Origin of the sequence: Rhodococcus sp. SG20037 (genome assembly GCF_031763325.1) — a bacterium.
Taxonomy (GTDB): Bacteria; Actinomycetota; Actinomycetes; order Mycobacteriales; family Mycobacteriaceae; genus Rhodococcus_F; species Rhodococcus_F qingshengii.
Genome location: NZ_CP134497.1, coordinates 3776029 through 3832478 on the forward strand (window position 1 = coordinate 3776029; position 56450 = coordinate 3832478).

Annotated in this window: 59 protein-coding genes and 1 other RNA gene (1 of these 60 running past the window's edge); 30 read left to right on the plus strand and 30 right to left on the minus strand. The window is 63.7% G+C overall.

The annotated features are described in order from the left end of the window. Positions 1–933, plus strand: partial view of a GlxA family transcriptional regulator gene (locus tag RHP72_RS17255; protein WP_283377208.1) — the 3' portion only. Its footprint begins 42 nt before the window's first position; the window shows 933 of its 975 coding nt (coding positions 43–975); the start codon falls outside the window, past its left edge; its stop codon occupies positions 931–933. A 123-nt stretch (positions 934–1056) separates the two neighbouring features. After that, positions 1057–1878, plus strand: coding sequence for a dienelactone hydrolase family protein (locus RHP72_RS17260; RefSeq protein ID WP_007730045.1), 822 nt, complete (start codon positions 1057–1059; stop codon positions 1876–1878). On the opposite strand, the gene RHP72_RS17265 is transcribed toward RHP72_RS17260, so the two are convergent. Together RHP72_RS17265 and gcvT are read right to left on the minus strand one after the other, a co-directional pair. After that, the gene (locus RHP72_RS17265) at positions 1872–2975 is read right to left on the minus strand and encodes a branched-chain amino acid aminotransferase (RefSeq protein WP_003941766.1); all 1104 of its coding nucleotides are present in this window, start codon (positions 2973–2975) and stop codon (positions 1872–1874) included. The two genes, RHP72_RS17260 and RHP72_RS17265, sit on opposite strands and share 7 nt — an antisense overlap. A 32-nt stretch (positions 2976–3007) precedes the next feature. After that, positions 3008–4108: a glycine cleavage system aminomethyltransferase GcvT gene (gene gcvT, locus RHP72_RS17270; protein WP_019748918.1), complete on the minus strand. Its 1101-nt coding sequence runs from the start codon at positions 4106–4108 to the stop codon at positions 3008–3010. Between the two features lie 158 nt (positions 4109–4266). Here gcvT and RHP72_RS17275 point away from each other — a divergent pair, with 158 nt between their 5' ends. Continuing rightward, positions 4267–5784 (plus strand): leucyl aminopeptidase, encoded by a 1518-nt coding sequence (locus RHP72_RS17275; protein WP_007730044.1) that lies wholly within the window; start codon positions 4267–4269, stop codon positions 5782–5784. A gap of 55 nt (positions 5785–5839) precedes the next feature. Here RHP72_RS17275 and RHP72_RS17280 read toward each other — a convergent pair whose 3' ends face one another. Then, positions 5840–6190, minus strand: coding sequence for a hypothetical protein (locus RHP72_RS17280; protein WP_003941713.1), 351 nt, complete (start codon positions 6188–6190; stop codon positions 5840–5842). 364 nt (positions 6191–6554) lie between these two features. On the opposite strand from RHP72_RS17280, the gene sucB reads away from it, so the two are divergent. The 5 genes from sucB (at position 6555) to RHP72_RS17305 (ending at position 11996) form a co-directional block, all read left to right on the plus strand. Then, entirely contained in the window at positions 6555–8303 is a 1749-nt protein-coding gene (gene sucB / locus RHP72_RS17285; protein ID WP_118603049.1) for a 2-oxoglutarate dehydrogenase, E2 component, dihydrolipoamide succinyltransferase, read from the plus strand. 120 nt (positions 8304–8423) lie between these two features. After that, on the plus strand, positions 8424–9311 hold the full coding sequence (locus RHP72_RS17290; RefSeq protein WP_118603008.1) for a TIGR01777 family oxidoreductase: 888 nt from the start codon (positions 8424–8426) through the stop codon (positions 9309–9311). A gap of 29 nt (positions 9312–9340) precedes the next feature. Beyond that, a complete protein-coding gene (gene lipB / locus RHP72_RS17295; protein ID WP_209447544.1) occupies positions 9341–10102 on the plus strand; it encodes a lipoyl(octanoyl) transferase LipB in 762 nt (253 codons plus the stop codon). Between the two features lie 51 nt (positions 10103–10153). Beyond that, a complete protein-coding gene (gene lipA / locus RHP72_RS17300) occupies positions 10154–11164 on the plus strand; it encodes a lipoyl synthase (RefSeq protein WP_003941610.1) in 1011 nt (336 codons plus the stop codon). Positions 11165–11240: 76 nt separating this feature from the next. Further along, a complete protein-coding gene (locus RHP72_RS17305; protein ID WP_003941625.1) occupies positions 11241–11996 on the plus strand; it encodes a DUF4191 domain-containing protein in 756 nt (251 codons plus the stop codon). A 73-nt stretch (positions 11997–12069) separates the two neighbouring features. Here RHP72_RS17305 and RHP72_RS17310 read toward each other — a convergent pair whose 3' ends face one another. Next, entirely contained in the window at positions 12070–12543 is a 474-nt protein-coding gene (locus RHP72_RS17310; protein ID WP_003941579.1) for an RDD family protein, read from the minus strand. Between the two features lie 213 nt (positions 12544–12756). Here RHP72_RS17310 and glnA point away from each other — a divergent pair, with 213 nt between their 5' ends. Beyond that, a complete protein-coding gene (gene glnA, locus RHP72_RS17315; protein WP_003941609.1) occupies positions 12757–14193 on the plus strand; it encodes a type I glutamate--ammonia ligase in 1437 nt (478 codons plus the stop codon). Between the two features lie 144 nt (positions 14194–14337). Here the strand turns inward: glnA and RHP72_RS17320 are convergent, their stop codons facing one another. Together RHP72_RS17320 and RHP72_RS17325 are read right to left on the minus strand one after the other, a co-directional pair. Then, positions 14338–14958, minus strand: a complete 621-nt coding sequence (locus RHP72_RS17320) for a YdeI family protein (RefSeq protein WP_042445829.1) — start codon at positions 14956–14958, stop codon at positions 14338–14340. Positions 14959–15079: 121 nt separating this feature from the next. After that, positions 15080–16045 (minus strand): YafY family protein, encoded by a 966-nt coding sequence (locus tag RHP72_RS17325; protein ID WP_007735427.1) that lies wholly within the window; start codon positions 16043–16045, stop codon positions 15080–15082. Positions 16046–16155: 110 nt separating this feature from the next. Between RHP72_RS17325 and RHP72_RS17330 the strand changes: the two genes are divergently transcribed. Next, a complete protein-coding gene (locus RHP72_RS17330) occupies positions 16156–17097 on the plus strand; it encodes an alpha/beta hydrolase (RefSeq protein WP_311093634.1) in 942 nt (313 codons plus the stop codon). A gap of 42 nt (positions 17098–17139) precedes the next feature. Here the strand turns inward: RHP72_RS17330 and RHP72_RS17335 are convergent, their stop codons facing one another. The 3 genes from RHP72_RS17335 to RHP72_RS17345 all read right to left on the minus strand — a co-directional run bounded on the left by RHP72_RS17335 (position 17140) and on the right by RHP72_RS17345 (position 18728). Beyond that, positions 17140–17457: a hypothetical protein gene (locus RHP72_RS17335; RefSeq protein WP_228232664.1), complete on the minus strand. Its 318-nt coding sequence runs from the start codon at positions 17455–17457 to the stop codon at positions 17140–17142. A 320-nt stretch (positions 17458–17777) separates the two neighbouring features. Further along, a complete protein-coding gene (locus tag RHP72_RS17340) occupies positions 17778–18236 on the minus strand; it encodes a DUF5994 family protein (RefSeq protein WP_042921868.1) in 459 nt (152 codons plus the stop codon). A 96-nt stretch (positions 18237–18332) separates the two neighbouring features. Beyond that, the gene (locus RHP72_RS17345; protein WP_042445944.1) at positions 18333–18728 is read right to left on the minus strand and encodes a PPOX class F420-dependent oxidoreductase; all 396 of its coding nucleotides are present in this window, start codon (positions 18726–18728) and stop codon (positions 18333–18335) included. Between the two features lie 187 nt (positions 18729–18915). Between RHP72_RS17345 and RHP72_RS17350 the strand changes: the two genes are divergently transcribed. The 5 genes from RHP72_RS17350 to RHP72_RS17370 all read left to right on the plus strand — a co-directional run bounded on the left by RHP72_RS17350 (position 18916) and on the right by RHP72_RS17370 (position 22305). Next, positions 18916–20103, plus strand: a complete 1188-nt coding sequence (locus RHP72_RS17350; protein ID WP_007735433.1) for an inorganic phosphate transporter — start codon at positions 18916–18918, stop codon at positions 20101–20103. A 14-nt stretch (positions 20104–20117) separates the two neighbouring features. Further along, entirely contained in the window at positions 20118–20399 is a 282-nt protein-coding gene (locus RHP72_RS17355; RefSeq protein WP_003941641.1) for a hypothetical protein, read from the plus strand. Positions 20400–20433: 34 nt separating this feature from the next. After that, positions 20434–20760, plus strand: a complete 327-nt coding sequence (locus RHP72_RS17360; protein WP_003941653.1) for a DUF3349 domain-containing protein — start codon at positions 20434–20436, stop codon at positions 20758–20760. Positions 20761–20771: 11 nt separating this feature from the next. After that, positions 20772–21110: a DUF3349 domain-containing protein gene (locus tag RHP72_RS17365; RefSeq protein WP_007735437.1), complete on the plus strand. Its 339-nt coding sequence runs from the start codon at positions 20772–20774 to the stop codon at positions 21108–21110. A 151-nt stretch (positions 21111–21261) separates the two neighbouring features. Continuing rightward, a complete protein-coding gene (locus tag RHP72_RS17370; RefSeq protein WP_178377298.1) occupies positions 21262–22305 on the plus strand; it encodes an alpha/beta hydrolase family protein in 1044 nt (347 codons plus the stop codon). A gap of 70 nt (positions 22306–22375) precedes the next feature. Here RHP72_RS17370 and RHP72_RS17375 read toward each other — a convergent pair whose 3' ends face one another. Next, complete coding sequence (locus RHP72_RS17375) at positions 22376–22768, minus strand: VOC family protein (protein WP_030537550.1); 393 nt, start codon at positions 22766–22768, stop codon at positions 22376–22378. 56 nt (positions 22769–22824) lie between these two features. On the opposite strand from RHP72_RS17375, the gene RHP72_RS17380 reads away from it, so the two are divergent. Continuing rightward, on the plus strand, positions 22825–23604 hold the full coding sequence (locus RHP72_RS17380; RefSeq protein ID WP_228232662.1) for an AraC family transcriptional regulator: 780 nt from the start codon (positions 22825–22827) through the stop codon (positions 23602–23604). A 2-nt stretch (positions 23605–23606) separates the two neighbouring features. Then, on the plus strand, positions 23607–23957 hold the full coding sequence (locus RHP72_RS17385) for an inorganic pyrophosphatase (RefSeq protein WP_047270827.1): 351 nt from the start codon (positions 23607–23609) through the stop codon (positions 23955–23957). Here the strand turns inward: RHP72_RS17385 and RHP72_RS17390 are convergent. From RHP72_RS17390 to RHP72_RS17400, 3 genes are read right to left on the minus strand one after another with little or no spacing between them, the layout of a single operon-like run. Continuing rightward, on the minus strand, positions 23950–25059 hold the full coding sequence (locus tag RHP72_RS17390) for an LLM class flavin-dependent oxidoreductase (protein WP_073512202.1): 1110 nt from the start codon (positions 25057–25059) through the stop codon (positions 23950–23952). The two genes, RHP72_RS17385 and RHP72_RS17390, sit on opposite strands and share 8 nt — an antisense overlap. Continuing rightward, positions 25059–25904 carry a hydroxyethylthiazole kinase gene (thiM, locus tag RHP72_RS17395; RefSeq protein ID WP_050656432.1) on the minus strand — a complete coding sequence of 282 codons (846 nt, stop codon included), beginning with the start codon at positions 25902–25904 and terminating at the stop codon, positions 25059–25061. Before thiM ends, RHP72_RS17390 begins: the two co-directional genes overlap by 1 nt. A 43-nt stretch (positions 25905–25947) precedes the next feature. After that, positions 25948–26868 carry a sulfurtransferase gene (locus RHP72_RS17400; RefSeq protein ID WP_073512201.1) on the minus strand — a complete coding sequence of 307 codons (921 nt, stop codon included), beginning with the start codon at positions 26866–26868 and terminating at the stop codon, positions 25948–25950. 128 nt (positions 26869–26996) lie between these two features. On the opposite strand from RHP72_RS17400, the gene RHP72_RS17405 reads away from it, so the two are divergent. After that, positions 26997–27683 carry a GntR family transcriptional regulator gene (locus RHP72_RS17405; protein WP_003941581.1) on the plus strand — a complete coding sequence of 229 codons (687 nt, stop codon included), beginning with the start codon at positions 26997–26999 and terminating at the stop codon, positions 27681–27683. A gap of 48 nt (positions 27684–27731) precedes the next feature. Here RHP72_RS17405 and RHP72_RS17410 read toward each other — a convergent pair whose 3' ends face one another. From RHP72_RS17410 to RHP72_RS17425, 4 genes are all read right to left on the minus strand, one after another. Next, positions 27732–28253 carry a hypothetical protein gene (locus RHP72_RS17410; protein ID WP_042445775.1) on the minus strand — a complete coding sequence of 174 codons (522 nt, stop codon included), beginning with the start codon at positions 28251–28253 and terminating at the stop codon, positions 27732–27734. An 18-nt stretch (positions 28254–28271) separates the two neighbouring features. Continuing rightward, positions 28272–29303 carry a cupin domain-containing protein gene (locus RHP72_RS17415; protein WP_007735448.1) on the minus strand — a complete coding sequence of 344 codons (1032 nt, stop codon included), beginning with the start codon at positions 29301–29303 and terminating at the stop codon, positions 28272–28274. A gap of 60 nt (positions 29304–29363) precedes the next feature. Continuing rightward, positions 29364–30185 carry an alpha/beta fold hydrolase gene (locus RHP72_RS17420; protein ID WP_003941629.1) on the minus strand — a complete coding sequence of 274 codons (822 nt, stop codon included), beginning with the start codon at positions 30183–30185 and terminating at the stop codon, positions 29364–29366. Between the two features lie 188 nt (positions 30186–30373). Further along, positions 30374–31501, minus strand: coding sequence for an NDMA-dependent alcohol dehydrogenase (locus tag RHP72_RS17425; RefSeq protein ID WP_003941634.1), 1128 nt, complete (start codon positions 31499–31501; stop codon positions 30374–30376). Positions 31502–31667: 166 nt separating this feature from the next. Between RHP72_RS17425 and RHP72_RS17430 the strand changes: the two genes are divergently transcribed. Then, positions 31668–32528: a fused MFS/spermidine synthase gene (locus tag RHP72_RS17430; protein WP_311093635.1), complete on the plus strand. Its 861-nt coding sequence runs from the start codon at positions 31668–31670 to the stop codon at positions 32526–32528. 9 nt (positions 32529–32537) lie between these two features. Here the strand turns inward: RHP72_RS17430 and RHP72_RS17435 are convergent, their stop codons facing one another. From RHP72_RS17435 to RHP72_RS17445, 3 genes are all read right to left on the minus strand, one after another. After that, on the minus strand, positions 32538–35552 hold the full coding sequence (locus RHP72_RS17435) for a bifunctional [glutamine synthetase] adenylyltransferase/[glutamine synthetase]-adenylyl-L-tyrosine phosphorylase (RefSeq protein ID WP_030537556.1): 3015 nt from the start codon (positions 35550–35552) through the stop codon (positions 32538–32540). Then, positions 35549–36889, minus strand: coding sequence for a glutamine synthetase family protein (locus RHP72_RS17440; RefSeq protein WP_003941637.1), 1341 nt, complete (start codon positions 36887–36889; stop codon positions 35549–35551). Before RHP72_RS17440 ends, RHP72_RS17435 begins: the two co-directional genes overlap by 4 nt. A 107-nt stretch (positions 36890–36996) precedes the next feature. After that, the gene (locus RHP72_RS17445; RefSeq protein WP_030537557.1) at positions 36997–38568 is read right to left on the minus strand and encodes an alpha/beta hydrolase; all 1572 of its coding nucleotides are present in this window, start codon (positions 38566–38568) and stop codon (positions 36997–36999) included. 207 nt (positions 38569–38775) lie between these two features. Here RHP72_RS17445 and panB point away from each other — a divergent pair, with 207 nt between their 5' ends. Genes panB through pip form a run of 3 tightly spaced genes read left to right on the plus strand, consistent with a single transcriptional unit; the run spans position 38776 to position 41117 of the window. Then, complete coding sequence (panB, locus tag RHP72_RS17450) at positions 38776–39645, plus strand: 3-methyl-2-oxobutanoate hydroxymethyltransferase (RefSeq protein WP_007735454.1); 870 nt, start codon at positions 38776–38778, stop codon at positions 39643–39645. A 51-nt stretch (positions 39646–39696) separates the two neighbouring features. Next, positions 39697–40134, plus strand: coding sequence for a hypothetical protein (locus tag RHP72_RS17455; RefSeq protein WP_007735455.1), 438 nt, complete (start codon positions 39697–39699; stop codon positions 40132–40134). Beyond that, a complete protein-coding gene (pip, locus tag RHP72_RS17460) occupies positions 40134–41117 on the plus strand; it encodes a prolyl aminopeptidase (RefSeq protein ID WP_118603027.1) in 984 nt (327 codons plus the stop codon). The genes RHP72_RS17455 and pip overlap by 1 nt, the downstream gene beginning before the upstream one ends. Before the next feature lie 4 nt (positions 41118–41121). On the opposite strand, the gene RHP72_RS17465 is transcribed toward pip, so the two are convergent. From RHP72_RS17465 to rnpB, 3 genes are all read right to left on the minus strand, one after another. Next, entirely contained in the window at positions 41122–42531 is a 1410-nt protein-coding gene (locus RHP72_RS17465) for an RNB domain-containing ribonuclease (protein ID WP_311094875.1), read from the minus strand. A 108-nt stretch (positions 42532–42639) separates the two neighbouring features. After that, positions 42640–42825, minus strand: a complete 186-nt coding sequence (locus tag RHP72_RS17470; protein WP_007735457.1) for a hypothetical protein — start codon at positions 42823–42825, stop codon at positions 42640–42642. Between the two features lie 319 nt (positions 42826–43144). Next, positions 43145–43559, minus strand: an RNA gene (gene rnpB / locus RHP72_RS17475) — RNase P RNA component class A. Between the two features lie 54 nt (positions 43560–43613). Between rnpB and RHP72_RS17480 the strand changes: the two genes are divergently transcribed. Together RHP72_RS17480 and RHP72_RS17485 are read left to right on the plus strand one after the other, a co-directional pair. Next, complete coding sequence (locus tag RHP72_RS17480; protein WP_007735458.1) at positions 43614–44141, plus strand: DUF1697 domain-containing protein; 528 nt, start codon at positions 43614–43616, stop codon at positions 44139–44141. 28 nt (positions 44142–44169) lie between these two features. Beyond that, the gene (locus RHP72_RS17485; protein ID WP_007735459.1) at positions 44170–45405 is read left to right on the plus strand and encodes an SLC13 family permease; all 1236 of its coding nucleotides are present in this window, start codon (positions 44170–44172) and stop codon (positions 45403–45405) included. 29 nt (positions 45406–45434) lie between these two features. On the opposite strand, the gene RHP72_RS17490 is transcribed toward RHP72_RS17485, so the two are convergent. From RHP72_RS17490 to cobC, 4 genes are all read right to left on the minus strand, one after another. Next, on the minus strand, positions 45435–46574 hold the full coding sequence (locus RHP72_RS17490; RefSeq protein ID WP_030537561.1) for a bifunctional RNase H/acid phosphatase: 1140 nt from the start codon (positions 46572–46574) through the stop codon (positions 45435–45437). Further along, positions 46571–47308 (minus strand): zinc ribbon domain-containing protein, encoded by a 738-nt coding sequence (locus RHP72_RS17495; RefSeq protein WP_003941604.1) that lies wholly within the window; start codon positions 47306–47308, stop codon positions 46571–46573. The genes RHP72_RS17490 and RHP72_RS17495 overlap by 4 nt, the downstream gene beginning before the upstream one ends. 108 nt (positions 47309–47416) lie before the next feature. After that, complete coding sequence (locus RHP72_RS17500) at positions 47417–48550, minus strand: Nif3-like dinuclear metal center hexameric protein (RefSeq protein WP_311093636.1); 1134 nt, start codon at positions 48548–48550, stop codon at positions 47417–47419. Then, positions 48547–49581, minus strand: a complete 1035-nt coding sequence (gene cobC, locus RHP72_RS17505; protein ID WP_054186665.1) for an Rv2231c family pyridoxal phosphate-dependent protein CobC — start codon at positions 49579–49581, stop codon at positions 48547–48549. The genes RHP72_RS17500 and cobC overlap by 4 nt, the downstream gene beginning before the upstream one ends. A 56-nt stretch (positions 49582–49637) precedes the next feature. Between cobC and RHP72_RS17510 the strand changes: the two genes are divergently transcribed. The 3 genes from RHP72_RS17510 to RHP72_RS17520 are packed head-to-tail and all read left to right on the plus strand — an operon-like array spanning position 49638 to position 51798. Next, positions 49638–50333, plus strand: coding sequence for an HAD hydrolase-like protein (locus tag RHP72_RS17510; protein ID WP_042445748.1), 696 nt, complete (start codon positions 49638–49640; stop codon positions 50331–50333). After that, positions 50320–50811: a low molecular weight protein-tyrosine-phosphatase gene (locus tag RHP72_RS17515; RefSeq protein ID WP_054186664.1), complete on the plus strand. Its 492-nt coding sequence runs from the start codon at positions 50320–50322 to the stop codon at positions 50809–50811. The genes RHP72_RS17510 and RHP72_RS17515 overlap by 14 nt, the downstream gene beginning before the upstream one ends. Positions 50812–50859: 48 nt before the next feature. Continuing rightward, positions 50860–51798 (plus strand): SURF1 family protein, encoded by a 939-nt coding sequence (locus RHP72_RS17520; protein ID WP_054186663.1) that lies wholly within the window; start codon positions 50860–50862, stop codon positions 51796–51798. Here RHP72_RS17520 and RHP72_RS17525 read toward each other — a convergent pair. The 3 genes from RHP72_RS17525 to RHP72_RS17535 all read right to left on the minus strand — a co-directional run bounded on the left by RHP72_RS17525 (position 51739) and on the right by RHP72_RS17535 (position 53794). After that, a complete protein-coding gene (locus tag RHP72_RS17525) occupies positions 51739–52758 on the minus strand; it encodes a cobalamin biosynthesis protein (RefSeq protein WP_311093637.1) in 1020 nt (339 codons plus the stop codon). The genes RHP72_RS17520 and RHP72_RS17525 overlap by 60 nt on opposite strands. Before the next feature lie 65 nt (positions 52759–52823). Beyond that, the gene (locus RHP72_RS17530) at positions 52824–53048 is read right to left on the minus strand and encodes a hypothetical protein (RefSeq protein WP_311093638.1); all 225 of its coding nucleotides are present in this window, start codon (positions 53046–53048) and stop codon (positions 52824–52826) included. 278 nt (positions 53049–53326) lie between these two features. Further along, complete coding sequence (locus RHP72_RS17535; protein WP_311093639.1) at positions 53327–53794, minus strand: hypothetical protein; 468 nt, start codon at positions 53792–53794, stop codon at positions 53327–53329. A gap of 51 nt (positions 53795–53845) precedes the next feature. Here RHP72_RS17535 and RHP72_RS17540 point away from each other — a divergent pair, with 51 nt between their 5' ends. The 3 genes from RHP72_RS17540 (at position 53846) to RHP72_RS17550 (ending at position 56439) form a co-directional block, all read left to right on the plus strand. Further along, positions 53846–54064: a hypothetical protein gene (locus tag RHP72_RS17540; protein ID WP_311093640.1), complete on the plus strand. Its 219-nt coding sequence runs from the start codon at positions 53846–53848 to the stop codon at positions 54062–54064. Positions 54065–54077: 13 nt separating this feature from the next. After that, positions 54078–54647 (plus strand): tyrosine-type recombinase/integrase, encoded by a 570-nt coding sequence (locus RHP72_RS17545; protein WP_311093641.1) that lies wholly within the window; start codon positions 54078–54080, stop codon positions 54645–54647. A gap of 127 nt (positions 54648–54774) precedes the next feature. After that, a complete protein-coding gene (locus RHP72_RS17550; RefSeq protein ID WP_311093642.1) occupies positions 54775–56439 on the plus strand; it encodes an HNH endonuclease in 1665 nt (554 codons plus the stop codon). Positions 56440–56450: the final 11 nt, after the last annotated feature.

The window sequence follows — 56450 nt, forward strand, 5'->3', positions numbered from 1 at the left end:
GAGATCTTCGTTTTCACCGACCTTCTCCTGATCGCGAATCGGGTCGCTGATGGAGCGCCCGCCGACCCCTTCGAGGTATCGGTCATCGCAGCGTCCGGCACGCCCGTCGTTGCGGCAGGTGGATTTTCGCTCGGCGTGCAGGAGGGGCATCACGACATCGATCACCTGGTTGTGCCGGGGTTCGAACTCGTGCCGTCCGAAGACCCTGCGACGCGTTTGTCGCTGTGGGAGGGAGAAATCGAGTTCATCCGTGCGTGCGAGGCGCGCGGCGTTCGGGTGTCGTCGGTCTGCGTCGGCGCGTATCTGCTGGGCGAGGCGGGACTGCTCGACGGACGCCGATGTACGACGTCGTGGCTGTACGGTGCGGACCTCGCGAGTCGTTACCCCGGTGCGACGGTTCGAACCGACTCGTTGATCGTCCAGGACGACGGCGTCACCACCACTGCTGCGTTCACCGCCGCGCTCGACCTCGCAACAGCACTCGTGCGCGAGCATCTCGGCGACAAGATTGCGCGTACGACCGCAAGAATTACGCTGGCGCCCGAAAACCGAACCAGTCAAGCTCCGTACATCCTCGACTCGATGCTGCCCGCCAAACACACACAGTTTGCCGACGACGTCGGAAGGTGGCTGGTCGAACGGATGGCGGAACCTTACGACTTGGATCTGCTGTCGAGTGCTTTTCACCTCAGCACCCGAACCATGCTTCGGAAGTTCAAGGACGAGACCGGGGAATCGCCGCGCAGTTATCTGCAGCGTGCACGGATCCGAAAAGCGAAACGGTTGTTGGAATCGACCGACTGGCCTCTCGGAAAGATCCTGGAGCACATCGGCTATCAGGATCCTGGAACCTTCCGTCGCCTGTTCACCGACCGCGTCGGCATCAGCCCGGCCGACTACCGAAAGCGATTCCGCAACGGCGGCGCCGGATAGGTGCGAGGCGAGCCCGCCCGAAAACATGGCGAACCGCCCTCTTCTGTAGTCGATCCCGCGCCGAAAGACTGTGCAGAGGAATTGTTTCGACTACTGAGAGGGCTCACCGTGCCGAACCGGAGCATGACCGAAGACGATCCGCTCGAAGACTTCGACCGTCGAACGATCACCATCGACGCAGTGGCGAAGTCCGTGTACGTGGCCGGCACCGGTCCCGCAGTAATCGTCATGCCGGAGATGCCGGGCATCAGCCCGCATGTAGCGCGATTCGCCCGCTGGGTGCGCGACGCCGGTTTCACTGTCTTCGTTCCGTCACTGTTCGGGCACGACGGCGCGGTCCCCACAGTGAACGAGGGGCTGACGGTATTCAAGAGAGCCTGCGTCAGTGCAGAATTCCGCGCCCTCGCTGCCGACGAACCGAGTCCGGCGGTCCGTTGGCTGCGTTCACTCGCCGCTTCCGCCCATGAGGAGAGCGGCGGACCTGGCGTCGGCGTGATCGGAATGTGCTTCACCGGTAACTTCGCGTTGTCGATGATGCTCGAACCCTCGGTCATCGCGCCGGTTCTCGCCCAACCGTCGTTACCGCTCGATCGACCGGACGAAACCGACAGCGGGCCCGAAGAACTCGAAGCCGTGCGCTCGAGACTCGAGGCCGAAGACCTCACGGTGCTTGCATACCGCTTTCGAGGTGACTCGTTCTGCCGCGCACAACGATTCGCCGCCTATTCGAAGGCCTTGGGCGAGCGCTTCGTCGGGAAGGTACTACCCGACGAAGCGGCCAACGCGACAACGTCGCCGTTCTTCGAACACGTCATTGCCAATCCACACAGCGTGGTGACGGCTCATCTCGTCGACGAGGCGGGATCGCCCACCACCGTCGCACGAGACGAGATTCTGCAGTTCTTCCGGGAGCGATTGCTCGCGGAACGAACCAGCGATCAGTGAAGTTTCGTCATCCAGCCGTGGGTGTCGGCGAAGGTTCCGCGCTGGATACCCGTGAGGGTGTCGCGCAGTGCCATCGTCACCTCACCCGGCTCGCCGTCGGCGATGGTGAACTCGCCCTCGGCGGACTTGACGCGTCCGACGGGGGTGATGACTGCTGCTGTGCCGCAAGCGAAGACCTCGGTGATTTCACCGCTCTTGCACTTGGTGCGCCATTCGTCGGTGCTGATCTTGCGCTCCTCGACGGCGAAACCGGAATCGGCGGCAAGGGCGAGCAACGAGTTGCGCGTGATGCCTGGCAACAACGAACCGGACAGCGACGGCGTCACGAGGCGAGCGTCGGGGCCCGAGCCGAAGACGAAGAACAGGTTCATTCCACCCATTTCCTCGACGTACGTGCGCTCGATGGCGTCGAGCCAGACCACCTGGTCGCAACCCTCGTCGGCGGCTTGCGCCTGGGCGAGGAGTGAAGCGGCGTAGTTGCCGGCGAACTTGGCCGCGCCGGTACCACCGGGGGCCGCGCGAACGTATTCGGTGGACAGCCACACACTGACCGGCTTGACGCCGCGCGGGAAGTACGCACCAGCAGGCGAGGCGATCAGCAGGTAGCGGTACTCGTCGGCGGGACGGACACCGAGTCCGGCTTCGGTGGAGAACATGAACGGACGGAGGTAGAGCGCGTCCTCGCCACCGGCTGCGGGAACCCAGTCGAGATCGACGTCGATCAGTTCGGTGATGGAATCGATGAACATCTGCGACGGGAGCTCCGGCATGGCCAGACGGCGCGCAGATGCCGCGAAACGCTCGGCGTTGGCCTCGACGCGGAACGAGCTGATCTCGCCACCCGGCTGACGGTATGCCTTGAGGCCCTCGAAGATGGCCTGTCCGTAGTGCAAAACCATTGCGGCCGGATCGAGCTCGATGTTTCCGTACGGCAACACCTGGGCGTCGTGCCAGCCCTTGCCCGCGGTGTAGTCGATCGAGACCATGTGGTCGGTGAAGTGCCGCCCGAAGCCGGGCGCCGCCAAAATGTCACGGCGCTCGGCGTCGGACTTCGGGGACGAGCTCTGAACACGAACGAAATCGGCGGCACCTGTCATGGGCGCAATCCTATCGAACGTGAAAAAGCTCTCTACTTGGTGTTGGTCTCCACGAACGGAGGAGACACCACGACGCACCGAAGTGCACGACCACGGACGTCGACTTCGATCTCGTCGCCGGCCGAGACATTGGCACCGGAATCGAGGAGCGCCAACGCAATTCCCACTTTGAGCGAGGGCGAAAACGTCCCCGAGGTGGTCTCGCCGATTGCCTCGCCGTCACGCAGAACACCGAGGCCGGCACGAAGCACGCCGCGATCGAGAGCCTTGATCCCCCAGAGTTTGCGAGCCGGGCCGGCAGCCTTCTCGTCGGTCAAGGTCTCTTTGCCCCAGAATGTCGGCTTCTTCCAACCGATCGCCCATCCGCAGCGCGCTTCGAGCGGAGAAATCTCGAGCGAAAGCTCATGCCCGTGCAGCGGATACCCCATCTCGGTACGAAGAGTGTCACGGGCGCCGAGTCCGGCGGCCTGCCCACCCTCGGCGCGCACTGCCTCGAGAAGCGCGCGGAACAACGGCTCGCTGTCCTCCCACCGCGGCAGGAGTTCGTAGCCGACCTCACCGGTGTAACCGCTGCGGCACACACGAACAGGCACGCCGTTCCATTCCGCATCTTCGTACGCCATGTACTCGATCTCGGTGGGAAGTCCCAGAGCGGTCAGAACCGCCACCGATTTCGGACCCTGCACAGCCAGCACACCGTAGGCACGATGCTGATCCTCGACGGTGATTCCGTCCGGTGCCACAGCGACCAGAGCCGCAACGACGTCCGCGGTATTGGCTGCGTTCGGGACGAGGAAGATCTCGTCGTCGCTGACGTAGTACGCAATGAGGTCGTCGATGACACCACCGGACTCGTTGCAGCACAACGTGTACTGAGCCTTACCCGGCCCGATCTTGTTCAGGTCGTTGGTCAGTGCGGAGTTCACGAATTCCGCGGCGCCCGCGCCACGCACGACGGCCTTGCCGAGGTGACTGACGTCGAAGAGTCCGACATTCTCACGCACAGAGGTGTGTTCGGCCACGACGCCGGCGTACGAAACCGGCATCTGCCACCCCCCGAACGGCGCGAACGTCGCGCCGAGTTCGACGTGGACGGGGTGGATCGGGCCCTGCAACAGTTGTTCGTCGGTCATGGCCCACAACCTATCGGACTTCGCCGATCGAAACATGTCCGCAGCGAGAGCTCACCCGGCCGTGACGATCGCCCGTCCGCAAACTGCAAAGGGCCTAACATCGACTCAGGCATCCGCCAGAACCGGACGCATCGCACACTCACCTCACAGGAGACACCTTGAGCACTCGCACAGCCCGATCGTTGGGACCCGACCTCGTTCTCGCCGGCACAGTCGCCAAGCGCGCAGAGATACTGGTCGTCGGCCTGACGTCGGGTCCGGACGGCCCCGAAATCGCACTCAGCGAAGGCATCGTCGCCGAAGACGTACTCGCCGAGATCCTCGACAGCCTCATCGCCGTCGGCGCCACCGGCAAGCCCGAGCAGCTCACTCGTGTCCCGGCACCGAGCGAACTGTCGGTCACCAGCGTTCTCGCCGTCGGACTCGGCTCTGCCGACAAGCTCGGCAGCGAGCAGATCCGTAAGTCCGCCGGCGCCGCAGCTCGCTCGTTGTCCGGCATCGACACCGTCGCAACCACGCTCTCGATCCTCGACCTCGGTGCAGCCGCCGAGGGATTTGCGTTGGGCGCGTACAGCTTCACCGAATTCAAGTCGTCCATGACGGCTCCCGGTCCCGATTCGCAGCCACTGGCCCGCGTCGAACTTCTGGTGCCGTCGCCGCGCACGAAGGAGACCAAAGCGACGCTGGCACGGTCGGCTGCCATCGCCGAGGCCGTCGCCACCGCACGCGAGTTCGTCAACACTCCCCCGAGCCACCTCTACCCCGCCGAGTTCGCCGCGCGCGCGAAGGCACTGGGCGTCGAGGCCGGGCTCACCGTCCAGGTTCTCGACGAGAAGGCACTCGAGAAGGGTGGCTACGGCGGAATCATCGGCGTCGGCAAGGGCTCGTCACGCCAGCCGCGTCTCGTCCGCCTCGAATACGCGTCGAAGAAGCGTGGTGCCCGCAAGGTCGCACTGGTGGGTAAGGGCATCACCTTCGACACCGGCGGAATCTCCATCAAGCCCGCCGCCGGTATGGAGAACATGACCTCGGACATGGGCGGCGCCGCAGCCGTCATCTCCACCGTTGTGCTTGCCGCCAAGCTCGGCCTGCCCGTCAACGTCGTCGCATACGTACCGATGGCCGAGAACATGCCGTCCGCGACCGCCCAGCGTCCCGGCGACGTGCTGACCCAGTACGGCGGAATCACCATCGAGGTCGTCAACACCGACGCCGAGGGCCGTTTGATTCTTGCCGACGCGATGGTTCGCGCGGGTGAGGACAACCCCGACTACATGATCGACACCGCCACCCTCACCGGTGCGCAGATGGTCGCGCTCGGCAACCGCACCCCCGGAGTCATGGGAACCGACGAGTTCCGTGACCGCGTCGCCTCCATCTCGCAGAGCGTCGGCGAGAACGGCTGGGCCATGCCGCTGCCGGAGGAATTGCGCGGAGATCTCGACTCCAAGGTCGCCGACATGGCCAATGTCACCCCACACCGCTGGGGCGGCATGCTGGTCGCAGCTCACTACCTCAAGGAATTCGTTCCCGAGGGTGTCCAGTGGGCGCACATCGACGTCGCGGGGCCGGCCTACAACACGTCAGGGCCGTGGGGTTACACCGGCAAGGGCGGCACCGGCGTTCCCGTTCGCACGATGATCTCGGTCCTGGAGGACATCGCGGTAAACGGCTGACCCCTTGCTGTGCGCCTTTATTGACCCCCCGCGGTTAATAAAGGCGCACAGCAGTTCAGGCGCCGTCGCGCAATTCCTGCTCTCGGGCCCGCTTGCGTTCGATTCGCTTACGTTCGTCGTGATCGCGCATACGCTGCGGATATCCCGTCTTGCGGACGTCGTAGACCGGGATCTTCAGGTCCTGTCCCAATTTGCGGGCACCACGTTCGCCGCCGACACGACGACGAGTCCACTCCCCGTCCTTCGCAACCAGGACGACGGTCACCTCGGTCACCGTCGTCTGCGGTTCCACATAGGCCTCGACGCCTTCGTGCGAGTGCGCCCAATTCGCCAGATGATCCGCATCACTTTGCGCTGCGGCCTGAGCCGCACTTGGCGGACGCTTGAAACGATCGAACAGTCCCACGGTCGTACCCTCCTCGGTACCGACGCCGCGGATGCACCCCGGCGATATGTCAAGTTTGCCAGGCGATGTCCGTTGTGCCTGCGCACGACATACCGTTTGGTCCGCTTACGACGTTACAGCCGGACCCCCGACGCATACCTACTCGCCAGTAGCCGACACACCCGAAACGGACGGCATCCCCCTCATCGGACACGCCCGGCGTATCAATGGAAAGATGAACGACGGTGACGCCGCGCCCGCGCGTCGACATCGGCAAAATAGCTACAAGTAGCCGCACGTCGCGCGCCACTCGAGCACAATGCATTACGACCACAAGTCGACAAAATTCAACAACCCGAACACAACTGTCGAGGAGTCAAAAGACATGGCCTTCTCCGTCCAGATGCCAGCCCTAGGTGAGAGCGTCACCGAGGGAACTGTCACACGGTGGCTCAAGCAGGAAGGAGACACGGTCGAAGTCGACGAACCCTTGCTCGAAGTCTCCACGGACAAGGTCGACACCGAGATTCCGTCTCCCGTCGCCGGCGTCCTGACCAAGATCGTCGCGCAGGAAGACGACACCGTGGAAATCGGTGGCGAGCTCGCCCAGATCGGTGAAGCCGGCGAAGCCGCAGCACCCGCGGCAGAGGCACCCGCCCCCGCCGCCGAGGAAGCTCCCGCCGAGGAAGCGCCGGCTGCCGAAGCTCCCGCTGAAGAAGCTCCCGCTGCCGAGGCACCCGCCGCTTCGAGCGGTTCCGCTGAAGGTACCGCCGTGACGATGCCCGCCCTCGGCGAGTCCGTCACCGAAGGCACCGTCACCCGTTGGCTCAAGGCTGTCGGCGACGAGGTTGCCGTCGACGAGGCGCTGCTCGAAGTCTCGACCGACAAGGTCGACACAGAGATCCCGTCCCCCGTCGCCGGAATCCTGCTCGAGATCAATGCGCAGGAAGACGACACCGTCGAGATCGGTGGCCAGCTGGCCGTCGTCGGCTCCGGCACACCCGCCGCGGCTCCGGCACCCAAGGCCGCTCCCGCAGCACCGGCCGCACCCCCTGCCCCCAAGGCTGAAGCACCGAAGGCTGAGGCACCCAAGGCCGAGGCACCCAAGCCTGCTGCCGCACCGGCCGCCCCCGCTCCGAAGCCTGCTGCGGCTCCCGCACCGGCGGCTGCCCCCGCAGCTTCCGGCGACAGCAGCCCGTACGTCACCCCGCTCGTGCGCAAGCTCGCCACGGACAACGGCGTCGACCTCGCGACCGTCACCGGCACCGGCGTCGGCGGCCGCATCCGCAAGCAGGATGTGCTCGCCGCTGCGGAGGCCAAGAAGGCTCCCGCCGCCGCTGCTCCTGCTGCAGCACCCGCGGCCGCACCGGCCGCCACCGCAGCCGCAGGCGTCCGACCCGAACTGGCACACCTGCGTGGAACCACGCAGAAGGCCAACCGTATTCGGCAGATCACGGCCACCAAGACACGTGAGTCGCTGCAGAACACCGCTCAGCTCACGCAGACCTTCGAGGTGGACGTCACCAAGATCGTCGCCCTGCGGGCCCGTGCCAAGGCCGGCTTCATCGAGCGCGAAGGCGTCAACCTGACGTTCCTTCCGTTCTTCGCCAAGGCAGTCGTCGAGGCGCTGAAGTCGCACCCGAACATCAACGCAAGCTACGACGAGGCTGCCAAGCAGATCACCTACTACGACGCTGAGCACCTCGGCATCGCAGTGGACACCGATCAGGGCTTGCTCTCCCCCGTCATCCACAACGCCGGCGATCTCGGCCTGGCCGGCCTGGCCCGAGCCATCGCCGACATCGCCAAGCGTGCACGCTCGGGTGGCCTGAAGCCGGACGAGCTCTCGGGTGGCACCTTCACCATCACCAACATCGGCAGCCAGGGCGCGCTGTTCGACACCCCGATCCTGGTACCGCCGCAGGCGGCCATGCTCGGAACCGGCGCGATCGTCAAGCGCCCGATGGTGGTCACCGACGAGAACGGCAACGAGTCCATCGGCGTTCGCTCGATGATCTACTTGCCGCTGACCTACGATCACCGTCTGGTCGACGGCGCCGACGCCGGCCGATTCCTCACCACTGTTAAGCAGCGGTTGGAAGAAGCCTCGTTCGAAGCTGATCTGGGCCTGTAAGCAACTGCTCGGCCGGCCGGGGCGTCATCTCCATCAGGAGGTGGCGCCCCGGCTTTTTCAGTACGGTCGGAGATATACGTTCGGATATCGAAGCACGCTGAATCGAAGGAGGCTTTCCGAATGCGAGTAGTCATCGCCGGCTCGTCCGGTTTGATCGGAACGGCCTTGGTGTCATCGTTGCGCTCCGACAACCACGACGTGGTGCGTCTGGTGCGACGCTCGACCGCCGGCCCCGACGAATCGCGTTGGGACCCGGACCACGACCGTCTGGACCTCTCCATCCTGCAGGGCGCCGACGCCGTCGTGAACCTCTGCGGCGTCGGCATCGGCGACAAACGGTGGTCGGGTTCCTACAAGCAAGCGATCCGTGACAGCCGCATCGTCGCGACCGACGTCTTGGCCGAAGCGGTCGCGAGTCAGAAGGTTCCCGTCCTCGCCAACGCGAGCGCCGTCGGCTATTACGGCGACACCGGCGACAAGATCGTCGACGAGGATTCGCCGGCAGGCACAGACTTTCTCGCCACGACGTGTCGCGATTGGGAACTTGCCACCGAACCGGCGCGTGCGGCGGGTGCCCGCGTCGTCAATCTGCGGTCCGGCGTCGTGATTTCACCTCATGGGGGCATGCTCGGTCGGCTTCGGCGCCTTTATTCGTTCGGCCTCGGCGGGCGACTGGGCAACGGTCGCCAGTACTTTCCGTGGATCTCACTCGAGGACGAGTGCGACGCGATCAAGTTCGCGCTCACGAATTCCGAACTCTCCGGTCCCGTCAACCTGACCGGTCCGGCCCCTGTCACCAATGCCCAGTTCAATGACGCCATGTCCCGTGCGGTCCACCGCCCGGCTCCCTGGATCGTTCCCGGGTTCGCACTCGAAGCGTTGATCGGAGAATTCGCCAAGAGCGGCATCCTCGGTGGCCAGCGCGCCATTCCCGCAGCTTTGGAAAAGGCGGGATTCTCTTTCCGCCACAACACGATCGGCGAAGCGCTGGCGGCCGCACTCGGTTGATTCCGAAGTCGGGCGTAATCTCTACGTCCATGAGCAGCGCTGCCGTTTCCGCCCGGTTCTCGAAACTGCCGATCGCCGTCGAGCAACTCGGTTCGATCGACTACAACGCCGCGTGGGACCGCCAGCGTGAGCTCGCGGCAGTGCGGGCGGACGACATCGGACCGGACACGCTACTGCTCCTCGAACACCCGCCGGTGTACACAGCAGGACGACGCACGGAACCCGAAGATCGTCCCGTCGACGGCACGCCTGTCATCGACGTCGACCGCGGCGGGAAGATCACCTGGCACGGCCCCGGCCAGCTGGTGGGATATCCGATCGTGAAACTGGCCGAGCCCATCGACGTGGTGCGGTATGTCCGACGCATCGAGGAAGCACTGATCACGGTGTGCACGGACCTCGGCCTGAACTGCGGGCGCATCGACGGCCGCTCCGGCGTCTGGCTGCCTGCCGAACTCGCAAACGGGCAATGGAAGCCCGAGCGCAAGGTTTCTGCCATCGGCGTGCGCGTCCAACGGGGCGTGGCACTGCACGGCTTCTCCCTGAACTGCAATTCGGTCCTGACCGGATTCGACAACATCATTCCCTGCGGCATCCGTGACGCCGGGGTCACGACGCTGTCGCATGAACTCGGTCGCGACGTCACCGTGGACGAAGTCACTCCCGCTGTGACCGAGGCAGTGATCGCTGCTCTCGACGGAACCATGCCCGTCACCGAACGGAACGTCGAGCGCGTCACCTTCGAAAGCGCCTCGCCTACTCCGACTTTTACTACCGTTCAGTACAGCTGACGGGCTCGCCCGAACCCCGTTGCAGTAATCACCGGGCGTAGGATCACTGTCGTGACTATCGCCCCAGAAGGACGTAAGCTGCTCCGTCTCGAGATCCGAAACGCGGAGACGCCCATCGAACGCAAACCCAACTGGATCAAGACCCGAGCAAAGATGGGCCCCGAGTACACGGAGCTCAAGGGCCTGGTCAAGCGTGAAGGTTTGCACACCGTCTGCGAGGAAGCGGGCTGCCCCAACATCTACGAGTGCTGGGAAGACCGCGAAGCCACGTTCCTGATCGGCGGTGAGCAGTGCACACGCCGCTGCGACTTCTGCCAGATCGACACCGGCAAGCCCGAAGCCCTCGACCGCGACGAGCCCCGTCGCGTCGCGGAAAGCGTTCAGGCCATGGGCCTTCGGTACTCCACGATCACCGGCGTCGCCCGCGACGACCTCCCCGACGGCGGCGCCTGGCTCTACGCCGAGACCGTCCGCAAGATCCACGAACTCAACCCGGGCACCGGCGTCGAGAACCTGGTTCCGGACTTCAACGGCAAGCCCGAACTGCTCGACGAGGTCTTCGCCTCACGCCCCGAGGTACTCGCACACAACCTCGAGACCGTCCCCCGCATCTTCAAGCGGATCCGTCCGGCATTCCGGTACCAGCGCAGCCTCGACGTCATCACCGCAGCACGCGACTACGGACTGGTCACCAAGTCCAACCTGATCCTCGGCATGGGCGAAACCCCTGAAGAGGTCACCGAGGCGATGGCAGATCTCCACGCCGCCGGTTGCGACATCCTCACCATCACCCAGTACCTGCGCCCCTCGCCCCGGCACCACCCCGTCGAGCGGTGGGTCAAGCCCGAGGAGTTCGTCGCACACTCGAAGGCTGCAGAAGAGATGGGCTTCGCCGGCGTCATGGCCGGTCCGTTGGTTCGCTCGTCGTACCGCGCCGGCCGCCTGTATGCGCAGGCCATGGCACATCACGGCCGTGAACTTCCCGAGGCGCAGCGTCATCTGACCGAGGGCGGCGACGCTTCCCAGGAAGCCAGCTCACTCATGGCGCGCCTGAATCGCTGATCCACTTTTTGCTGTGCGCCTTTATTAACCGCGGGCGGTTAGTAAAGGCGCACAGCAATGGACGTATCCTGGGTACATGGCGAACGGCAGCAAATCCGGTAAGGGCAAACCCACCAAAGAGGCAAAGGCTGCAGCGAAGGCTGCCCGCAAGCAGGCTTCCAAGGAACGTAGAACACAGCTCTGGCAGGCATTCCAGATGCAGCGCAAGGACGACAAGCTCCTCCTGCCGCTGATGATCGGCACCCTCGTCGGTGCGGCTCTGGTCTTCTTCCTGGTCGGCCTCATCTGGGGCCTTCAGTGGTTCCTGCTGCCGATCGGCATCGTTCTCGGTCTCCTCGGCGCCTTCATCATCTTCGGTCGTCGCGTCCAGAAATCGGTGTACAAGAAGGCTGAAGGTCAGGCCGGTGCCGCTGCGTGGGCGCTCGACAACATGCAGGGTGCGTGGCGCGTCACGAATGCCGTCGCCGGCACTACCCAACTCGATGCTGTTCACCGCGTCGTCGGACGGCCGGGTGTCATCCTCGTCGCCGAAGGTTCGCCGCAACGCGTCAAGGGCCTCCTCGCGCAGGAGAAGAAGAAGACCGCCCGCCTCATCGGCGACACCCCGATCTACGACATCATCATCGGCAACGACGAGGGCCAGGTTCCGCTCTCGCAGCTCCAGCGCTACTTGAACAAGTTGCCCCGCAACATCGACACCAAGCGCATGGACAACATCGAAGGTCGCCTCGCTGCACTAAGCGCACGCGGCGGCGGAGCAGCGCTTCCCAAGGGCCCGATGCCCGGAGGCGCGAAGATGAAGGGAATGCAGCGAACCATTCGTCGTCGCTGACACTCCCCCACAGCAAAACGAAAGACCCGGGCCCACACGGACCCGGGTCTTTCTTTACTTCGAGAAATTTGTGTCAGCGCGATTTCACGAGCAAAGTGCCGGTCGCGCGGTCCTGCATACCGCGACCGTCGATGTCGGTGATGGTCGCGGGAATCACGAACACAAGCAGTGCCTGACGTCCGAGCGCGCGCACGAAGCCCACTCGAATCGGGCCTTCGATTCGTGCAACCTGAAGTCCGAGGACGAACTGCCCCGGTGTGAAGTTGAACAGCGCCACCGTGACGACGCCGACTGCGAACCACACCATCAGCGTGACAGTCGAGGTCATACCGTCGAAGAAGTCGCCGGTGATGAGCGAGGCCACTCCCACAGCCATCACCCAATCCACCAACAGTGCCGCGATACGACGGCCCGAACCGACCAGCGAACCCGGACCCTCCTGAGGGAAACCGAGGAGCTCGCCACGGTACGACTGCTCACGGCCGTCCGCGCTCTTCGGCAAAGCTGCTTGCGGCCCAGAGAGCCAAGTTCCGGTGATACGTGCCATGCTGTCCAGGATAGGCGTCGCAGCACCGTAGTCCAGATTTGCCGGGTTTTAACTGTGTGGCCGGTCACATGGACTTCGGAAATCCCCAGGATGCTGCGACGCGTAACACTGCCGAAACAAAGGGTTGACGAGCGGGCAACACCAGCTCCCTACCGTCTGCCTCGACGGATTCAACCGACATCACTTGGCTGAAGCGACTTAAGGAGCACAAGCGTGGCGTTCACCACGGCCGAAGAGGTCATCAAGTACATCGCGGACGAGAACATCGAGTACGTCGACATTCGGTTCAGCGACCTGCCCGGCGTCCAGCAGCACTTCTCGATCCCGGCGTCTGCTTTCAACCAGGACGTGTTCGAGGACGGCCTCGCATTCGACGGATCTTCGGTCCGCGGATTCCAGTCGATCCACGAGTCCGACATGATGTTGCTTCCCGACGTCACCACGGCGCAGATCGACCCCTTCCGCAAGGCGAAGACCCTCAACATCAACTTCTTCGTGCACGACCCGTTCACCCGTGAGTCCTACAGCCGCGACCCGCGCAACGTTGCCCGCAAGGCCGAGGAGTACTTGGTCAGCACCGGCATCGCGGACACCGCATTCTTCGGCGCCGAGGCCGAGTTCTACATCTTCGACTCGGTTCGCTACGACTCCGGCATGAACTCCGCGTTCTACGAGCTGGATTCCATCTCCGGTTCCTGGAACACCGGCGCAGAGACCAACGCCGACGGCTCCCCGAACCTCGGCTACAAGGTTCGCGCCAAGGGCGGCTACTTCCCCGTCGCTCCGTACGACCACTACGTGGACCTGCGCGACGAAATCTCCACCAACCTGACCAACGCGGGCTTCGAGCTCGAGCGCGGCCACCACGAGGTCGGTACCGGCGGACAGCAGGAGATCAACTACAAGTTCAACACGCTGCTCGCAGCTGCTGACGACCTGCAGCTGTTCAAGTACATCGTCAAGAACACCTGCTGGCAGCACGGCAAGTCCGCGACCTTCATGCCGAAGCCGCTCTTCGGTGACAACGGCTCGGGCATGCACGTCCACCAGTCCCTGTGGAAGGACGGCAAGCCCCTCTTCCACGACGAGTCCGGCTACGCGGGCCTCTCGGACATGGCTCGCCACTACATCGGCGGCATCCTGCACCACGCTCCGTCGCTGTTGGCCTTCACCAACCCGACGATCAACTCGTACCACCGTCTGGTGCCGGGCTACGAAGCCCCCATCAACCTCGTGTACAGCCAGCGCAACCGCTCGGCAGCTGTCCGTATCCCGATCACGGGCAACAACCCGAAGGCAAAGCGTCTAGAGTTCCGCGCACCCGACTCCTCGGGTAACCCGTACCTCAACTTCGCTGCACAGATGATGGCCGGCCTGGACGGCATCAAGAACAAGATCGAGCCGATGGCTCCGGTCGACAAGGACCTCTACGAGCTTCCCCCGGAGGAGGCTCGCAACATCCCGCAGGCTCCGACCAGCCTCGAGACGGTCATCAACCGCCTCGAAGCCGATCACGAGTACCTGACCGAGGGTGGCGTCTTCACCACCGACCTTATCGAGACCTGGATCTCGCTCAAGCGCGAGCAGGAAATCGCTCCGGTCAACCTGCGTCCGCACCCGTACGAGTTCGAGCTCTACTACGACGTGTGATCCGCATCCTGACGTAAGTCAGACCTGCGAGTACCGAGTCCACCCGTCCCGCTTCTGCGGGGCGGGTGGACTTGTTTCGGTCCGAGGGAAACCCCTCGGACAGATGATGACCGGCCTTCATACCGGACGCGGTCGAATCGCGGATCAGCCGCGGGCACGTTGACCGATGGCCGCATTGTTGACGATATGGGCGATTCGACCTGCCCGTGTTGCGTCTCGAGCGGCACTGACGATCCACCACAGCATCTGTTTGCGGGCGCTGGGCGGAAAACTGTCCCAGTTACTTCGCGCTTGCGTGTCCAGGTCCAGCGCCGCCTGCAAGTCAGATGGTTCCTCGAGGTCTTCGACTTGGTCGAGAATCGTCCACCAACCAGTGGATTTCGCGGCAGCAATGGCACCACGACCAGCAGCGGTCATGAGGCCACGCGCCTCCATATCAGCTGCGCGTTCGCGGTTGAGTCGGGTCCAGGAACTCTTGCGTCTCCGCGGTGTGAACAGTTGCAAATTGCGCTCTTCGTCGAAGACGGTGTTGGTGGAATCGATCCACCCAAAGCAGATCGCTTCCTCAACGGCCTGAGGGTAGGGGCAGCGTGGTCGGCTGGTGGTGGTGCGCCAGGAGCACAACCACACTCCGCGGCCTGACGTGTGATTGTCCGTCAACCAAGTTCGCCACTGTTCGCGAGTCTCGGCGTGGATGATCGGGTAGTCGAACTTCCACGTCTGAGGGTGGACGGAAGCCGGCGGCGATGATTTCGAATCGGTCACTTACTCTCCAGCCTAGAGGGAATCGGATACGTGTCTCGATAGACGAGGGGCCTGCGCAGGGAACACGTCCCCGCGGCAACTTGGACGTGAATGGTCTTGTCGCGCAATCCTCTTCTGACTGTCATGGTGGCGAGACCCTGAGGTGAAGGGCGAGCCGACTGACGGTGTCGGCAAGCTCGGTTGGTTCGATGACGACCACTGGGGCGGTGAGCGCAATGCGCGCAACCGTCATGGCGAGCCTGCCGAGATCTTCGCTGCGGATCTCGACAAGGCAGCGGTCCGCTGCCACCTCGATCGGTGTGTGGTCAATCCATCTGAGTACGCCCTCGAGGTCGGCGAACGTAGCTTCGATGGCGAGTTTTGCATCGTGGTGACGGGGTGGCGAGCCAACTGATCTCGCGACGAAGCCTGCCGCGTCACCGCCCGGGATCTCGCGTGGCGTGAAATGACTGCCTGCCAGCCAGGGCTCCGAGAGCCGGTCCAGTCGAAATGTTCGCCAATCCGAACGATGGTGGTCCCATGCTACGAGATACCAACGACGCCCCGCCGTGACAAGGCGGTGCGACTCGACGAGTCGTCTGCTGCTCTCGCCATCACCTCGCCGATAGTCGAAACGAACGTGCTCGTGGTCGCGACATGCCGCAGCGAGCACACTGAGTGCTTCGGGATCGACGATGTCGTCATTTGCCCGCCGCATGGAACTGACGCTCGAATGCAGTGCCGACACACGTCGGCGTAGTCGATGGGGCAGGAGTGTTTCGATCTTCGTCAGCGCGCGCAGCGCCGTTTCTTCGATGCCTCCGATGGCGGCCTCGGCGGCGTAGCGCAGTCCGACGGCTACCGCCACGGACTCGTCATCGTCGAGGATCAGGGGCGGCACGTGCGCCCCCGTTGCAAGTCGGTAGCCCCCGTATTTTCCGGACGTGGAATCGACCGGATAGCCGAGGTCGCGTAGGCGATCGATGTCGCGGCGCACCGTCCGCTGCGTGACATCGAGTCGTGCGGCAAGTTCGGCACAGTGCCAGAAGCGATGAGTCTGAAGGAGCGAGAGCAGTTGCAGTGCTCGGCCTGTGGGATCGTTCCGCATTTCTTCAGATTGCCAGCGATCTAGGACTTTATGTGTCCACGATGCTCCCTATCGTCGGAGCAACCGGTCGATCCAGACACGAGATCGGTACTCGACTCAAAGGAGCATCCGTGAATCCATCCGACTTCCCCAGGCCCGTCCTCATCCCAGTGAACGGCGTGGAACTCGAAGTCTTCGAAGCAGGGCGACACAATGCCGGGAAACCCATCGTGTTGTGTCACGGATGGCCAGAGCACGCCTATTCCTGGCGATACCAGGTGCCCGCCCTTGTCGAGGCGGGCTACCACGTCATCGTCCCGAACCAACGCGGCTACGGCAATTCGTCACGTCCGACCGAAGTGACGGACTATGACATCGAACATTTGGCGGGTGATCTCATCGCACTTCTCGATCACTACGGCTACGACGATGCCACCCTTGTCGGTCACGATTGGGGCGCCTTTGTCGTGTGGGGCCTTACCCTGTTGCACCCGGACCGGGTTAACAAAGTGATCAACCTGAGCCTGCCCTACCAGGATCGCGGAGAGCAGCCGTGGATTGAGTTCATGGAAGCCGTGCTTGGCGGTGATTTCTACTTCGTCCATTTCAATCGACAGCCGGGCGTCGCGGACGCGGTGTTCGAAGACAACACCTTCCGGTTCCTCCGCAACCTGTACCGGAAGAACGAACCCCTCAGGGAACCTCAGCCGGGTATGGCTCTGATCGATCTCGCCAAAGCAGAGACACCACTCGGTGAGCCCCTGATGAGCGATAGAGAATTGGCCATTTTCGTCTCCGCCTTCGAATCGACAGGATTCACGGGCAGTGTGAACTGGTACAGGAACCTTGACCGCAACTGGCATCTGCTGGCGGAGGTGGACCCGATCATCCAACAGCCCACACTCATGATCTACGGCGACCGTGACGCGATCGCGAGAGCTGAGAACCTGACAGAGTTCGTGCCCAATGTGGAAGTAGTCAATCTCGATTGCGGTCACTGGATCCAACAAGAAAGACCCGAAGAGACCAACCAAGCGATCTTGAACTGGCTGGAACGGCAGGATGCCACATAGTTTCAAGGCTAGGTGCGGTCTCAGTGAAAATGTCAGTCTCATTCAAGTCCAGTAGGGGGCTTGATCCGGACCGACCGTCTTCGAGATTTGGCGAGAGCGGCGGTAAACAAACCATGCACTCAACCCGACGATGGGCACAAGCCAAATCCCGACAGAGAAGGCGACAGCGCGCCACACACCGACTCGCCCGGACACAGAAACCACATCGGCCGTTCCGACAAGACACAGGGAAAGCCAAATCAAGGCGAGAATGAATCCGCCGCCGTACAGAAGAAAGAATGCTTCGAATCCGTCCATGCAGTCCATTCCACTGTCGGCGCAGTCCTGAAGCCCAGCCGCACCGAGTAGGGAAATGTTCACGGTGGCGATGCTACGGGCCAGGGCGTCCCGAACTGCCGAACAAGCGGGCGGATTCGGCGATGCGAACGCCGCTCAGCCCGAACAGAGTAGAAGCCCCACCCCCGTGGGGAGGGTGGGGCTTCCTTCGGTCCGGCGCTCACGCACAGTGGGAGGGTGGTGGACATGCCGGACCGACGACACGGCAGGGAGTCAAGCTGCCGCGCCCAAGCGCTGACCTGAAGGAATGCGCCTGAGATCGTGGTTACGAGAACCATCAAACCAGACAAACTGGACGCATGTTCAGGAATCGCGAGATTCGACCCCCGCACGTCAGAAAGATCTCACTGCACCCGATAGGTTTCGCTGCGGACAGGATCCACCAACCGCCGCATGACCTCGTACGCGCGGTCCGGATCCGTGTACGGCGGAATCATCATCAAAACGAGTTGACGACCATAGATGTCGTCGAGATACATCAAATCGTGGGGCTGGCCAGGGTACGGACCCCGCACTTCCAGTCCGTCGACCTCGTCGATACGACGCTGCGCGCTGCTGATCGTGTTCCAGTCGAACGCAACCCGCGCGATCGGCCCCAACCTCAGCGAAAGTGCGGATATCAGATCGTGAAGCTCCGCCGTGACGTTCGTGGTCCACGGGAACCACGCGCCGTCAACCGATGCCTTGACGGCACCTTGCCCACGAAGCAGGAATCGCGGAGTCCGCGTCGGCGACGGGAAAGGTTGCCCGACATGGCGCTGCGGCGCTTCCATTGCATAGTCGAGAGTGCTGATGTGCGCCATGACGAGGCTCCTTGACGGAGGATTCGTGGAACCGTCAGGCAGAGGTGCCCGGTCGTGGGTTCCATACCTTCAGACTACTCCGCTACGCAATCCCGACTATGCATCGACGGAAATGATCACGCCGGTGTCGCCGTACGGGAACGGACCATTACCGATGTGACCGAGGGTGTTGAAGAATTTCGAAATAGGCACCATCACACCGTATTTCGCTTTGACTTTGCTGCGGATCTCGTCGAATTCAGCTCCACCGCTCACCAACTGAGCGGTCCCGGTGACCGGCGACGCACCGTCGGCAACCTTTCCGCGGTTGTTGCACGGCACTACGGTGACGCGTGGGTTGTTTCGCAGACGCTTGGCCTTACCCGACTTCGAGGAAGTCCAGAAGCCGATACGTCCGTCAGGCAGAGGCACGACCCACGTCGGCGTGGCTACGCCGTCACCGCTCTTACGGAATGTGGTGACCGAGATCGTCTTCTCTTCGCCCAGGGACATGAGACGAGCGTATGCCTCCACGAACTCCACGACCATGCACACGAATGAATTTTCTCTGCCTCAGGCGTTTCAAAACGGACAATTATCCGGACGAAGGTGAACAACAGGTGCCGAGTGGTGGAAATGTCGCGGAACGACCACGTCTGAGGTCGATTTGAGGCCCGGAGGTGTTGGAACATGACTTCTCGTGAATGCGGAACTCATCGTTCTCCTCGTCGTCGTCGTAACCGCTCTGGGGTTCGACTTCACCAACGGTTTTCATGACACTGGCAACGCTATGGCCACGTCGATTGCAACCGGCGCCCTCAAGCCCAAGGTGGCAGTCGCTCTGTCTGCTTCCTTGAACCTGGTCGGAGCTTTCCTCTCGGTAGAGGTTGCTGCCACTGTGGCCAAGGGTGTGGTGAACCTCGGAAATGTGGGTGGCCAAGCGCTGCTCACCATCGTCTTCGCCGGCCTTGTCGGCGGCATCATCTGGAACCTGGCAACGTGGTTGCTCGGCATCCCCTCGAGTTCCTCACACGCGCTGTTCGGCGGACTGATCGGCGCCGCAATCGCGTCCCTCGGAATGAGCGGTGTCGCCTGGAGCGGCGTCCTCAGCAAGGTTGTCATCCCCGCAGTTCTCGCGCCCGTCGTGGCCGGCTTGGTTGCCGCGGCCGGCACCTGGCTCATCTACCGCATCACCTCCAACGTCGGAGAAGAAACCAAGGACAAAGGTTTCCGACTCGGCCAGATCGGTTCGGCTTCACTCGTTTCCCTCGCACACGGCACCAACGACGCTCAGAAGACCATGGGCGTCATCTTCCTCGCCCTGGTCGCCCACGGAACCATTTCCGCCGACGCGGACATGCCGTTCTGGGTCAAGCTCACCTGTGCGCTCGCGATCGCTGCCGGAACCTACCTCGGCGGTTGGCGAGTCATCCGCACTCTCGGCAAGGGACTTGTCGAGATTGCCGCACCACAAGGCATGGCAGCCGAAGCATCCTCTGCTGCAATCATTCTCACCTCCAGCCACCTCGGCCTTCCGCTCTCCACCACCCATGTGGCGACGGGTTCCATCATGGGAACCGGTCTGGGACGCAAGGGCGCCGAAGTTCGTTGGGGCGTAGCCGGACGTATGGCGGTCGCCTGGTTGATCACTCTTCCGTCCGCTGCAATCGTCGGCGCTCTGTGCTGGGGACTGGCCGACATCGTCGGCGGCCTGCCCGGTGTCCTGGTCGTCTTCGCCGTGCTCATCGCGTTGGCCGGCTGGATGTACCTGCGCTCCCGCAAGGAGCCCATCGATCCGAGCAACGTCAACGCCGAGTGGGACGGCGGCCTGGTGCCTGCAGAGGTCCCCGGTCCGGACGCCCGCGTCACCACCGACGCCAAAGCCTGAAAGAGGGAATCGACATGGATATCTTGAAAAACACCGTCGACTCGCTCTGGCAGGTCGTACTGGTCGGCCTCCTGCTGGGCGCCGGACTACCGGCGATCTTCGCAATCGGCCTGAAGTCGCTCGACGCCGGACAACGTGGCAGTGGCGGCGGGAGCACTGCCGTCGCGGCTCGCAGTCCGTTGGCCGTGGCAGGCGCAGTGGTGTGCTTCGCGGTCGTGCTCATCGCGATCGTCACCGGAATCCTCTTCATCATGCAGGGCTTCCTCAGCCACACATTCGGCATCGAGATCTTCTGATCCCGTGCGCCCTCACGAGCGGAAAGACATCACCGTGACTGCACCGACTCCATCCCTTCCTCAATCCATTCTTGACTGGCTTCGCGCCGGCTACCCCGAAGGCATACCGCCCAAGGACCGCATTCCGCTGGTCGCATTGCTACGACGCAAACTCTCGGACGCGCAAATTCGAGACATTGCCATCGGCGCTGCACTCGCAGAACTGAGCGACGTCAACAGCGACCAGGTGATCTCGAGCGACGAGATCAGCGCTCAGATCGCCGATCTGACGAGCCAGACTCCCTCGGACGAGGACATCGCGCGCGTTGCCTCCGTCCTTGCTGCCGCCGGGTGGCCCCTCGCTGATCTCGACAACCACTGAAGCTCGATTCGTTGAGTCTTCCACCACTTCTGGCTTCGATACTCGGCTGGCTGCGTGCCGGGTATCCGAACGGTGTGCCGGAGCAGGACTACGTCCCTTTGATGGCCCTGCTCCGGCGACAACTGTCCGACGACGAGATCGCCGTTCTTGCTGACGATCTCGTCGCCGGCTTTCCGCTTCCGGTCGATCCGATCGACTTTCCCGGTTCGGTCGATCCGATCGACATCGGCGTCCTCATCACCAAGGTCACCGACGATATTCCGCACGAATCGGACGTCGCTCGGGTACGTGAACACCTGATTCGTGGAGGTTGGCAAATCGTGGCACAACCTCCGGTCGACGACGCCTGACGGCATTACGGTAAATCGGACCAGTTTGATAACGAACCGGTAACGGTGCCGTCGAGGTCAATACAGACCACTTAGTGTCATAAGGAATTCCGCGCCTCGGGGGGCTCGGTCGGATTTCGGTGTGCAAGCACCTTTGGGGCGGGAGTGATACATGCACGAGGCTCACACAGATTTGGCGAAGAACCCAGATATTTCGAACCCGGATCTTTCGAGAAACCGTATTTCGAAACGAATCAAGCGTCGGATCCTGGGCCTCGCAGCGACAGCACTCGCACTCCCCCTGACCGCAGGCCTGATCAGCGGATCGGTAGCGACCGCAGCGCCCGCGCGTACCGCCCCGGCCGGTGGCTACGAGGAAGTGTTCGTAGACTCGTCGATGGGACCGATCAAGGTTCAGATCCAGTGGGCTTCGCGCGGCGGCAACGCGGCGCTCTATCTTCTCGATGGCCTACGAGCACGCGACGACCGAAACGCATGGAGTTTCGAGACCAACGCTCTCGAGCAGTATCGCGGCGACAACGTCACGCTGGTCATGCCGGTCGGCGGGCAGTCCAGCTTTTACTCCGACTGGTATGCGAACAGCAATTTGAATCGCCAGCCGGTCACGTACAAATGGGAAACCTTCCTCACCCAGGAACTTCCCGCCTATCTGGAATCGCGCGGCGTCTCCCGAACCAACAACGGCGTGCTCGGACTGTCCATGGGTGGCAGCGCGGCACTGACGCTAGCCGCCTACCACCGCGATCAGTTCAAGTTCGCCGGTTCGCTCTCGGGATACCTCAACATCTCAGCTCCAGGCATGCGTGAGGCGATCCGGGTGGCCATGGTCAGCGCCGGGTCCTTCAATGTCGATGCAATGTGGGGACCGCCGTGGAACCCCGCTTGGCTCCGCAACGATCCCTTCGTGTTTGCACCCGAACTGGCTGGGCTCTCGCTGTACATATCCGCTGCGAGCGGCCTACCCGGGCAGTTCGATCAACCGCGTCGTCCCGTCGACTTCGTAAACACCGGTAGTGCAATCGGCCTCGAAGCACTGGCCTTGATGAACTCACGCGCATTCCAGTTGCGCATGAACTCGCTGGGAATTCCGGCAACGTACAGCTTCCCGGCCAACGGCACGCATTCGTGGCCGTACTGGGGTGCGGAATTGTGGAAGGCCCGAGGCCAGATCCTCGACACCCTCGACGCTTGGTGAACTGACAACTGGATCAACGACAATCGCAGGCCCCGACCGATATTCGTTCGGGGCCTGCGCCGTTCGAAAATCAGAGCGTGGCAAAGAGATCCACGGTGTTGCCGTCCGGATCGAGAAGAACGGCGTAACGCTGGCCCCACACGGCGTCGAAGGGCGCCTTGTGCCCGGGGAACTCTGCTGTTATGCGCTGATACGCCTCGTCGACTGCGGCGGGAGTCCCGAAATCGAAGGCCAAGGCGACGGGGTGTCGACCTTCCCCGACGGCGAAGTCAGGATCGAAGCTCGCGATGGTGGACAGCGCGTCCCAGGCCAGCCGAAGCCCACCGTCGAAAGTGAACTCCACATGCGGAGCGTCAGCGGGTGTTTCCGGAATGCCGAGCCCGAGGGTTCGGTAGAACGCGAGGGAACGAGCGAGATCGTTGGTGACGATTCCGACGAGATCGAGTCTCGGAGAGACGGACACGGTATTTCTCCTGTTTCAGGTCGAGAAGTGATCGGCGAGTGTGTGACGATGATCTGATGACCGGCGCTGACACCCTCGCTCTCGACGGTAGTCGGACGGTAGCGTCGAGTCTTGAACAAAACGGCCACACCTATATCGAGACTCAGATCACCGATTCGGCCGGCGTCTTCAGTTGCACGTGGAAAAGCACCAGCGAAGCCCATACGCCCACGGAAGCAAAGCGGATTCTTCCCGATCTCTGCGCCGACTTCATCGTCGACAGCACCGGAAAGTCGTGGCTCGTCGGACCTGCCACCGGTGCCGATCTGGTTTCGGTCGCCGCCGGTACAACCATGTGGGGCATCCGGATCAATCCACCGGCTCTGCGGAGCCTGCTCGGCACAGCTGCCGACGCGGTGCAGGATTCGAAGATCGCCTTCGACGACATCCTCACTTCCAGACAAGCGCGGGTACTTGCCGACGCCCTGAGCCACGAGGCAGTCGACGCTCACCTACTGGGCCAGTTGTGGCGCGGACTGGAACCCGACCACGGAATCGAGCGTGGTTACTCCGCGCTCATCTCCTCCCCTTCCACGCCGATACGAGAGATTGCTGCAGACCTCGGTGTTTCCGAACGTCATTTCAGACGATCGATCACATCGGCGGTCGGGCTGTCCCCCAAACTGATTCAGAAGGTGCAACGAATGCAGGACGTGTTGACTCTCAGCCGCGGCGCAAATCTCACGCTGTCGTCGCTGGCCGGTCGCGCCGGCTACGCCGACCAAGCCCACCTCGCACGCGATACGCGTGCACTGGCAGGCCTGACACCGACTCAGCTACTGCGCGAGCACCGGTAACGATGAGTGAAGAACTGTTCGCCGCCCTCGATCACCTGGCTGCCACGTCAGCTGTCGTGATCGATCGCCCCCGAGGGTCGGCACACCCGCGGTACCCCGATGCGATCTATCCGCTCGACTACGGCTATCTCGACGGCACGGTCAGCGCGGACGGCGACGGGATCGATCTGTTCCGAGGCTCGGCCGTCGGCAACGGTGTTGTCGCCGTGGCCGTTGTTGCCGACATCGTCAAGAAGGACGTGGAAGTCAAGATCCTTCTCGAATGTACTGCGTCTGAAATCGACACTGCCACAGCATTTCTCCGCGACGTTCTAGGTCTCGGTGCCACTGTCTTGCGGCGCGCCGTCAGCTGAGTTCGTCGAATCGCGGAACAAGATGCTCCGCAACCCACTTCGCCTCCTCGATCAGAGGCCAACCTGCCAGGATCAGTGCAGTCAAACCGGTTCGGCTGCGAAGCGTGCGTACCGAGTCCGTGATCGAATCCGGATCGCCGACGTAGTACACGGCCGATGACCCGGTGCCGAAGATGTCGAGGGGTGACCACGCCGTGATACCCGCGTACAGCCCGTCACCGACGTACAACTCCTCCGGTTCCGGAAGTCGGCCGGAGGCAATCTTGTCCGCCCAACCCTGTCGCTGAGCGTCGCGGGCGGTGAAGGTCTTGAGGTCTTGCTTCCCCTGAGTACGACGACGCACTGCGTTGTCCAAGACATGAGCGATCTGCTCGACGCCCGTCTTCTCGAACAACGAACGGAACCGGTCGTGCGCCTGCGCCTTGGTGGGGCGAACGATCACACCGGTGAGCGCACCGAAGTCGGTGAACTCGCGCCCGGCTGCCTCCGCCGCCGCCCGTGCGGCAGAGAATTTGTCTTCGATGAACGAAGTCTCGCGCAGCATCGCCAAGTAGGTGTCGAGCACCTTGCCTGAATTCGCCAGGCCTGCAGGCGAATCACCGGTACCCCACAGCGGAACCTGATGCCCAGCGGGCGCATCGATACGCAGTGGTGTGTTGGGAAAGTTCGACTCCGTGCCTTCGGCGTAGATGCGGCGGAAGTCCGCCCAGTACTGTTCCCCCAACTCGTAACGCTCGTCGTGGGGCACGTTCATGTCGTACTTGGTCAGGATGTTCTCGCGTCCGTTGACCGAGTTGATCAACAGTCGGCCGCCGCTGAAGGCGTCGAAAGTCAATGCCTTCTCCGCCAGCAGTCGCACCGGCGTCATGTTCGCGTAGACGGCGACGAGGAACTTCATGCGCGTGGTGTGCGCTGCCGCCCACGTCGCCGAGATGAACGGATCGTTCGGCCAGGTGGCAACAAGCGCACCTTCGAATCCGCCGTCGTCGATGGTCTTCGCGAGCTCGATCTGCCTGGCCCCGTCCACGGGGAACAGCCCACCGGGGCTCCACGGGTAGTCCCCGTCTGCCTGGGTGAGATACCAGAATGTCTTGATGCCCATCAGTTCTGCACTCCAGCCGGCAGGTCGAACGATTCGATTCGGGCACGCGAACGGATGGTGTCCGCATTCACGCTGTAGAGCGCGTCGAGGTATGCGACCGCGAAAGAACCAGGACCTGAGGCATTTTCCTCGGCGATCTCCGATGCCACGGCAACATGCGTATGCGCGGCAACCAATCCGTCCAGCGCGGTCGACGTGACGGCGAGGTAGGCAGCGACCAGGCCTCCCAGAGAGCAACCGGTACTGGTCACGCGCGGCAACAGAGCGCTGCCACCGGAGACTCGGATGCCCCGAACGTCGCCGCCACCATCGCGGCCGACGATGTAGTCGACCGGTCCGGATGCCGACACGGCATCCGCACGCTTCAGGAGTGACAGAGCGGCGGGCACTGCGTCGGCGGAATCGGAGGCACTGTCGACGCCGCGGGTGTCACCGCCGAGTCCGGCCAGAGCGATGATCTCCGATGCGTTCCCGCGGATGGCGCTGGGGTGAAAGCGCAGCAGATCCACAGCGATACCGCTCCGCCAGGGTAGTCCGCCGACACCGACGGGATCCAAAACCCATGGCGTACCGGCAGTTCGGGCCGCTTCTGCTGCTATCAGGAAAGCTTCGGCTGTCCCGTCGTCCGGCGTTCCGAGGTTGACGAGCACTCCCCCGGCGATGGCAGCGAACCCACCCGCTTCGTGGACGTTGTCGATGTGAGCGTTGCTTGCGCCGGCGGCGAGCAGAACATTGGTCAAGAAGTTCGCAGAAACGATGTTGGTCAGCGACTGGACGAGCGGTACCTGATCGCGGAGTGCGTCGATCGCCGACGCGACGGTTTCGACAGAGACAGTGTCAGACATGAGAATTCCTTCAGAACGGGAGGTAATTGAGGACTGCGGCGATTCAGGACCGCGGACATCGAACATCCGCAAGCGCGCCGCCGGGCTCACCGCCGACAACCATCGGCAAAGTCGGATCTGCAGTCCATTCCTCCAATGAACCGTCGTAGACCTTGACGTCCTCATAGCCGCCGCGGATCAGTGCGAGTGCTGTCAGGCACGCCGAAACTCCACCGCCGCAATAGATCACGACAGGTTCAGCGACGGGTGGTAGAACGTCAGCAGATTTCGACCGAACATCGTCCGCCGGAAGCATCCGGGCATCGGCGTCGAGAAGACCCTTCGCAGACAGATTCACACTTGACGGAATATGTCCGCGTCGCGAATATCGCGTCTTCTCCGTTCCCTCGTACTGCTCAGGCGCCAGCGCGCACACCAGCGTTCCGGCTTCTTCTCCTGCGGACAGTGAGGCAACGCGAGGTAGATCGACCCACAGGCCAAGGTCCGTCACACTCCAACGCTTCGACGCCGACGTGTGGGTGACGTCGTCGCCGCTCGCGAGGGCGAAGCCGCATCGAGTCCATTCGGCGAGGCCACCGTCGAGGACCCTTGCTTCGATGCCGGCGTTGCGAAACACCCACCAGAGCCGTGATGCCCAAGTGGTCGAACCCTGGTCGTAGATCACGATTGTCGCACCCGGTTCGATACCACTGGATTGGAGATCGGACATCAACTGCTCCGTTGACGGGCGTGTGAAATGCAGCGCCGCTTCCCTTTCGGAAAAGACGTCCATGAGGTCGACGTGTCGGGAACCCGGGATGTGCGAGGAAACCCAGCCGTCGTACCCGGACTCCGGGCGATAGTCGCCGTCGAATCGAGCGGGAGGAAAATGAACCGTCGCGTCGAGCACAGCGACGCCTCCCTCGCGCAGCATCGCGTCGAGTTCAGCAGCACTCACCAGCGGCGACGCGGTCTCTCCAGCCACTTCAGACCCTCTCCCTCGGAAACGAACAAGCACGAACCTAAATGAGTACTAGCGTATACGCAAGTACTCACTCGTCGCCGATGGCATAATCGAACGCGCTCTACTTGCATGCACAGGAATGAGGACACATGGATCTCGACGCCGATACGAGCACCACCGATCTGCTGGTGCCGGAGGCTGCGCTGGGCCGGTCCGATCAGACCTCGCGGCAGTACCTGCGCCTGCGAGCCGACATCCTGGCCGGCAAGTTCCCCCAGGGCTCTCCGCTGCACGAGACTCAATTGTGCGAATCGTACGGCGCATCGCGTACCCCGATCCGCGAGGCACTCAACTGGCTCGCGCACGACGGTCTACTCGAACGAGCCGCCCGCGGTTTTCGTGTCCGTTCCGGCACACCCGAGGACGTCATCGAAATCTACGCAGCGCGGGTTGCCCTCGAATCGGAAGCCGCCGGCGCCGCCGCACTCCGCCACAGCGATCTCGACCTTGCCCGCCTGGACGGATTGCACGAGTTCTGCTGCACTGCAACAGAAGGCACCGAGGTTCGTGCCGGAAACTTCAAGTTTCACGAGGCCCTCTGGCAGGCCGCCCACAATTCCACGATCACCTCATTGCTGATCCGCCTCACCACCCAATTGCGAATCTACGACAGCGGCCCGCCGTCGAACTACGGCGAACCTGACCTGCTCAATTCGGAGCATCAAGAGATCCTGAACGCCATCCGCGCCCGGGACGAATCGTCCGCACGTGGTCACATGCGCAACCATCTCGAGCGCAGCCGCGACCAACGAATAAGGATGTTCGCCAGCCGCTGACTTCAGACAGCCCAGATTTCTGCACACTGACGCCTGCGCCGCCGTCGCTCAGACGGGGAGCGTGCCGGTGTCGACGTCGTACACGCTCTCGGCCGGGCTCGACATCACTCGATCCGCCATCTCCTGCTTGAGCTCTGTCAGCCGTGACTCGTCTTCGGCCGTCCGGTCGGACTTACGGGACAGAGTGATGAACTCGTCGACGACGAACCCCTCCCGAACAGTCAGCGTGACGCTCGCGCCGCGATAGGTGATCCGAAATACATACAGCGCGAGCGTATTTCCACGTTCACGCCTGGCCAAGGAACTGTCAACGGTGTACCGCCCTTCGGTCACCGCGCGCGTGACCAACTCGAACGCATCGCGCACTCCTGGTCCGCCGTGTGCGGTGGTGACGACCAGCTCGCGACGCTCGACGGAGCCTTCCCCGCCGAGCACACCGAGAGCGCGCTCGAGAACCTTGTAGGCATGCGCCACGCCGCCCGGGGCCTGCGGACCGTGATAGCGGAGGGCGTCCTCGTACGTGAAGTCGAGCATCGTCCCGTGATCGGTCACGGTGAGCGTGGTGGCCATGATGGGCGTCCTTGCCGGTCAGTGCTGGCGGTCGATCGGATTGATCCGCGAGACGATGAGCGGATCGATCGGAGTGAAAGGGAAGTGCGGCAGCTCCCGCTCCGGAACGCCGAACGAGGCCGAGAGAACGCTGCGCGAGAACGCGGAAGCCGTTGCACGGTAGCCTATGTCGCCCGGTGTCGGCTGGTCGAAGAAGATGAGGAAATTGATGTCCTCGTCACCTAGAACCTCGATATGATGGGGATAGGCACGCGGAACGAAATACACCTGACCGGGCTCCAGTAGGTAGGTGTCGAGCGAACCGTCCGGATCGAGGACCGTCATCCGCCCGTGACCACGATGCACGTATCCCATTTCGGCAGTGACGGGATGCCAGTGTGGCTCACGCATTCCACTCTCGCGAATAGTCAACGAGTACATCGAAAGATCCTCCAGCGCCGCCCAATACTGCTTTCGCGCCACTTTCGCCTGTCCGTACGGATATGCGAGAGGCGCGATCTGGCCTTCGAGATCGAAGAGATGCGCGTTGGGAAGGCCGGCGGTATCGGGAACGACGGCGGCGCCGTCCCGCCGAACTATCTGGGACGCATCGGCTCTACCGAAGACGTCGAAGGCCGATGCGGCGAGATCGTACGTATTGCCGAGCACCGCGTTCGACATTGCGCTGACGCTACTCTGCAACGAAAAGTGCTGCGGCAGAGAAGTACGCAGGGCGGCGATGATCTCCGCCTCCTCCTCTCCGACATTCTCGATGTGATAAATCGCGCCGGATTCGACGTGATACATCTGCCCCGCTCGCACCACGAAACTGGCGAACTCGTCAGCATTGCCCAACATCGAGACGAGCACGGTTCCGCTGGTGACGTAGGCGATCTGGTTCGCGTTGACGTTCCATTGTGGTTCACGGATCGCGCCGGGACCGAGAACAATTCGTTTGATCGACAGACCGGACAGGATCGGCAACGAACTCGTGTCGAGCTGCGAGATCGACCCGAGTTCGTTCTCGAAGACACTGGGGCCATTGCGTAGTGAGGCAACGTGTGTAGACATGGCAATTTTATCCTTCCCACTCTGGTCCTTTCGACTCCGCTCCCTTCCGCCTCGCTGACGTCAGTCCTCGATGAACGCGAGAATGTCCTGGTCCAGTGTCTTCTGATATGAGCCGTAGATGCCGTGAGGTGCGCCCGGATACACCTTCAGCGTGCCCTTCTTCACCAGCTTGATCGCCTTCTCGGCCGCTGCGCCGATCGGCACGATCTGATCGTCGTCGCCCTGAGCGATGAGGAACGGAACGTCGATGGCTTCGAGATCGGAGGTCTGGTCCGTCTCCGAGAATGCCTTGACGCAGTCGTAGGCCGCGGCGAGGTTGACCAACATACCTTGCCGCCAGAAGTCGTCCTTCGCCCCTTGCGAGACGTCGGCACCTTCGCGGTTCGCGCCGTAAAAGCTCTCGCTGAGATCCTTGTAGAACTGCGATCGGTCTCGCAGAACTCCCTCACGGATGCCGTCGAAGACCTCGATCGGTGTGCCTTCGGGGTTGCCGTCCGACTTGACCATGATCGGCGGTACGGCGCCGGCGGTGATCACCTTCGCCACGCGCCCTTTGCCGTGCTGCGCCGCGTACCGGACCACTTCCCCGCCGCCGGTCGAATGGCCAACCAGGACCAGGTCTTTCAGGTCGAGTGTGTCGATCAGCTCAGCCAGGTCCTTGGCATATGTATCCATGTCGTTGCCGGTGTACGTCTTCGACGAGCGACCGTGTCCTCGACGATCGTGCGCGATGGTCCGGTATCCGGCGTCGGCGAACAACTTCATCTCGACCTGCCACGCGTCAGAACTCAGCGGCCACCCGTGGCTGAGGACGATCGGCCGGCCGACGCCGTGCTCGGTGTAGTAGATCTCGGTTCCGTCGGAGGTGGTGATGTAGGGCATGCTCTGCTCTTCTCTGTCGAGTCGTGGACTGAGATCCGGACACGGTGCCCGGTTTCCTCACTCTGCGAGTGCCCACTACGGGGGCAGTCGACTCATCGATCGACAGAAATGTGCGTGGGGGCAGAAGACTCCGGCCCGACACCACGAAGCGTGGTGCCGGGCCGGAGCCTTCAGTCAAAGGGAAACGATCAGTAATCGTCCTCCGTGTAGACGATCATCCCGCGCAGATTCTTTCCTTCGAGCATGTCGGCGTACCCCTCGTTGATCTCCTCGAGCTTGTAAGTCTTGGTCACCAACTCGTCGAGTTTGAGTGCGCCGCTTCGGTAGTGATCGAGCAACTTGGGAATCTGGGACCGTGGCCCTACCCCGCCGAAGATGGCTCCCTGCAAACGCTTCTGCAGAAGGGTCAGCTCGAAGAGGCTGAGCGTCACCTGCGAATCTGCGTAATGCCCCATTCCGACGACCACGACCTGGCCACCCTTGCCCGTCGCGCTGAGCGCGGGCTGAATGATGTCGCCGTGAATCTCGCCCACGGTGATCACGGTGACGTCGGCCATCTTGCCCCAGGTGATCTCGCCGATCACCGGTAGCGCTTCCTCGAGGGAGGCAAAAGTGTGTGTGGCGCCGAATTCCTTTGCCTTGTCGCGCTTGAACTCGACGGGATCGATCGCGATCACAAATCGTGCTCCGGCGGACGCCGCACCCTGCACCGAGTTGATTCCGACGCCGCCGACGCCGACGACCACCACCGTGTCGCCGACCTTGGCTCCACCGATTGCGGTGGCCGATCCCCAACCGGTGGCAACACCGCAGCCGAGCAAGGCCGCCTTGTCGAGCGGGATGTCCTTCTCGATCTTGATCACCGACGCCTCGTTGACGGTCACGTACGGCGAAAATGTTCCGAGCAGGCACATCTGGATGACCGGCTCGTCGTCGAGGGTGACGCGGTACGTCTTGTCGGAGATCGCCTGCCCGGTCAACAGGCCGGCTCCCTCGTCGCAGATGTTCTGCAGACCCTTCGCACAGGACGGACAACGTCCGCACGCCGGGATGAAGGCGAGAACCACGTGGTCGCCTTCTTCGACGCTCGCGACACCCGGGCCGACCTTCGTCACCACTCCGGCGCCTTCGTGCCCGCCCAGGGCCGGGTAGAAGGGCAGCGGGCTGGCGCCCGTACGCAAATGTTCGTCCGAATGGCACAGCCCCGATGCGGCGAGTCGGACCTGCACCTCACCCGAGACCGGGTCCCCCAGCTCGACCTCTTCGATCTCCCACGCCTGACCTGGCGCCTTGACTACCGCTGCCTTGACCTTCACCTGCACTCCTCGAAATTCTTCGTGATGCACGGACGACGAAAGAACGCGCCGGCATTTGTGTCGCCGATCACACTCCATGTACGAGTGTGCCTGAAGTAGCCCGAGAATACCGTCGGTCCGTGTGCCTTTTTGGTAGCCGCCTTTACCAGAAAGGCGCACGGCTAACATGGACACAGTGGCCAAGGGAACTCGCAAGACCAGAACTCGCAGCAGTACTCCCGAGCGAGGCGGGTCCGGTCCCGTCGCCGGCACTTTTCCGATCGATACCGGGACGTGCGAACTAGTCCGCGATCAGTACTCCGATGACAGTTGGATCATCCAGATCAACGGAGTGCCCAGTTCCCACGTGAACGTCGCGGATCCCACGGTGCTCGATTTCGAGTACATGCGGTGGATCGCGCATCTGGTCGATTCCGAACGTGACAAGGCCGAGCGCCTGCGGGTGCTTCATCTCGGCGGTGGCGCCTGCTCCATGGCCAGATACTTCGCCGCCACCTACCCTGACGCGCGTCAAGTGGTGGTCGAAATCGACGGTGCTCTGGCGGAACTTGTACGCGATTGGTTCGACCTCCCGCGCGCGCCTCTTCTGCGCATCCGCGTCGGAGAAGCCCGCGCCGTCACCGAAACTCTCACCGAGTCCACCCGGGACATCGTGATTCGAGATGTCTTCGCCGGCAGCACAACTCCGACACCACTGACGACGGCGCAATTCACCACCCACGTACGACGCGTGCTCGCACCGGGCGGCATCTACATCGTCAACTGCGGCGACACCCCGGATCTCCAGGGCGCGCGCAGCGAGGCCGCAACCATCGGCGCACAGTTCGAACACATGGCGATCATCGCCGATCCCGCGATGCTCAAGGGCCGCCGCTACGGCAACATGATCATCGCGGGCAGCGACGTACCGATCGGCGGGCAACCCGCGCTCGCGCGCGAGCTACTCGGCGGCGGAGTTCCCGCCCACGTGTGGCAGGACGCCGAAGTCCGCAAGTTCGCCGCGAATGCGCCGGTTCGCCAAGACTGAGCAAAAACGCTACTCCCCGCCGAAGACCCTCTCCACCACTGCTTTTGCCCGACGCGTGATGCGCAGGTAGTTGTCGAGGAACTCCCCTGCGTCGTCGCCGTATCCAGCGACCTGCGCCACCGCCGCGAGAACACGGCCCGGGCCGGGAAGCTGATCGGTCGGCTTGCCTCGCACCAGAACGAGGCAGTTGCGTGCCTTCGTCGCGGTGATCCAGGCGTCACGTAGCAGTTCGACGTCACCTTCGCTGAGCAGTTCCGCGGCGCCGATGGCGTCGAGAGTCTCCAGCGTCGACGTGTTGTGCAGCGACTCGATCTTGTCGGCGTGGCGCAGCTGCAGCAACTGCACAGTCCACTCGATGTCGGCCAAGCCGCCGCGACCCAGTTTGGTGTGCGTCGCCGGATCGGCTCCGCGAGGAAGCCTTTCGGAATCGACGCGCGCCTTGATGCGCCGGATCTCGCGCACCGCCGCGTCACTGACGCCGCCTTCGGGGTAGCGGGTCTTGTCGATCATGTGCAGGAACCGCAGTCCCAATTCAGGATCACCGGCCACCGGGTGCGCACGAAGGAGTGCTTGAATCTCCCACGCCTGAGCCCACTTCGCGTAGTACGCGTCGTAAGACTCCAGGGTTCGTACCATCGGTCCGTTGCGACCTTCCGGGCGCAGTCCGGTGTCGACCTCGAGCGGTGGATCTGTACTCGGTGCCCCGAGAAGCTTGCGCACCTTGTCGGCAATGCTGTTGGCCCACTTGACCGCAACGGTCTCGTCGACGCCCTCGCGGGGTTCGCACACGAACAGAACGTCCGCATCGGATCCGTAGCCGAGTTCCCCGCCGCCCAATCGGCCCATGCCGATGACGGAGAAACTGGCCGGCGCCTCGGTCCCGAGTTCGGTGACGCTGGCCTTGATCACAGCGGAGAGCGATGCATTGAGCACCGCGGCCCACACCGAGGACAGCGCCTTGCAGACTGCGGGAACATCGAGCATGCCGAGGATGTCGGCCGACGCGATTCGCGCAAGTTCGTGTCGGCGCAGCGAGCGGGCCGCGGCAACAGCACGATTCGGATCGCTGTGTCGACCGGAGGCGGTGAGGATTCCGCGAGCGACGTCCTCGGGCTTCGGCTCGACCAGGCGCGGTCCACTCGGCGAATCCGCGAACAAGCGAATCACGTCGGGAGCCTTGATGAGCAGGTCGGGTAGGTACGCCGACGAGCCCAGCACGGTCATCAGACGCTCGGCCACCGCAGCCTCGTCGCGGAGCAGGCGCAGGAACCACGTCTGGTCGACGAGCGCGTCCGAGAGCCTGCGGTAAGCGAGCAGCCCGGCATCGGGATCCGGTGTGTCCGCGAGTGATTCGAGCAGAGTCGGCAACAGGAGCGCTTGAATGCGACCCTTGCGTGAAGCGCCACTCGTCAGTGCAGTCAGATGCCCGAGAGCATGCTCGGGTGCCGTGTAACCGAGAGCGGCCAACTGGCGAACCGCGGCTTCTGGCCCCAGGACCAGTGCTTCCTTGTCCATCCGCGCCACCGATTCGAGAAGCGGGCGGTAGAACAACTTGGCGTGCAGGCGGCGAATCCGATGCGAATTCCGCTTGATCTCGGCGCGCAGGACTCCCAGGGAATCCAGACGACCGTCGGGTCGCATGTGCGCGGCGCGGGCCAGCCAACGCAGCGCTTCCTCGTCGTCCGGCGGCGGCAGGGTGTGTGTGCGCTTGAGCTTCTGTAACTGCAGACGGTGCTCGAGCAGACGCAGGAATTCGTACGACGCAGTCAGGTTGGCGGCGTCGTCGCGGCCGACGTATCCACCCGCCGCCAATGCAGTCAGTGCATCGACGGTGCTCTGGACATGCAACGAACTGTCAGCGCGCCCGTGCACCAATTGCAGGAGTTGGACGGCGAATTCGACGTCGCGCAAACTTCCGCGGCCGAGTTTGAGTTCGCGCTCACGCAGTTCGGGGGGAACCATTTCCTCGACGCGTCGACGCATGGCCTGGACTTCGGGGACGAAGTCCTCGCGCTCGGAGGCGATCCACACCATCGGGCTCATCGCCTCGGAGTACTGGCGACCGAGCTCCATGTCGCCGGTCATCGGACGAGCCTTGAGCAGTGCCTGGAACTCCCAGGTCTTGGCCCAGCGCTTGTAGTACGTGATGTGGGATTCGAGGGAGCGAACCAATTCTCCGCGCTTGCCTTCGGGCCGCAGCGCAGCATCGACCTCGAAGAATGCGGAGGTACCGATACGCATCATCTCACCGGCAACGCGACTGGCCGTCGCATCGGCCGGTTCGGCGACGAACACCACGTCGACGTCGGAGACGTAGTTCAGCTCGCGCGCACCACATTTGCCCATGGCGATCACGGCGAGCCGGATCGGACAGCTGCCCTCGGGACACACCGTTGCGATGGCCACCGCAAGTGCAGCGGTCAGCGCGGCGTCGGCCAGATCGGAAAGCTGGTGCCCCACAGTCTGATACGGAACTACGGGTTCGTTCTCGACGGTCGCCGCAAGATCAGCCGCAGCCAGCAGCATCAACTGGTCCTTGTAGCTCTTACGCAGAGCAACAACAGCTTCCGGCCCGGTTACCGTGGCGCGGTAGGTCAATGAACCTTCGGTGGCACCCTCGTCGACAGTTGCACCCACGACCTCGAGCAACGCTGCAGTCGCCTCGTCCTTGGTCGGCAGAGCGGTGCCGTCGAGCAGTTTCCAGCCGATCGGATCCGCGGCCAGGTGGTCGCCGAAGGCCGACGACGCACCCACCAGTGCGAACAAACGGCCGCGCAGGCTCTTGTCCTTGCGCAGGACCTGATCGAGTTCGCGCCACCCGTCGCCGAGCCCGTCCTTGATCCGCACAAGGGTGCGCAGAGCGAGGTCGGCATTCGCGGCACGCGACAGCGACCACAAGAGTTCGATGCTCTCGGCGTCGACCCAACCGAGCTGACGCAACTCGTCGGCAGCGGTGGGCTCGACCAGCCCGAGTCGACCCGGTCCTGGAACTGCTGATCTCGCAGCGGGCGGTTTCACCGTCACAGACCGAGGTAGGTCTTGAGCTCGAACGGCGTCACGTGGCTGCGGTATTCCTCCCACTCACGACGCTTGTTGCGCAGGAAGAAATCGAAGACGTGCTCGCCGAGTGCTTCGGCCACGAGCTCCGACTTCTCCATCTCGCGCAGAGCGCTGTCCAAGTTGCTCGGCAGTTCCTTGTAACCCATGGCGCGACGCTCGGCGGAGGTCAACGACCACACGTCGTCTTCTGCCTCGGGCGGCAAGGTGTAGCCCTTCTCGATGCCGCGAAGACCGGCAGCAAGCAGGACCGCGAAAGTCAGGTACGGGTTGCAAGCCGAGTCTGGGCTACGGATCTCGACGCGACGTGACGACGCCTTGTTGGGCGTGTACATCGGGACGCGAATGAGAGCCGATCGGTTGGACGGGCCCCACGACGCAGCAGTGGGTGCCTCTCCCCCGTGGACGAGTCGCTTATACGAATTGACCCACTGGTTCGTGACCGCACTGATCTCGTTGGCGTGCTCAAGGATGCCGGCGATGAACGCCTTGCCGGTCTCGGAGAGCTGCATCGGATCGTCCGGATTGTGGAAGGCGTTGGTGTCGCCCTCGAACAGGCTCATGTGGGTGTGCATCGCGGAGCCGGCCTGATCGCTGAACGGCTTGGGCATGAAGCTCGCCCGGACGCCTTCACCGATCGCGACCTCCTTGACGACGTACCGGAACGTCATCACGTTGTCGGCCATCGAGAGTGCGTCGGCGTAGCGCAGATCGATCTCCTGCTGACCCGGCGCGGCCTCGTGGTGGCTGAACTCGACCGAGATGCCCATCGACTCGAGTGCGTCGATGGCGTGGCGGCGGAAATTCGGAGCCGAATCGTGCACAGCCTGGTCGAAGTATCCGCCCGAGTCCGCCGGGATCGGTGGAGTGCCGTCGATCGGGCCGTTCTCCAGAAGGAAGAACTCGATTTCCGGGTGGACGTAGCAGCTGAAGCCCAAGTCGCTGGCCTTGCTCAACTGGCGACGCAGTACGTGGCGCGGATCGGCCCACGACGGCGAACCGTCGGGCATCGTGATGTCACAGAACATGCGAGCGGAATGCTGCGCACCGTCCTTGTGGGCCCACGGCAGGATCTGGAATGTCGAGGCGTCGGGCCGAGCGACGGTGTCGGCTTCGGAGACTCGAGAGAATCCCTCGATGGCGGAACCGTCGAATCCGATTCCCTCCTCGAAGGCGCCTTCGAGTTCGGCGGGGGCGATCGCCACCGATTTGAGGTACCCGAGAACATCGGTGAACCACAAGCGGACAAACCGAATGTCGCGCTCTTCCAGGGTACGAAGCACGAATTCTTTTTGGCGATCCATGCACGCGAGACTAAGCAAGCCACGTTAAATCTGTGTTACATCAGTGGTCCCGGTTAACAGAGTGATTGGTCACCATCGAATAGGCGCAGCGTACGGCGTCGCGCCGGCTAACATGTCAGACCCTCTTCCGGAGCCTTCAAGTAAACGAAGTAGTCGACGACGGCATCGTCGACGCAGGAGTTTCCGTCCAGAACCACCGTGTGTTGGGTTCCGTCGAACGTGATCAGAGCAGCGCCCAACTGCTTCGCGAGATCCACTCCGGCCTGATACGGGGTCGCCGGATCCTGCGTCGTGGACACGACGACCAGCTGCGGCAGACCGGCGTCAGCGAGTGCCTGGGGGTCGAGCGCGTGAGGGCTGCCGGTAGCCGGAACGGGCCAGAACGCGCACAGGTCGAGCGGCGCTTGACCCGTCCCGCGGCCGTCGTCGAGGAACGGCGCCGCCTCGCGGTACCGAGTGTCGGATTCGCCGGCCTCGGCGCGGTCGGTGGTTGCCGGATCGTCCACGCAGCGAATGGCGTTGAACGCGTCGTTGATGTTGGAGTAGCTGCCGTCATCCTCACGGCCTTCGTACATGTCGGCGAGATTGAGCAGCGAGTCGCCGCGTCCGTCGGCCAGACTCGACAGACCCCCACGCAGCGGCGTCCACAACTGTGGCGAATACAGAGCCTGCTGCACGCCGGTGATCGCGTCGGAATAACTCAGCCCGCGCGGATCGGTGGTCTGTGCCGGCTTCTCGATCAACGGATCGACGAGTGCCTGAAAGCGTGCCTGCGCCTGCGCCGGATCATCACCCAGCGGGCAATCCGTTCGCGAGACACAGTCGGCGACAAAGGCGTCGAACGCGCCTTGGAAGCCCTGCCCCTGCAAGACCACTTCGTCGACCGGATCCTGCTCGGGGTCGAGCGCGCCGTCGAGGACCATCGCTCGGACGTTCTGCGGAAAGGTTTCCGCGTACGTGGATCCGAGCCGGGTCCCGTACGAGAACCCGAGGTAGTTCATCTTCGGATCGCCGAGAACGCCCCGAATGACGTCCATATCTCGCACCACCTCGTAGGTACCGACATGAGCGAGGAACTCCGTACCGGTCCGCTCAGCGCACTTGGCGGCGTAGTCCTTGCTGTCCGCCTCGGCGAGAGCGATGCCCTCCGGCGTCATGTCGACGTTGACCTCCGCACGCTCCGCGTCGGTCTCCTCCGGCGTCAAACACCGAACCTGCGGGGTCGACGCCCCGATCCCCCGCGGATCGAAGCCGATCATGTCGAAACGTTCCTGCAATTCGGTGCCCGAACCCGAGGTCGCCATCGACAGCCCGGACCCACCCGGCCCGCCGGGGTTCAGCAACAGTGAGCCGATGCGGTCGCCGGTTGCCTTCGAACGCGAGATCACCACCTTCGCGGTGTCGCCGTTCGGATTCGCGTAGTCGACGGGAACGCTCACCTCGGCGCAGTCGACCCCACGCCCCAGCGGCGCAGTTCCTTCTTCGACAAATTGGTCGCACGAACCCCAGTCGAGCGTCTGCTCGTAGAATTTCTCGAGGCCGGACGGCACCGCGGACGCGGCAGAACCAGCAGGTTCCACTGATTCGGGCGTGCCTTCCGAACTGGTGCAACCGACAACCAACACGAGCACTGCTGCGCTTCCGGCGAGGGCACCGGAGAGGCGAACGAACTTCGACATGCCATCGATGGTGCCAGGAAACCGCGATAGCCAGCGGTTCGCCTCGTCTCGGCACCTACCTGATACGCGCGCGGTGATGTGACCCATTGCACCCCGTCAACTATTCGTGTCGGCGATGTCCGGTGGCAGACTGAACACGTCATCACCCACACCCGGGGACCCGAAGGCGATCAACGCTCAGGGCCTCGAGGCCAGAAAGGGACAACGATGTCCGAAACACCTCTCTACGGTTCTGTACCCAGTGCAGTTTCTGTACCCACTGCAAGCTCTACCGATGCACCGAAGCGTAAGACGCGCATTCACCACCTCGCCGAGATGAAGCAGAACGGCGAACGCTGGTCGATGCTCACCGCTTACGACTACTCCACGGCACGCATCTTCGAAGACGCAGGCATCCCGGTGCTGCTCGTCGGCGACTCTGCCGCCAACGTCGTCTACGGCTACGACACCACCGTGCCGATCACCGTCGACGAACTGCTCCCGCTCGTGCGTGGCGTCGTTCGCGGCGCGCCGCACGCACTCGTCGTCGCCGACCTCCCCTTCGGCACCTACGAGGGTTCCGCCGAGCAGGCCCTGGCGACTGCCACACGGTTCATGAAGGAAGGCCTCGCGCACGCCGTCAAACTCGAGGGCGGTGAGCGGATGAGCAAGCAGATCGCGGCAATCACCTCGGCCGGCATCCCCGTCATGGCACACGTCGGATTCACCCCGCAGAGCGTGAACTCGCTCGGCGGATTCCGCGTCCAGGGTCGTGGCGACGCGGCCGAGCAACTTGTGGCGGACGCCATTGCAGTCCAGGAAGCCGGGGCGTTCTCCGTCGTCATGGAAATGGTTCCGGCCGAGATTGCGGGCCAGGTCAGCCGCAAACTCACCATCCCCACCGTCGGCATCGGGGCCGGTTCCGAATGCGACGCTCAGGTACTCGTCTGGCAGGACATGGCGGGTTACACGAGTGGTAAGACAGCCAAGTTCGTCAAGCGTTTCGGTAACGTCGGTGACGAACTGCGTTCCGCAGCCGCAGCCTATGCATCAGAAGTTCGCACTGGCGCTTTCCCGGCCGCAGAACACAGTTTCTGATCCGAGACCGGCGAACGCCGCCTGTCTCTCAACCAGCCAGGGGTGCGTTCAATGATCGGTAACCGTCGAAGTTCTACTGCCGCAGCTGTAGTCGGCGCGGCAGCTCTCGTCACGGTGCTGAGCGGATGCGCGGGAGGGTCCACCAACTCTCCCGCGCCCAGCAGCACTACGCCCGCGAGTTCCACCACGACGGCGCCGGCAACAACCGCGTCCGGTTCGACGTTCACCGACGCTCAAGTCCAGCAGTTGTGCTCGGATATGGAAGGGCAGCTGCAGAACTGGCGGACCGTCACCCCGACGCTCGGCAAGGGCGGACTGAACACGATCGTCATCACGTGGGCGACGCAGAACGGCATCAACCTGCTCGATCTCGCTCAGAACCGCGAAAGCATCGACGCGGCAACCTCGGCCGCGTGCCCGGACGTCCGGAGCGGCGCGATTTCCGCACTCGAGATCCCCGATCTCGCCTCCGGCCTGGTGGGCTTCTGATGACCGACACTTCCGCGCAGCCGTCGACTCTCCGGAGTCTGTATCCCCCGATCGAGCCTTTCGTCACCGGCTTCCTCGATGTCGGTGACGGCCAGAGCATGTACTGGGAAGTCAGCGGAAATCCGGACGGCAAGCCGGTGGTGTTCCTGCACGGTGGCCCCGGCGGTGGTGCGCAACCGGCGGTACGCCAGTTCTTCGATCCGGCCGCATACCGCATCGTTCTACTCGACCAGCGCGGCTGCGGGCGGTCCACCCCTCACGTTGCCGACGGCGCCGACCTGTCGGTGAACACGACGGACAAGCTGCTGGCCGACATCGAAGCCCTGCGCGAACATCTTTCGATCGACAAGTGGATGGTTTTCGGCGGGTCCTGGGGTTCCACGCTGTCCATCGCCTACGCCGAAACGTTTCCTACGCGCGTCACTGAGCTGGTCCTGCGCGGGATCTTCCTCCTGCGTCGTAGCGAGATCGACTGGTACTACAACGGCGGCGCGGGAAACATCTTCCCGGAGCGCTGGGACAAATTCCTCGAACCGGTACCCGAGGCGCAGCGCGGCGAAGACCTCGTCGCGGTCTATCACCAACTGCTCCATTCCGAAGACCCCGCCGTCGCAGCCCGGGCAGCGATCGCCTGGTCGGCCTGGGAAGGATCGACGAGCTACCTGTACCCACAGGCGGACAAGATCGAACAGAACTCCGAGACCAGGTTCGCCTTGGCCTTCGCTCGTATCGAGAACCACTACTTCGTCAACGGCGGATTCTTCGACGAGGGTCAACTCCTACGCGAAAGCTCCGCACTGCACGGCATTCCGGGGACGATCGTCCAGGGCCGCTACGACGTCGTCTGCCCCGCCACCAGCGCGTGGGCGCTGCACAAGGCGTGGCCCGAATCCAAGCTCGTGATCGTCGACGACGCCGGACACTCCGCGATGGAGCCCGGCATCGCACATCACTTGGTGGAAGCCACCGATTCTTACCGGTAGCTCGCTACGCCGGGAACGTGAACTCCACCGTCCGTTTGACGGTGTCGACGGCGGTGAGTCGCACCTTTGCGCGCTCACCGTCGTCGGGCGTTCCGACGCATTTCGCAATCACTGCGACCGACGGGACAAACACTTCCGCCGAGCGCTTTCCGTCCTTGGCGCGCATCACCACTGCGTCGAAGACCTCGCCGACCCGGCCGTCGAGCAGCGTGGACTCGGTCAGATCGATGCACGCACGGTCGACCTTGTTCGCCAGCGAGTCGGACCCACTCATGATGTCGGGCAGCTCGGGAAGTGCAGTGCGCGCCCATTCCGGTACCGGCGTACCAGCTGTGATCGCCAGACACACCTCGGTGCTGAAACGATCGGACAGCCGGCGCAGCGGAGCAGTCACGTGAGCGTAGGGCGCTCCGATCCCCGCATGCACCGTCAACTCCGGTAGTCGGCCGTCGAAGGCCGCGTAGTCTGCCCCGCGCAGCAACGACGGCGCAACCGACATCAGCGCCATCGTCGACGGCTCGTTGGAATCGAGTCCGGCAAGAATCTGCCCGACGCTTTGCCCCTCCGGCCACGTGATACCCAGCGCCACTGCAGTTCTCCGCAAGGTCCGAACCGCGGACTCCTCGGCCGGCGGCAGCGTGCGAAGCAACCCGATACCTGCGTCGATCATCATGCGGCCGGCACACATCCCGGTCAGCAGCGACACTTCTGCGTTCCAGTCGTCCGCTTCGGTGCGTGGCTCCAGTTCGATCCGCCAGCGAGCCGAGGACTCGTCCTCCGGCTGATCCCGAACCACTGACTGCTCGGGCAGTTTCAGCTCGATGGCGCCCCTGGCAACCGCCGAGGCACTGCGCAATCGTCCGAACTCCGGTAGTGCGGCGATGGACGGATGCAAGGTTCCCGCGTCGGCATCGCGCTGCACGGTCGAATAGTCCAGACGTGCCACGGATTTCACCAGAGCGCGTCTCACCTGCCACGACGTCGGCTCGGCCTGCGCGTCGAGTTCGATCCGCCACAGCGCGGCGGGGCGAACCACGTCCGGCAGCAGACTCGCCGATCCCTCCGACAACGCGCGAGGATGCAGCGGGACGGAACCGTCCGGGAGATAGAAGGTTTGGCCCCGCTTGCGAGTTTCGATGTCGAGAGCGCCACCCGGCGTCACCACCGCCGCGACGTCGGCGATCGCGTAGTGCACGACGTACCCGGTCGAGGTCTTCTCGATGTGCACTGCCTGGTCGAGGTCCATCGATCCGGGAGGGTCGATGGTCACGAAGGCGATACCCGTTTCGTCGACACGCCCGGCGCCGAAACGATCCACGGCATTCTCGGCCTCGGCCTGCGCCGCAGCCGAGAATGCTCCTGGCAAGTCGAACTCCGCCCGAACCACTCCGAAGTCGATTCCCTGCACCATCATTCGACTTGCGGGCACGCATCCTCCATGATCGGTTCGGGCCGGTGTAGCAGCAGTACCGGTCCCAGTTGTTCGAGTCCCGGCTGTTCCAAGGCTCAGTTATTCCAAGGCTCAGTTGTTCCAGTCTTCGTCTGCCCGATCGGCGGCTTTGTTGCGTTCGGCAGCGATCTTCAATGCATGCTCGGCAGAGTCCCGATCAGGGTACGGCCCCATCCTCGTCAGCGAGGACGCACCCTTTCCCTGCGTGACGGAACCGTCGGACACGTCGAAGTACCAGAGTCGATCTTCATCAGTCATATCCACAGTGTGACATCAGAGTGAGATAGAAGCTTGTAGATCGCTGTGAGACTGATATTCTTTCTACTTGGCCTGGCAGGTGAGAACCGGACATTCGAACGGTGAGTTCTGCTTGAATGCCCAACACAAGCTACGAACAGAAAATGGAGTGCGCATGTCCGCAATTCTTTACGATTACCTCCTCCCGCTCATGGGCCATGACGCGGCAACGTACTGGGCTACGCTGCTGGTCATCAAGCCTGTCTGACAGCTTTTCGAACAAAGAAGACCCCCACCGATCCGGTGGGGGTCTTCTTTTTCTCACTGTGCAGATCGCGGGCGGACGAGTCGGCGTGTAAGCCGGATCCTGTCCTGCGGCACCGAAGTGCCGAGTGGCGACCATCCATCTGGGCACACCGTCGCCGGGTGCCTCGAGCGGTTCACCCGCAGGCTCGGGCGAGCAGCCCTCGAACACCTGCGCAGCCGCACCGCGAGCGATGCGACCTTCAACCTTGCTCCGGGCGGGGTTTACCTAGCCACCCCGGTCACCCGAGGTGCTGGTGCGCTCTTACCGCACCGTTTCACCCTTACCTGCCTCGAAAGGCAGGCGGTCTGTTTTCTGTGGCACTGTCCCGCGAGTTGCCTCGGGTTGCCGTTAACAACCGCCCTGCTCTGTGGAGTCCGGACTTTCCTCGGCCCCAGGCCTGTGCGCGATACGCGCTGGTTCCAGAAGCCGCGGCCGCCCGGCCAACTCGTCCGCCCCCGTATGCTACCGGGCGCCTGTCGGTGGCCGGCACTATGGTCACCGTATGACTCGGTACGTGGCCCTACTACGCGGTATCAACGTGGGCGGCATCAACATCAAGATGGCGGACCTGGCGAGAGTCTTCGGTGACCTCGGATTCCAAGGGGTGAAAACCGTGTTGGCCTCAGGCAACGTTCTGTTCGACAGTCCGAGCACCGACATCCCGACGCTGAAGAAACAGATCGAATCCGCCCTTGCCCGCGAGTTCGGCTACGAGGCTTGGGTGTTCGTCCTCGACCTTCCGACACTGCAGGCGATCGTGGACAACTACCCGTTCGAGCGCGAACGCGAGGGTTGGCATGCTTATGCGATGGTTGCCTCCGAGCCGGAAATCCTGGAGGAATTGAGCACTGCAGCAGCGCAACTCGATGCCTCGGTCGAGCGTGTGGCGGCAGGCGACGGAGTCCTGTACTGGGAGGTCGAGAAGGGGCAGACCGTCAAGAGCGCGTTCGGCAGGAACACCGGAAAACCGAAGTTCAAGGCGTTCACCACAACCCGAAACCTGAACACGCTCTACAAACTGCTCAAATGACGCTCGCCCCGACACGGAGCACCATCGCGTGACTCTTCTACCGATCCTGCTCGTCGCCCTCGTCCTCGTCTTCGCGATAGTGCGTCCACGCGGGCTTCCCGAGATCGTCATCGCCGGGCCGGCAGCTGTCGTCGTTCTCCTGACCGGCGTCGTAACTCTCGACGAAGCCCGCGACGAACTGGCGAGCATGGCACCCACCGTCGTCTTCCTGGTTGCCGTGCTGGTTCTCGCTCATGCCGCCGATGCTCTCGGCGTCTTTCGCTGGGTCAGCCAGATCCTGCAGCAAAAATCCCTCGCCGATCCACACCGGTTGCTGATCTATGTGTTCGGCGCCGCCGCCCTGACCACGGCGGTCCTGAGCCTCGACGCCACCGTCGTGCTGCTGACACCCGCGGTGATCGCGGCCGCACGATCCATCGGAGCAAGTCCCCGGCCGCATTCCTATGCCAGTGCGCACCTGTCGAATTCGGCGTCGACCCTGCTGCCGGTGTCCAACCTGACCAACCTCATCGCGTTTGCCGCAACAGGTTTGACGTTCTTGCACTTCACCGCATTGATGGCGTTGCCGTGGGTCGTGACGATCGCTGTCGAGTACCTGATTTTTCGACTGTTCTTCCGTTCGGAACTCGCGCGGGGCGACAGCGCCGAACCGCCGGTGGCAGCCAGATCTGCGCCTGCGCCGATTCTGCCGCTGACGGTGATCGGAATGACGCTGCTCGGTTTCGCGGTTTCGGGTTTCTTCGGGATCGAGCCCGCCTGGATCGCGGTGGTGGGTGCGAGTGTCCTGGGAGCGATCGCTCTGGCTCGGCACCGTACGACCGCCGCCAAGATGCTCTACGCTGCCGACCTCTGGTTCTGCGCGTTCGTCCTGGTTCTCGGAATCATCGTCGCCGGAGTCGCGAACGGGCCGGTGGGCGAATGGATTGCGCAGATCCTGCCAGGCGACACCAGCTACGGCTCACTGCTCTTTGTCGCCGCGGTAGCGGCGGTTGCGTCCAATCTCGTCAACAACCTGCCGGCAACCTTGCTGATGATCGCAGCGCTCGGAACGGCGGCACCTCCAGCGCTGGTGCTTGCGATGTTGATCGGCGTCAACCTCGGCCCCAACCTCACCTACGTGGGCTCACTGGCAACGATGCTCTGGCGACGAGTCGCCACCAGCGCGGGCGCACCGCCCACGCTGGCGACATTCACTCTGCTCGGGGTCATCACGACGCCACTGACATTGCTCGCCGCCGTGAGTGCCCTGTGGTTGGTGATCTGATCAGAGGCTGATCAGCCGTCGGGGCTCTTTCAGCGAAGGTGTGACGTGTCGTTGACCAACCGGACCGAGGCTCCCCCGTCGGGATAGAACTCGGTGATACTCAGCGACGCCAGATCCAGATGCAACCGGTACAGCAACGACGGCCCGGCATCGAGGGCCAGCTGCACCAAAGTCTTGATCGGGGTGACGTGAGAGACGACCAACAGCGTCGCGCCGCCGTAGGTCGAGATCAGGTCGTCACGCGCGGCGACGACTCGTTCGCGTACCTCGTCGAAACTCTCGCCGCCCGGTGGACGCACCGAAGTGTCCGAGAGCCATTCGCGATGCAGGTCCGGGTCACGCTCGGCTGCCTCGCGGAACGTGAGTCCGTCCCAGTCGCCGAAATCGGTTTCGATCAAACCCTTGTGCTCGACGACGGGTAAACCGAGCACGCGGGCCGATGCCTCTGCCGTCTCACGGGTTCTGCCGAGGGGTGAGCAGACGATGGCGTCGATACCGCCTCGGTTCCCGAAGCGTCCGGCTGCGCCGGCAGCCTGCGCGCGGCCCAGTTCCGTGAGCTCCGGATTCCCGCGTCCGGAGTACCGGCGATCGACCGACATCGCTGTCTGTCCGTGACGTAGCAACAACATTCGTGTCGGCTTGCCGGTGGTGGCGATCCATCCCGGAGAGCCGGCGATCTGCGGCTCCGACGTCTCTTCGGACGGCGCGGCAGGTGCAGCAGGTGCGGGGGCCGAAGGTGCGACTGGGCCGGTTTCGATGCCGGCAGCCGCGTCCATCGCCTCGTTGGCAAGGCGATCGGCATGAGAGTTCTCGCCGCGAGGAATCCACGTGTAGGTCACTCGCGAGAACTGCGTCGCCAGCTCGGCAGCGCGCCGCTGCAGCGGAATCATGTCCGGGTGCTTGACCTTCCAGCGCCCGGACATCTGCTCGACGACCAACTTGGAATCCATGCGGACGTCGACCGTCGACGCGCCGAGTTCACCGGCAGCGGTCAACCCGGCGATCAGTCCGCGGTACTCGGCGACGTTGTTGGTCGCGATACCGATGCTTTCCTTGCGTTCGGCCAACACCGAGCGCGAGGCGTCGAACACCACCGCTCCGTAGCCGGCCGGACCGGGGTTGCCCCGCGATCCACCGTCGGCCTCGACGATGACTTGCGAGAGAGTCACAGACCGGACTCCTTGGTACGCACCATGATTGCATTGCACTCTGGGCAACGAACTACGACGTCGGCCGGTGTCGCGGCGATTCGGGAGATCTCGCCGCGGTCGATCTCGATCCGGCAAGCGCCGCATCGGCGTGCCTGCAGAAGCGCCGCGCCCGGTCCGCCCAGGCTGCGCTGCTTCTCGTAGACAGCAAGGAAATCGGCGGGAAATTCACCGACGAGTCGTTCACGATCGGCAGCGCAACGCTCCTGCGCCTTGTCCAGATCAGCGACGGCATCGTCGCGGCGACGCTTGGCGTCGATCAGCTCTTCTTCGGCCTGGGACAGCTGGGCACCGGCGTGATCGTGATCGGCCTGCAACGCCTCACGCTGCTCCATCACTTCGAGCAACTCGTCTTCGAGGAGCCCCTGACGCCGGACCAGGCTGCCGAGTTCGTGTTCGAGTTCGGTGAGCTGCTTCGCCCCGACCGACCCGCTCTGCAAGAGTGTGCGGTCACGATCCTCGCGCTGACGAACCGCGTCGACCTCGCCTTCGAGCTTGCGAATGTCGCGATCGATGTCGTCGATCTGGATTTCGACGGCTACGGACGCGTCTTTACGGCTGATTCGCTCGGCCTCGAGACGTTCGACTTCCTGCTGCTCGGGAAGCGCTCCGCGTCGGTGGGTGATCCGAGTGAGCTCAGCATCCACCCCGGCGAGGTCGAGAAGCTTGGATTGCACCTGTGGTTCGACGTTCACGCTGTATAACTCCTGCTGTAAGTCCGATGTCGGCAGTGCTCGCGAAGGACGGCTCTCGAAGAACTGCTCTTGAATTGTTCGTGCAACCGTACCTTGCAGAGCGCTGCACTAATGCGCACTCAAACACCATGGATCGGTGCGAATTGTCGAAACCCGGCTTTCCCACTCCGGATTGTCGGCAAACGCGGCGTCGAGCACCGATTTCGCCTGCGCGCACCACGGGTATTCACTCGCCCAGTGCGCGACGTCGACCAGAGCCGGGCCACCGGCGCGTAGATGCTCGTCCGCGGGATGATGCCGCAGGTCCGCAGTGACGTAGACGTCGGCGCCCAGTGCCGCCACCACGTCGAGATACGAGTCGCCGGAACCGCCGCACACCGCCACGGTACGAACGGTCGCGTCTGGATCTCCGGCCGCGCGAACACCCCACTCGGTCGAGGGCAGTGAGCGCGCCACTCGCGCGGTGAATTCCCGCAAGGTTTCGGGGTGGTCGAGCTCACCCAACCGCCCCAGTCCGAGTGAACTGGGGAACGCTGCGAGTTCGAAGACATCGAAGGCCGGTTCCTCGTACGGATGGGAGGCACGCAATGCGCCCAGCACTGCGCTTCGCTTTCCGCGAGGGGCAATCACTTCCACACGATTCTCGCGAACCTGCTCCACAGCGCCGACGGTCCCGATCGTCGGATTCGCTCCGTCGGCGGGCAGGAACTGACCCGTACCCGTGACGGTCCAACTGCACTGGCTGTAGTCACCGATCCGCCCAGCCCCGGCCTCGAAAAGTGCATCCTGCACGGCCGATGCATTCTCCACCGGAACCAGGACGACCCACTTGTCGAGCGGCTGCGTCGGCTTGGGTTCGATCGGACGCAGCACGGTCAGGCCCAGAGCCTGCGCCAACGCGTCGGACACTCCGGGGTCGGCCGAGTCCGCATTGGTGTGCGCCGAGAACAGCGCGCACCCCGCCTTGATGAGCTTGTGAACCAACGCACCTTTGGGTGTGTGAGCACCGACGGTGTCCACCCCACGCAGCAGAAGTGGATGGTGAACGACCAGAAGGTCGGCACCGGAGGCGATGGCGTCGTCGACCACTGCCTCGGTCGGATCCACCGCGAAAACCACTCTCGTCACAGCGTCGGCCGGATCGCCGCAGACCAGGCCGACCGAGTCCCACGATTCCGCCAGGGCCGGCGGATAAGCGGATTCCAGCACGGCTATGACGTCCGCAAGGGTTGGGCCACTCACAAGATCTCCTTCATCGCTTCGATCAGTACCGCAACCTGCTCGGCTGGACGGACGGCCACGCGCAGCCGATCCGGGCCGAGTCCGGGAAAGGTGTCGCACCTGCGGACGGCGATTCCGCGGGCACGCAGGTGCTCTCGCATCGTGGCGCCGTCACGGAGGTCGATGAGCACGAACGGCCCCGCAGCGGGTTCGTGCACGGCAATCCCGATCTCGGTCAGTCGCCGCGACATGTCTCGGCGGTCCACGGCAATCGCGTCGGCTTTGATCCTCGACTGCTCGACGGCGAACGGTTCGCAGCACGCCGTGATGGCCTCGATCTGCAGACTGCCCAACGGCCAGTGGGCTCGGCCGTGACTGAGTCGAGCCAGAAGATCGGGAGAGCCGATCGCGTATCCACACCGCAATCCGGCGAGCGCCCACGTCTTGGTCAGGCTCCGAAGGACCAGTACATCCGCCGACTCGACACCGGCGATGCTCTCCGTTTCGCCGGGGACCGCGTCGCCGAAGGCCTCGTCCACCACCAGGATCCGGCCCGGCTGACGCAATGCCAACACATCGGCCTTGGGGTGAAGCACGGACGTCGGGTTGGTCGGATTGCCCAGAACGACAAGGTCCGCGGATTCGGGTACCTGCGCGGTCCGAAGCTCGAAAGGCGGCTCCAGAATCACTTGAGTCACCGGCACACCGGCCTCTCGCAGTGCCAGTTCCGGCTCGGTGAACGACGGATGGATCAGCGCTGCCGAACGAGCGCCCAGGCGCGGCAGCATCGCGAATCCCTCGGCACCGCCCGAGAGCAACAACACCTCTTCGGGCCGGCGCCTGTGCCGCTGCGCGACCGTTTCGCGTGCCTTCAGTTCCGCCGCGGCCGACGGGTACGAACCGAGTGTCGCCAGCCCTGCGGCCAGCCGATCCCGCAACCACTTCGGCGGGCCGGAGCCTTGAACGTTGACGGCAAAATCGAGTAACCCGGGCTCCGCTTCGACATCGCCGTGATGTCGCAAGCTCTCCAGGTCAACCGTTCCGGTACTCACCCGGTCAGCCTACGGTCGAGCACCGTGCGCGGACATCACCCCTGCCGTCCGGGACAATGAGTGCCGTGACGACACCACCGCTCGACCGCTTTCCCGTAGTTCTGTTCGATCTGGACGGCACCATCACCGATTCCGCTCCCGGCATTCACGGCGGCTTCCGACACGCGTTGGCAACTGTCGGCCATCCGGAGCCGACGGAAGCGATGTTGGCATCGGTGATCGGCCCGCCGATGGTCGACACCTTCAGGTCACTCGGTATGGCCCCGGCGGACGTGGATCGGGCGATCGCCGCGTACATCGAGCGTTACGACGCGACCGGGTGGCAGGAGAACTCGGTGTACGAAGGCATGGACGTCGTCCTGGGTAAGGCTCGCGCGAGCGGCACCCGACTGGCCGTCGCCACCTCCAAGTCGGAGCGATTCGCCATTCGCATCCTCGAGCATTTCGGCCTGGCCGAGCACTTCGAGTTCATCGGCGGCGCGAGTGACGACGGAACTCGTCGGGCTAAACCCGATGTGATCGCGCATTCGCTGACCTCACTCGGGATCACTCCCGTCCTCGCATCCGACGGCGGAACCCCCGACGTTCTCATGATCGGCGACCGTGATCACGACGTGCTCGGCGCCGCGAAGTACGGCATCCCCACCGTCGTCGTCGAATGGGGCTACGGTTCCGCCGAGGAAGCGCGGCAAGCGTTTCGCTCCGTATCGTCGGCATCCGAACTGGGAGGACTTCTCGATGGCCGCCACTGAACCACTCCACGTGACTGAATCACTTCATGTGACGTTTGTGTGCACCGGCAATATCTGCCGGTCACCGATGGCCGAAAAGATCTTGCTCGCGCATCTGGACCGTGAAGGCCTCGCCGACCGAGTCCGTGTCAGCAGTGCAGGTACCGAGGGGTTTCACACCGGTAGCGAGGCCGACGAGCGGACCAACGTCGTGCTCCGAGCGGCCGGATATCCGACGGGCCACAGTGCCGCGCAGGTCAATGCAGATCATCTCGCGGCCGATCTGGTCGTCGCCCTCGACACCGGCCATGAACGTGAGCTTGCTCATCTCGGCGTGCCAACCGAGCGTCGGCGCCTACTGCGATCGTTCGACCCCGAGGCTGACGGAGAATCGGTTCCGGACCCGTACTACGGGGATCAGGAGGACTTCGAACTGGTGCGAGACCAGATCGAAGCAGCCATTCCCGACATACTCGACTGGATCCGCGAGCGAGCCTGAACCCGGAGCAAAATTCACTCCCGTTCGGGCAACGGATACCGTGGACGTGTGCGAAGACTGAAATTCCTGTTGCGGCCCGGTTGGTTGGTACTGGCAGCTGTGGTCGGGCTCTTCGCCTACCTGTGCTTCACCGTGCTCGCTCCGTGGCAGCTCGGCAAGAACACGAAGACCGAGCACCGCAATGATCTGATCTCGAACTCGATCAACGCGGAGACCGTGCCGATCGGTGATGTCATCGCCGATTCGACGATCGCACCGGACGACGAATGGCGAAACATCACCGCGGCAGGCACCTATCTGCCGGACGCCGACATCCTCGTTCGACTGCAGTCCATCGAGGGCGCACCGTCGTACGAGATCCTGACGCCTTTCCGCCTGGACGACGGTCGCACGATCCTCGTCAATCGCGGATACGTTCGGCCGATCAACGGCGCCGAGGCACCGCCCATCGCCGCGCCGCCGACCGATCCGGTCACTCTCAACGGTCGCGTGCGTCTGTCGGAAGGCACCGCGCCCGGCCGAGTTCCGATGTTCGAGGACGGCGCGAAACAGGTCTACTCGATCGACGCACAACCTATCGGCGAGTTCATCGGAACGGACCTGATCGACGCGTACATCCAACTCGAACCCGACCAGCCCGGCGGCCTGGGGACGATCCCTCTCCCCCAACTCGACGCGGGCCCCTACCTCTCGTACGGGTTCCAATGGCTGGCGTTCGGCATCATGGCGCCGCTCGGACTGGCTTACTTCATTCGCGCCGAGTGGCGCGAACGTCGCAAGGAAAAGGCAGCTCAAGCAGCTGTGGACGGTTTCGCAGCCGACGACGCCGCTGCCGAGACGACCCCGGAAGCGCCGGTGTCCGCGCCTGCCGCACCCCCCGCCGAACCGGCTCGTACCTTCAGCCGTCGCAAGAAGCCGGAGCCGGAATCAGTGCCGCTGACGGCGCAGGAAGCCAAACTTGCCGATCGATACGGCAATACCCGCTGAAATACCCGCTGACACCACAACTGCACTGATCTGCACCGCCGACGAAAGCCTCGACGCGCGGCGCAGATCGTTCGGCGTCGGGACAGGCCCGCGGCCGAGGACGGGACGCATCTCCACCCCGTGCGCGTACTCGGTCCGACCACCCAACGAAATGCCCAACGCCCCTGCCGCCGACGCTTCCGCGACGCCCGCATTGGGGCTTGGATGAGCCGCTGCGTCGCGTTTCCACGCCGCCAGTGATTCCTGAACCGAGCCGCCTACCACCGGTGCACACGCAGCCGTCAGCGCACCTGTCAGCCGAGCGGGGACGATGTTGACCAAGTCGTCGAACCTCGCCGCGGCCCACCCGAATCTAAGGTACTTCTCGGAGCGGTAGCCGATCATCGCGTCGAGTGTGTTGGCGGCGCGGTAGGCGAACAGACCCGGCACGCCCGCAATTGCGCCCCAGAACAATGCGCCGACGCTCGCATCGGATGTGTTCTCGGCGACCGACTCCAGTGCAGCTCGTGTGAGGCCCTCCTCGCCAAGCACCGAGGGATCACGTCCACACAGTGAAGGAAGAAGCTCACGCGCTTCCGTCAGGTCGCCATCGACGCGGGAGGCCTCCAACCGCGCGGCCATGTCGTCGCCGGTGCGTGCGAGCGACGTCCCGCCGAGCACGGCCCAGGTGGCTAACGCCGTCGTACTCGTCACGGCCACCCAACCTGCCCGGCGCGACGCTGTTTCGGCCGCGAGGCCGAGCCCCGCGGTCCCTGCCACGAGCACGGCGACATGAAGCGTTCCGGCCGTCCGCGAGTCTCGGTAGGAAATCTTCTGCAGCGCGATAGCTGCGGTACCGAAGCCGGCAACCGGATGGAACCGCCCCGGATCGGCGAACACCCGATCCGCAGCGAAGCCGAGGAGAAGGCCGGCGGCTCGCGCACTGAATCGAGATTGGGACGAACGAACCGAAATTTGCACGAGCGTAGTTGTAGCAGCGACGCTCGTTCTCTGGCGAACCGTCACGTGTCTGCGCTAGCTGATCTCTACCCGTCCCAGTCGATCGTGAGATAGATCAAGCGGTGCATGCGATTGATTTCCCAGACACGGGCAACCCCGGTCGCCGGTGCGTCACCGTGGGAGCGAACCCGGATCGTCTGCCCCGGGAACAACGCAACACTCAGACTGGGCATCTCGGCGATATGTATGTGCGGACGGGTGGGATGCACACGCCTCGGGTCGACGGCTACTTCGATCACAGAACTGGACATGCGTCCAGAATGGCGTATTGAAGACAATTCGTTGTCGGAAATGAAAAACCCCGATCTGCATCGACATGCAGATCGGGGTTTGAATTCTTCGGTGGGCGCGGAGGGTTTCGAACCCCCGACCGCTGGTGTGTAAATGGGCTCCGGGGGCGTACCCGAACGTACTCGGTTGTACCTCCCCGACGGGGATATTTCCTTGTGTGACACCGGATTCGGGGACAGGTCGGGATGCCTGTTGTACCTCGCCGCACTCCCCCGTCCGGTGCGTGTACCGGGCCGTTTCAACCAGACGGCGTGCCAGACGGGGATTCGACCTCCAGCAGCTCGGGCCGCTCGCCGGTCGCCCACGACGTCCAGGTCCACGAGGTCGCGGTGGCCTTCTCGGTCGCGGTGGCCTCCATCGACCGGGCGCGCGTGTACCCGGCGAGCGGGAGCGGGATGTCCGACCCGGCACCCTCGCGGGCTACAGGCAGCACCTGCGCCCGGTCGTGGAGGCGCTGGGCGACCGGTCCCTCCAGTCGCTCACGAAGGCGGACTTCGACCAGCTGGTGGCCGACCGGCTCGGGCTGGGCGGTCGCCGGGGGCGAACCGAGCTGACCGAGGAACAGCAGGCGTTGCTCGACTGGGTGACCGAGCGCGAGGAGGTCAGGTACCGCGAGGTCGAAGACCAGTTCGGCAAGCCGGGCGGTCGCCGCCTCGCGTTGCTGTACGAGGCGGGGTTGATCGAGAAGGTCGCCAGGGGCACCCACGCCGCCAGCGGTGCGCCCACGACCCACCCAGGGCGGGGCGGGGTGTCCGCCGTGACCGCGACGCACATGCTCGTGATCGCGACCTCCGTGCTGGACGCCGCCGTCGCCGAGGGGCTGCTGGTCCGCAACGTCGCCAAGCTGGCGACACGACCCCGCACCACGAAGCACGAGTTGGTGGTCTGGACCGCAGCGCGAGTGCTTCATCGACCACATCGACGGCGACCGGCTCGCGGGTGCCTGGTGGCTCTCGCTGTCCGGGCTCCGGCGTAGCGAGGTGCTGGGCGTGGTGTGGTCCGCCGTCGACCTCGATGCCGGTGCCGTCCACATCCGCCAGGCGCGCACCGCCCTCGGCCCGCGTGAGGACCGCATCGACATCCCGAAGAGCGAGCGCTCGCGGCGGGTGGTCCCCCTCGACCCGCGTGAGGTCGCGGCGCTGCGGCGGATGAAGCGACAGCAGGCTGAGGATCGGCTGGCCGTGGGTGCCGCCTGGGTGGACGAGGACGGTCTGATCGCGGTGCACGAAGACGGGAGGCGGGTGCGACCCGAGTGGTTCACCGCCACGTTCCGCTATCTGGTCACCGAGGCGGGTCGGCCGAAGGTCAGGCTGCACGATCTACGCGGCACCCTGTCGTCGGTCATGGCCGAGGCCGGGGTGCCGGTGGAGGTCCGGTCCGCGTTGCTCGGCCACGACGACAAGGTCAACACCGACCGGTACACGGCCATCAGCTCGGAGGCAATGGCGGCGGGCGATGCGGGCCATTTCCGGTGGGTCATGGTGGATCGGCGACACCCGCCGCCGACTGACGCCAGAGTGGCCGTTGCCGCGATCTGTCGGTCCCCGATGGTGCAATGAGCACCGGAGGTGCCCCTTGCTGGTGAAGTGTGCCGATTGCGACGTGATGTTCGACCCGCGCCCGACTGGGCGAGGGCCGAGCCGGCAGCGCTGCCCGGAGCACGTCAAGCTGCGCAAACGAGAACTGATGCGGGCACGGGACATGGTCGCCCGTGCCACAACATGGGGCGTCCAGACCGAACTCGTCATCGCCCGCGAGGTGTTCGAGCGGGATGGCTGGATGTGCCATCTGTGCGGGGAGCCGATCCCCGAGCCACTGCGTGGAACGCCCCGGATTCTCGGCGGCACCCATGACCCGCTTTCCCCGGTCGTCGATCACGTCATCCCGCTGTCCAAGGGCGGGCCGCACACGATGGAGAACTGCCGCGCCGCCCACTGGACGTGCAACGCCAGCAAATTCAACACTCTGTCCGGCGACGAGCCGGATGCGGAGGTGGAGCCGCCGCCGGTGTTAGCGATACCCCCCTTCACGCCGACGAGCAGTCCGTGTGAACTAGAAGGGTGTGAGCGTCCACGCTTCGCGCGAGCGCTGTGCCAAGGGCACTACCACCGGTTGAGGAAGTACGGCGATGCAAACAGGGTCAGGTGCGGCTGCGGCTGCGGTGAACTGATCACCGTGGCAGGTCATATCCGGGGACTGGTTTACATCGACGGCCACGGCGTCACGGGCATCGCGGATCCCCCGGACGTGAAGCTGAGGAAGAACCTCGTACCCGAGCCGGTGTCGGAGCGCGGCCAATCGTTTCACGGGTTGACCGATGATTGCCTGGTGTGGACCGGCTCCAAACACCCAGCGGGATACGGACGCATCTACATACGCGTGCCGGGACAGAAACGACGTGGCCGGGTCGTCCAGACCCACCGTCTTGCCTACGAGCTGGCGAACGGCGAGGGGTCGGCGCACAACCTCACCATCGACCACTTGTGCGGAGTGCCATTGTGTTGCAACCCGAACCACCTGGAGGCGGTGACGATCGCCGAGAACCTTCGGAGGGCCGCCGTCGTCATCGTCGCCTGCCCAGAGGGACACCCTTACGACGACGAGAACACCGACTACACCCCTGATGGGCATCGCAGGTGCCGCCAGTGCCTCACGGACCGCTACCACGTCGCCACGCACGGTCATGAATTCGTGAATGACCCGGAGAACACAAGCACGGTACGCAGGCGCTGCCTGATCTGCCGACAGAGGGACGAGCCGACGCCGCAGTTCTGCCCACACGGCCACGAGTACACCCCGGAGAACAAGCGAGTCGACAACCAGGGAAAGCGGTTCTGCCAGCAGTGCATCTGGGACCGAAGCCATATCCCCCAGTTCGGACACTCGTTCGTGCCCGACCCGGACGGCGGCTCCGACAAGCGGAAGAGGTGCCTCACCTGCCACCGGTCCAAGCCGGAACGGACCCACTGCGTGAACGGGCACGAGTACACCGACCTGACGACCGAGTACACGGCGAAGGGACAGCGCAACTGCGCGATCTGCAGCCTCAACTACAAGCACGTCCCGACACACGGTCACGAGTACGTCATCGACCCCGACAGCCCGGCGACTTCCCGCCGGTGTCTGGTCTGCGTTGAGTCGAGGCGGTCGACGCCTCAGTTCTGTCCGCACGGTCACGAGTTCACCCCGGAGAACACGAGGCTCAAACAAGGGTGGCGCAACTGTCGGGCGTGTGAGCGAAACAGAGGCCATCAAAAGCTGTTCGGCCACGATTTCGTACTTGGTCCGAACCGTGGCAAACAGGTTCGCTGTCAGCGGTGCGCGAACGAGCGCGCCGAGCGACAGCCCTAGCAGGGCGAGGC

Coding starts and splice junctions, on each gene's coding strand:
- RHP72_RS17470 (WP_007735457.1), bottom strand. CDS start 42,825: ATGACTGATGAAGATCGACTCTGGTACTTCGACGTGTCCGACGGTTCC.
- RHP72_RS17465 (WP_311094875.1), bottom strand. CDS start 42,531: ATGATGGTGCAGGGAATCGACTTCGGAGTGGTTCGGGCGGAGTTCGAC.
- RHP72_RS17550 (WP_311093642.1), top strand. CDS start 54,775: ATGCGGGCACGGGACATGGTCGCCCGTGCCACAACATGGGGCGTCCAG.
- RHP72_RS17355 (WP_003941641.1), top strand. CDS start 20,118: ATGGATATCTTGAAAAACACCGTCGACTCGCTCTGGCAGGTCGTACTG.
- RHP72_RS17345 (WP_042445944.1), bottom strand. CDS start 18,728: ATGTCCCTGGGCGAAGAGAAGACGATCTCGGTCACCACATTCCGTAAG.
- RHP72_RS17325 (WP_007735427.1), bottom strand. CDS start 16,045: ATGCGGAACGATCCCACAGGCCGAGCACTGCAACTGCTCTCGCTCCTT.
- thiM (WP_050656432.1), bottom strand. CDS start 25,904: ATGTCTGACACTGTCTCTGTCGAAACCGTCGCGTCGGCGATCGACGCA.
- RHP72_RS17305 (WP_003941625.1), top strand. CDS start 11,241: ATGGCGAACGGCAGCAAATCCGGTAAGGGCAAACCCACCAAAGAGGCA.
- RHP72_RS17515 (WP_054186664.1), top strand. CDS start 50,320: ATGGCCGCCACTGAACCACTCCACGTGACTGAATCACTTCATGTGACG.
- RHP72_RS17440 (WP_003941637.1), bottom strand. CDS start 36,889: ATGGATCGCCAAAAAGAATTCGTGCTTCGTACCCTGGAAGAGCGCGAC.
- RHP72_RS17385 (WP_047270827.1), top strand. CDS start 23,607: ATGAGTGAAGAACTGTTCGCCGCCCTCGATCACCTGGCTGCCACGTCA.
- RHP72_RS17530 (WP_311093638.1), bottom strand. CDS start 53,048: ATGTCCAGTTCTGTGATCGAAGTAGCCGTCGACCCGAGGCGTGTGCAT.
- RHP72_RS17430 (WP_311093635.1), top strand. CDS start 31,668: ATGGACACAGTGGCCAAGGGAACTCGCAAGACCAGAACTCGCAGCAGT.
- pip (WP_118603027.1), top strand. CDS start 40,134: ATGACCGACACTTCCGCGCAGCCGTCGACTCTCCGGAGTCTGTATCCC.
- panB (WP_007735454.1), top strand. CDS start 38,776: ATGTCCGAAACACCTCTCTACGGTTCTGTACCCAGTGCAGTTTCTGTA.
- RHP72_RS17480 (WP_007735458.1), top strand. CDS start 43,614: ATGACTCGGTACGTGGCCCTACTACGCGGTATCAACGTGGGCGGCATC.
- lipB (WP_209447544.1), top strand. CDS start 9,341: ATGAGCAGCGCTGCCGTTTCCGCCCGGTTCTCGAAACTGCCGATCGCC.
- RHP72_RS17340 (WP_042921868.1), bottom strand. CDS start 18,236: ATGGCGCACATCAGCACTCTCGACTATGCAATGGAAGCGCCGCAGCGC.
- RHP72_RS17455 (WP_007735455.1), top strand. CDS start 39,697: ATGATCGGTAACCGTCGAAGTTCTACTGCCGCAGCTGTAGTCGGCGCG.
- RHP72_RS17410 (WP_042445775.1), bottom strand. CDS start 28,253: ATGGCCACCACGCTCACCGTGACCGATCACGGGACGATGCTCGACTTC.
- RHP72_RS17370 (WP_178377298.1), top strand. CDS start 21,262: ATGCACGAGGCTCACACAGATTTGGCGAAGAACCCAGATATTTCGAAC.
- RHP72_RS17415 (WP_007735448.1), bottom strand. CDS start 29,303: ATGTCTACACACGTTGCCTCACTACGCAATGGCCCCAGTGTCTTCGAG.
- sucB (WP_118603049.1), top strand. CDS start 6,555: ATGGCCTTCTCCGTCCAGATGCCAGCCCTAGGTGAGAGCGTCACCGAG.
- RHP72_RS17420 (WP_003941629.1), bottom strand. CDS start 30,185: ATGCCCTACATCACCACCTCCGACGGAACCGAGATCTACTACACCGAG.
- RHP72_RS17380 (WP_228232662.1), top strand. CDS start 22,825: ATGACCGGCGCTGACACCCTCGCTCTCGACGGTAGTCGGACGGTAGCG.
- RHP72_RS17390 (WP_073512202.1), bottom strand. CDS start 25,059: ATGGGCATCAAGACATTCTGGTATCTCACCCAGGCAGACGGGGACTAC.
- RHP72_RS17265 (WP_003941766.1), bottom strand. CDS start 2,975: ATGACAGGTGCCGCCGATTTCGTTCGTGTTCAGAGCTCGTCCCCGAAG.
- RHP72_RS17445 (WP_030537557.1), bottom strand. CDS start 38,568: ATGTCGAAGTTCGTTCGCCTCTCCGGTGCCCTCGCCGGAAGCGCAGCA.
- RHP72_RS17510 (WP_042445748.1), top strand. CDS start 49,638: ATGAGTGCCGTGACGACACCACCGCTCGACCGCTTTCCCGTAGTTCTG.
- RHP72_RS17260 (WP_007730045.1), top strand. CDS start 1,057: ATGACCGAAGACGATCCGCTCGAAGACTTCGACCGTCGAACGATCACC.
- RHP72_RS17290 (WP_118603008.1), top strand. CDS start 8,424: ATGCGAGTAGTCATCGCCGGCTCGTCCGGTTTGATCGGAACGGCCTTG.
- RHP72_RS17310 (WP_003941579.1), bottom strand. CDS start 12,543: ATGGCACGTATCACCGGAACTTGGCTCTCTGGGCCGCAAGCAGCTTTG.
- RHP72_RS17405 (WP_003941581.1), top strand. CDS start 26,997: ATGGATCTCGACGCCGATACGAGCACCACCGATCTGCTGGTGCCGGAG.
- gcvT (WP_019748918.1), bottom strand. CDS start 4,108: ATGACCGACGAACAACTGTTGCAGGGCCCGATCCACCCCGTCCACGTC.